The 57,671-nt window shown below is 37.3% G+C and carries 59 protein-coding genes, 3 pseudogenes and 1 riboswitch (2 of these 63 cut by a window edge); of the genes and pseudogenes, 13 read left to right on the forward strand and 49 right to left on the reverse strand.

Annotated features, from left to right (window positions below; all coding sequences use genetic code 11):
* Window positions 1-556, reverse strand: partial view of an alpha/beta hydrolase family protein gene (locus MW695_RS17930; protein WP_247106841.1) — the 5' portion only. The gene continues 197 nt to the left of window position 1, outside the view; the window shows 556 of its 753 coding nt (coding positions 1-556); it begins with the start codon at window positions 554-556; the stop codon falls past the left edge of the window.
* A 436-nt stretch (window positions 557-992) separates the two neighbouring features.
* On the opposite strand from MW695_RS17930, the gene MW695_RS17935 reads away from it, so the two are divergent.
* Complete coding sequence (locus tag MW695_RS17935) at window positions 993-2,099, forward strand: MBL fold metallo-hydrolase (protein ID WP_247106842.1); 1,107 nt, start codon at window positions 993-995, stop codon at window positions 2,097-2,099.
* Between the two features lie 205 nt (window positions 2,100-2,304).
* On the opposite strand, the gene MW695_RS17940 is transcribed toward MW695_RS17935, so the two are convergent.
* The 5 genes and pseudogenes from MW695_RS17940 to MW695_RS17955 all read right to left on the reverse strand — a co-directional run bounded on the left by MW695_RS17940 (window position 2,305) and on the right by MW695_RS17955 (window position 6,024).
* Window positions 2,305-3,366: a hypothetical protein gene (locus tag MW695_RS17940; protein ID WP_247106844.1), complete on the reverse strand. Its 1,062-nt coding sequence runs from the start codon at window positions 3,364-3,366 to the stop codon at window positions 2,305-2,307.
* 471 nt (window positions 3,367-3,837) lie between these two features.
* A pseudogene (locus tag MW695_RS23235) lies at window positions 3,838-3,946 on the reverse strand (LysR family transcriptional regulator); the annotation flags it as partial.
* 29 nt (window positions 3,947-3,975) lie between these two features.
* Window positions 3,976-4,947 (reverse strand): BadF/BadG/BcrA/BcrD ATPase family protein, encoded by a 972-nt coding sequence (locus tag MW695_RS17945; RefSeq protein WP_247106845.1) that lies wholly within the window; start codon window positions 4,945-4,947, stop codon window positions 3,976-3,978.
* Window positions 4,948-5,032: 85 nt separating this feature from the next.
* Window positions 5,033-5,545: a GNAT family N-acetyltransferase gene (locus tag MW695_RS17950; RefSeq protein ID WP_247106846.1), complete on the reverse strand. Its 513-nt coding sequence runs from the start codon at window positions 5,543-5,545 to the stop codon at window positions 5,033-5,035.
* Between the two features lie 185 nt (window positions 5,546-5,730).
* On the reverse strand, window positions 5,731-6,024 hold the full coding sequence (locus tag MW695_RS17955) for a hypothetical protein (protein ID WP_247106848.1): 294 nt from the start codon (window positions 6,022-6,024) through the stop codon (window positions 5,731-5,733).
* Window positions 6,025-6,142: 118 nt separating this feature from the next.
* Window positions 6,143-6,223, forward strand: a riboswitch (ZMP/ZTP riboswitch).
* A gap of 46 nt (window positions 6,224-6,269) precedes the next feature.
* Between MW695_RS17955 and MW695_RS17960 the strand changes: the two genes are divergently transcribed.
* Window positions 6,270-6,716, forward strand: coding sequence for a hypothetical protein (locus tag MW695_RS17960; protein ID WP_247106850.1), 447 nt, complete (start codon window positions 6,270-6,272; stop codon window positions 6,714-6,716).
* Window positions 6,717-7,040: 324 nt separating this feature from the next.
* On the opposite strand, the gene MW695_RS22740 is transcribed toward MW695_RS17960, so the two are convergent.
* From MW695_RS22740 to MW695_RS18025, 15 genes and pseudogenes are all read right to left on the reverse strand, one after another.
* On the reverse strand, window positions 7,041-7,175 hold the full coding sequence (locus MW695_RS22740; RefSeq protein WP_260505924.1) for an NUDIX hydrolase: 135 nt from the start codon (window positions 7,173-7,175) through the stop codon (window positions 7,041-7,043).
* A gap of 29 nt (window positions 7,176-7,204) precedes the next feature.
* Entirely contained in the window at window positions 7,205-7,330 is a 126-nt protein-coding gene (locus MW695_RS22745) for a hypothetical protein (protein ID WP_260505925.1), read from the reverse strand.
* A 224-nt stretch (window positions 7,331-7,554) separates the two neighbouring features.
* Window positions 7,555-7,731, reverse strand: a complete 177-nt coding sequence (locus tag MW695_RS17965; RefSeq protein WP_247106851.1) for a hypothetical protein — start codon at window positions 7,729-7,731, stop codon at window positions 7,555-7,557.
* An 84-nt stretch (window positions 7,732-7,815) separates the two neighbouring features.
* Window positions 7,816-8,238 (reverse strand): GNAT family N-acetyltransferase, encoded by a 423-nt coding sequence (locus tag MW695_RS17970; RefSeq protein ID WP_247106852.1) that lies wholly within the window; start codon window positions 8,236-8,238, stop codon window positions 7,816-7,818.
* 18 nt (window positions 8,239-8,256) lie between these two features.
* The gene (locus MW695_RS17975; protein WP_247106853.1) at window positions 8,257-8,466 is read right to left on the reverse strand and encodes a hypothetical protein; all 210 of its coding nucleotides are present in this window, start codon (window positions 8,464-8,466) and stop codon (window positions 8,257-8,259) included.
* A gap of 2 nt (window positions 8,467-8,468) precedes the next feature.
* Window positions 8,469-8,621, reverse strand: a complete 153-nt coding sequence (locus MW695_RS17980) for a hypothetical protein (RefSeq protein ID WP_247106854.1) — start codon at window positions 8,619-8,621, stop codon at window positions 8,469-8,471.
* A 230-nt stretch (window positions 8,622-8,851) separates the two neighbouring features.
* The gene (locus MW695_RS17985) at window positions 8,852-9,100 is read right to left on the reverse strand and encodes a hypothetical protein (RefSeq protein ID WP_247106855.1); all 249 of its coding nucleotides are present in this window, start codon (window positions 9,098-9,100) and stop codon (window positions 8,852-8,854) included.
* Between the two features lie 101 nt (window positions 9,101-9,201).
* Window positions 9,202-9,762 (reverse strand): GNAT family N-acetyltransferase, encoded by a 561-nt coding sequence (locus tag MW695_RS17990; protein ID WP_247106857.1) that lies wholly within the window; start codon window positions 9,760-9,762, stop codon window positions 9,202-9,204.
* Between the two features lie 130 nt (window positions 9,763-9,892).
* Window positions 9,893-10,198 carry an immunity 53 family protein gene (locus MW695_RS17995; RefSeq protein ID WP_247106858.1) on the reverse strand — a complete coding sequence of 102 codons (306 nt, stop codon included), beginning with the start codon at window positions 10,196-10,198 and terminating at the stop codon, window positions 9,893-9,895.
* A gap of 98 nt (window positions 10,199-10,296) precedes the next feature.
* Complete coding sequence (locus MW695_RS18000) at window positions 10,297-10,716, reverse strand: hypothetical protein (RefSeq protein ID WP_247106859.1); 420 nt, start codon at window positions 10,714-10,716, stop codon at window positions 10,297-10,299.
* A 158-nt stretch (window positions 10,717-10,874) separates the two neighbouring features.
* Window positions 10,875-11,267, reverse strand: a pseudogene (locus MW695_RS18005) (isochorismatase family protein); the annotation flags it as partial.
* Window positions 11,268-11,321: 54 nt separating this feature from the next.
* Window positions 11,322-11,641 (reverse strand): annotated as a pseudogene (locus tag MW695_RS18010) (GNAT family N-acetyltransferase); the annotation flags it as partial.
* 228 nt (window positions 11,642-11,869) lie between these two features.
* Window positions 11,870-12,097 carry a DUF3953 domain-containing protein gene (locus tag MW695_RS18015; RefSeq protein ID WP_306421233.1) on the reverse strand — a complete coding sequence of 76 codons (228 nt, stop codon included), beginning with the start codon at window positions 12,095-12,097 and terminating at the stop codon, window positions 11,870-11,872.
* Between the two features lie 94 nt (window positions 12,098-12,191).
* Window positions 12,192-12,641, reverse strand: a complete 450-nt coding sequence (locus MW695_RS18020) for a GNAT family N-acetyltransferase (protein ID WP_247106862.1) — start codon at window positions 12,639-12,641, stop codon at window positions 12,192-12,194.
* Window positions 12,642-13,000: 359 nt separating this feature from the next.
* Entirely contained in the window at window positions 13,001-13,477 is a 477-nt protein-coding gene (locus MW695_RS18025; RefSeq protein ID WP_247106863.1) for a hypothetical protein, read from the reverse strand.
* A gap of 588 nt (window positions 13,478-14,065) precedes the next feature.
* Here MW695_RS18025 and MW695_RS18030 point away from each other — a divergent pair.
* Window positions 14,066-15,598, forward strand: coding sequence for a BCCT family transporter (locus tag MW695_RS18030; RefSeq protein ID WP_247106864.1), 1,533 nt, complete (start codon window positions 14,066-14,068; stop codon window positions 15,596-15,598).
* Window positions 15,599-15,960: 362 nt separating this feature from the next.
* Here the strand turns inward: MW695_RS18030 and MW695_RS18035 are convergent, their stop codons facing one another.
* The 3 genes from MW695_RS18035 to MW695_RS18045 all read right to left on the reverse strand — a co-directional run bounded on the left by MW695_RS18035 (window position 15,961) and on the right by MW695_RS18045 (window position 17,054).
* Window positions 15,961-16,392 (reverse strand): hypothetical protein, encoded by a 432-nt coding sequence (locus tag MW695_RS18035; RefSeq protein ID WP_247106866.1) that lies wholly within the window; start codon window positions 16,390-16,392, stop codon window positions 15,961-15,963.
* A gap of 62 nt (window positions 16,393-16,454) precedes the next feature.
* On the reverse strand, window positions 16,455-16,793 hold the full coding sequence (locus tag MW695_RS18040) for an HIT domain-containing protein (RefSeq protein WP_247106867.1): 339 nt from the start codon (window positions 16,791-16,793) through the stop codon (window positions 16,455-16,457).
* Window positions 16,794-16,871: 78 nt separating this feature from the next.
* Window positions 16,872-17,054 (reverse strand): PspC domain-containing protein, encoded by a 183-nt coding sequence (locus tag MW695_RS18045; protein ID WP_247106868.1) that lies wholly within the window; start codon window positions 17,052-17,054, stop codon window positions 16,872-16,874.
* A 252-nt stretch (window positions 17,055-17,306) separates the two neighbouring features.
* On the opposite strand from MW695_RS18045, the gene MW695_RS18050 reads away from it, so the two are divergent.
* The 4 genes from MW695_RS18050 (at window position 17,307) to MW695_RS18065 (ending at window position 20,676) form a co-directional block, all read left to right on the forward strand.
* Window positions 17,307-17,990, forward strand: coding sequence for a response regulator transcription factor (locus tag MW695_RS18050; RefSeq protein ID WP_247106869.1), 684 nt, complete (start codon window positions 17,307-17,309; stop codon window positions 17,988-17,990).
* 95 nt (window positions 17,991-18,085) lie between these two features.
* Window positions 18,086-19,000 carry an ATP-binding cassette domain-containing protein gene (locus MW695_RS18055; RefSeq protein WP_247106870.1) on the forward strand — a complete coding sequence of 305 codons (915 nt, stop codon included), beginning with the start codon at window positions 18,086-18,088 and terminating at the stop codon, window positions 18,998-19,000.
* Window positions 18,997-19,746 carry an ABC transporter permease gene (locus MW695_RS18060; protein ID WP_247106871.1) on the forward strand — a complete coding sequence of 250 codons (750 nt, stop codon included), beginning with the start codon at window positions 18,997-18,999 and terminating at the stop codon, window positions 19,744-19,746. Before MW695_RS18055 ends, MW695_RS18060 begins: the two co-directional genes overlap by 4 nt.
* 21 nt (window positions 19,747-19,767) lie before the next feature.
* The gene (locus MW695_RS18065; protein ID WP_247106872.1) at window positions 19,768-20,676 is read left to right on the forward strand and encodes a sensor histidine kinase; all 909 of its coding nucleotides are present in this window, start codon (window positions 19,768-19,770) and stop codon (window positions 20,674-20,676) included.
* A gap of 341 nt (window positions 20,677-21,017) precedes the next feature.
* Here the strand turns inward: MW695_RS18065 and MW695_RS18070 are convergent, their stop codons facing one another.
* Genes MW695_RS18070 through MW695_RS18080 form a run of 3 tightly spaced genes read right to left on the reverse strand, consistent with a single transcriptional unit; the run spans window position 21,018 to window position 24,670 of the window.
* The gene (locus MW695_RS18070; RefSeq protein ID WP_247106873.1) at window positions 21,018-21,521 is read right to left on the reverse strand and encodes a PadR family transcriptional regulator; all 504 of its coding nucleotides are present in this window, start codon (window positions 21,519-21,521) and stop codon (window positions 21,018-21,020) included.
* A 4-nt stretch (window positions 21,522-21,525) separates the two neighbouring features.
* Complete coding sequence (locus tag MW695_RS18075; RefSeq protein ID WP_247106874.1) at window positions 21,526-23,982, reverse strand: ABC transporter permease; 2,457 nt, start codon at window positions 23,980-23,982, stop codon at window positions 21,526-21,528.
* Window positions 23,951-24,670 carry an ABC transporter ATP-binding protein gene (locus MW695_RS18080; RefSeq protein ID WP_247106875.1) on the reverse strand — a complete coding sequence of 240 codons (720 nt, stop codon included), beginning with the start codon at window positions 24,668-24,670 and terminating at the stop codon, window positions 23,951-23,953. The genes MW695_RS18075 and MW695_RS18080 overlap by 32 nt, the downstream gene beginning before the upstream one ends.
* A gap of 290 nt (window positions 24,671-24,960) precedes the next feature.
* Here MW695_RS18080 and MW695_RS18085 point away from each other — a divergent pair, with 290 nt between their 5' ends.
* Window positions 24,961-25,536, forward strand: a complete 576-nt coding sequence (locus tag MW695_RS18085) for a TetR/AcrR family transcriptional regulator (RefSeq protein WP_247106876.1) — start codon at window positions 24,961-24,963, stop codon at window positions 25,534-25,536.
* An 11-nt stretch (window positions 25,537-25,547) separates the two neighbouring features.
* Complete coding sequence (locus MW695_RS18090; protein ID WP_247106878.1) at window positions 25,548-26,318, forward strand: alpha/beta fold hydrolase; 771 nt, start codon at window positions 25,548-25,550, stop codon at window positions 26,316-26,318.
* A 236-nt stretch (window positions 26,319-26,554) separates the two neighbouring features.
* On the opposite strand, the gene MW695_RS18095 is transcribed toward MW695_RS18090, so the two are convergent.
* From MW695_RS18095 to MW695_RS18120, 6 genes are all read right to left on the reverse strand, one after another.
* Window positions 26,555-27,199, reverse strand: coding sequence for a YesL family protein (locus MW695_RS18095; RefSeq protein WP_247106880.1), 645 nt, complete (start codon window positions 27,197-27,199; stop codon window positions 26,555-26,557).
* Window positions 27,200-27,220: 21 nt separating this feature from the next.
* Window positions 27,221-28,102, reverse strand: coding sequence for a carbohydrate ABC transporter permease (locus tag MW695_RS18100; RefSeq protein WP_247106882.1), 882 nt, complete (start codon window positions 28,100-28,102; stop codon window positions 27,221-27,223).
* Entirely contained in the window at window positions 28,095-28,970 is an 876-nt protein-coding gene (locus tag MW695_RS18105) for a carbohydrate ABC transporter permease (RefSeq protein WP_247106883.1), read from the reverse strand. The genes MW695_RS18100 and MW695_RS18105 overlap by 8 nt, the downstream gene beginning before the upstream one ends.
* 74 nt (window positions 28,971-29,044) lie before the next feature.
* Complete coding sequence (locus MW695_RS18110; protein WP_247106884.1) at window positions 29,045-30,340, reverse strand: ABC transporter substrate-binding protein; 1,296 nt, start codon at window positions 30,338-30,340, stop codon at window positions 29,045-29,047.
* A 23-nt stretch (window positions 30,341-30,363) separates the two neighbouring features.
* Complete coding sequence (locus MW695_RS18115) at window positions 30,364-32,709, reverse strand: glycoside hydrolase family 2 TIM barrel-domain containing protein (RefSeq protein ID WP_247106885.1); 2,346 nt, start codon at window positions 32,707-32,709, stop codon at window positions 30,364-30,366.
* A gap of 454 nt (window positions 32,710-33,163) precedes the next feature.
* Complete coding sequence (locus MW695_RS18120) at window positions 33,164-34,195, reverse strand: LacI family DNA-binding transcriptional regulator (RefSeq protein WP_247106887.1); 1,032 nt, start codon at window positions 34,193-34,195, stop codon at window positions 33,164-33,166.
* A 293-nt stretch (window positions 34,196-34,488) separates the two neighbouring features.
* Here MW695_RS18120 and MW695_RS18125 point away from each other — a divergent pair, with 293 nt between their 5' ends.
* On the forward strand, window positions 34,489-35,412 hold the full coding sequence (locus tag MW695_RS18125; RefSeq protein ID WP_247106889.1) for an aldo/keto reductase: 924 nt from the start codon (window positions 34,489-34,491) through the stop codon (window positions 35,410-35,412).
* A 124-nt stretch (window positions 35,413-35,536) separates the two neighbouring features.
* Here MW695_RS18125 and MW695_RS18130 read toward each other — a convergent pair whose 3' ends face one another.
* The 11 genes from MW695_RS18130 to MW695_RS22755 form a co-directional block, all read right to left on the reverse strand.
* Window positions 35,537-36,508, reverse strand: coding sequence for a tRNA dihydrouridine synthase (locus tag MW695_RS18130; RefSeq protein WP_247106891.1), 972 nt, complete (start codon window positions 36,506-36,508; stop codon window positions 35,537-35,539).
* 160 nt (window positions 36,509-36,668) lie between these two features.
* The gene (locus tag MW695_RS18135; RefSeq protein ID WP_247106893.1) at window positions 36,669-37,163 is read right to left on the reverse strand and encodes a DUF3231 family protein; all 495 of its coding nucleotides are present in this window, start codon (window positions 37,161-37,163) and stop codon (window positions 36,669-36,671) included.
* A gap of 52 nt (window positions 37,164-37,215) precedes the next feature.
* A complete protein-coding gene (locus MW695_RS18140) occupies window positions 37,216-38,178 on the reverse strand; it encodes a carbohydrate kinase family protein (protein ID WP_247106894.1) in 963 nt (320 codons plus the stop codon).
* A 137-nt stretch (window positions 38,179-38,315) separates the two neighbouring features.
* Window positions 38,316-39,554, reverse strand: coding sequence for a hypothetical protein (locus MW695_RS18145; RefSeq protein WP_247106897.1), 1,239 nt, complete (start codon window positions 39,552-39,554; stop codon window positions 38,316-38,318).
* Between the two features lie 237 nt (window positions 39,555-39,791).
* Window positions 39,792-41,240 carry a glycoside hydrolase family 32 protein gene (locus tag MW695_RS18150; RefSeq protein ID WP_247106898.1) on the reverse strand — a complete coding sequence of 483 codons (1,449 nt, stop codon included), beginning with the start codon at window positions 41,238-41,240 and terminating at the stop codon, window positions 39,792-39,794.
* A gap of 10 nt (window positions 41,241-41,250) precedes the next feature.
* Window positions 41,251-42,855, reverse strand: coding sequence for an extracellular solute-binding protein (locus tag MW695_RS18155; protein ID WP_247106900.1), 1,605 nt, complete (start codon window positions 42,853-42,855; stop codon window positions 41,251-41,253).
* A 19-nt stretch (window positions 42,856-42,874) separates the two neighbouring features.
* Window positions 42,875-43,780 carry a carbohydrate ABC transporter permease gene (locus MW695_RS18160; protein ID WP_247106901.1) on the reverse strand — a complete coding sequence of 302 codons (906 nt, stop codon included), beginning with the start codon at window positions 43,778-43,780 and terminating at the stop codon, window positions 42,875-42,877.
* 16 nt (window positions 43,781-43,796) lie between these two features.
* Window positions 43,797-44,723, reverse strand: a complete 927-nt coding sequence (locus tag MW695_RS18165; protein WP_483299871.1) for an ABC transporter permease — start codon at window positions 44,721-44,723, stop codon at window positions 43,797-43,799.
* Between the two features lie 432 nt (window positions 44,724-45,155).
* The gene (locus MW695_RS18170; protein WP_247106904.1) at window positions 45,156-46,139 is read right to left on the reverse strand and encodes a LacI family DNA-binding transcriptional regulator; all 984 of its coding nucleotides are present in this window, start codon (window positions 46,137-46,139) and stop codon (window positions 45,156-45,158) included.
* 442 nt (window positions 46,140-46,581) lie between these two features.
* Window positions 46,582-48,468 (reverse strand): GH32 C-terminal domain-containing protein, encoded by a 1,887-nt coding sequence (locus MW695_RS18175; protein WP_308446103.1) that lies wholly within the window; start codon window positions 48,466-48,468, stop codon window positions 46,582-46,584.
* Window positions 48,465-48,596 (reverse strand): hypothetical protein, encoded by a 132-nt coding sequence (locus MW695_RS22755; RefSeq protein ID WP_260505926.1) that lies wholly within the window; start codon window positions 48,594-48,596, stop codon window positions 48,465-48,467. Before MW695_RS22755 ends, MW695_RS18175 begins: the two co-directional genes overlap by 4 nt.
* A 144-nt stretch (window positions 48,597-48,740) precedes the next feature.
* Here MW695_RS22755 and MW695_RS18180 point away from each other — a divergent pair, with 144 nt between their 5' ends.
* Entirely contained in the window at window positions 48,741-50,141 is a 1,401-nt protein-coding gene (locus tag MW695_RS18180) for an alpha/beta fold hydrolase (RefSeq protein WP_247106907.1), read from the forward strand.
* 356 nt (window positions 50,142-50,497) lie between these two features.
* The gene (locus MW695_RS18185) at window positions 50,498-51,058 is read left to right on the forward strand and encodes an NAD(P)H-dependent oxidoreductase (RefSeq protein ID WP_247106908.1); all 561 of its coding nucleotides are present in this window, start codon (window positions 50,498-50,500) and stop codon (window positions 51,056-51,058) included.
* A gap of 63 nt (window positions 51,059-51,121) precedes the next feature.
* On the opposite strand, the gene MW695_RS18190 is transcribed toward MW695_RS18185, so the two are convergent.
* The 4 genes from MW695_RS18190 to MW695_RS18205 form a co-directional block, all read right to left on the reverse strand.
* Window positions 51,122-51,478 (reverse strand): winged helix-turn-helix transcriptional regulator, encoded by a 357-nt coding sequence (locus MW695_RS18190; RefSeq protein WP_247106909.1) that lies wholly within the window; start codon window positions 51,476-51,478, stop codon window positions 51,122-51,124.
* 582 nt (window positions 51,479-52,060) lie between these two features.
* On the reverse strand, window positions 52,061-52,660 hold the full coding sequence (locus MW695_RS18195) for a TetR/AcrR family transcriptional regulator (RefSeq protein ID WP_247106910.1): 600 nt from the start codon (window positions 52,658-52,660) through the stop codon (window positions 52,061-52,063).
* A gap of 660 nt (window positions 52,661-53,320) precedes the next feature.
* A complete protein-coding gene (ltrA, locus tag MW695_RS18200) occupies window positions 53,321-55,153 on the reverse strand; it encodes a group II intron reverse transcriptase/maturase (protein WP_247106911.1) in 1,833 nt (610 codons plus the stop codon).
* 1,068 nt (window positions 55,154-56,221) lie between these two features.
* Complete coding sequence (locus MW695_RS18205; RefSeq protein WP_247106919.1) at window positions 56,222-56,698, reverse strand: NUDIX hydrolase; 477 nt, start codon at window positions 56,696-56,698, stop codon at window positions 56,222-56,224.
* A 147-nt stretch (window positions 56,699-56,845) separates the two neighbouring features.
* Between MW695_RS18205 and MW695_RS18210 the strand changes: the two genes are divergently transcribed.
* Window positions 56,846-57,076 carry a hypothetical protein gene (locus MW695_RS18210; RefSeq protein WP_247106912.1) on the forward strand — a complete coding sequence of 77 codons (231 nt, stop codon included), beginning with the start codon at window positions 56,846-56,848 and terminating at the stop codon, window positions 57,074-57,076.
* Here MW695_RS18210 and MW695_RS18215 read toward each other — a convergent pair.
* Window positions 57,038-57,671, reverse strand: partial view of a nucleotidyltransferase domain-containing protein gene (locus MW695_RS18215; protein WP_247106914.1) — the 3' portion only. 134 nt of this gene lie beyond the right edge of the window; 634 of the gene's 768 nt are visible here — the last part of the coding sequence; the start codon falls outside the window, past its right edge; the stop codon is at window positions 57,038-57,040. The genes MW695_RS18210 and MW695_RS18215 overlap by 39 nt on opposite strands.

The following is a 57,671-nucleotide window of genomic DNA, read 5'->3' on the forward strand; positions in this document are numbered from 1 at the left end:
TATGTTCAAATACATCATACCCATGAATAGATTCAAAAAAGATTCTTCCCAATGTGACGCCCCATATTTCCCATGTATTAGGAATTCGATCAAGCGTGGGGAATCTTTCATTCCAATCATACGGGATACAAAATGCAGGATATAATAATAAAATCCCTTTAATTTCCTCTATGTATTCCTCCGCCGCTAATGCTGTTACCAATCCGCCTTGACTACCTCCAAAGAGAAAGATATTATCACAATCAACATTCTCCCAATCTCTTACCGTATCAATAACAGCACACAAATCTTCCTTCTCTGTAAAAATAGACATTTCAGTAGTCTTAAGGTCACTTTTCGTCTTTACTGACCCACCGCAAAAGTCGAAGCAAAAAGACCCCACACCATTTGTAGCCAAATATTCACTATTTCTTGCAAAATCCTCATTCGTACCGTTAAAACCATGACTGAAAATAACGACAGGACTCTTTTCGCTATTATTTGGCATATAGGAAACACCATAAATTTCCCTTCCACGATGTTTAATCCTCACTTCATTTTTGAAACAATCAGTCATTTTCAAACCTCCAACACTTCGATTTTATAACGAATTGAAGAACATATAGAAACAGAACGTTTTTGCTTACAATTGCTTCTAACATAATTTCAACAAGAACAGGAAATAAACCTGCATGGTTGATCTATATTTTCGAGGCCACTGAAAAAGTTTGGTTTTAACTTTTTCAGTGGCTTTGAAGTAATGTGCGTAGCCGTTGCCCGATTTTGAAAGCCTTGCAATGAGTGGGTTTCTCATAGCAAGGCGCGCAACGAGCGGAGCCATTACTCTTCCTTGAGTTACTAGAAAGGACTTTTTCAGTGACCTCATATTTTCACTCTTCTTTGATAATGTTGGAACTACGAGTATATGGTTCCATCCTTTTCACACATCGTTCATATTCAGTTCATTTAAATGTTCTATAATAAGAGGAAGATTAGTTGTTTGGAGGTTTAAAATGAGAAAAGTCGCTATCGTTTTACTAGGATTAGGAGTGATCGGAGTCGTTGTAGGCGTTCTGTTTTTGAATTTTCATCCGACATTTGGTGGGAGTCCAACGAATGAACAGAGAGAAGCCTATAGTCAGCTTGAGAACTATGTGGATGGGCAGTTTGTGAATGAGCATGAAGTCGATATGGGGATGGATGTCACGACGATGTTTTCGCTTCTACGTGATTGGGTGAGTCGTGATGAGGATCGTCATCCACTTAATGATCTTCCTATTTCGTCCTTTGATTGGGAGAAGATCAAAAGTGAAAAAGACAGTCTCACTTGGTTTGGGCACTCGAATTTTTTACTAAGCATTGATGGTAAAAAGATATTGATTGACCCCATGTTCGGTGAAGTGGCTTCTCCAGTTTCATTTGTAGGAAGCACAAGGTTCAGTGATGACTTATTACATGTCATTGATGAATTGCCTCCAATCGATGCAGTGTTCATTACGCATGATCATTATGATCATTTGGATTACCCATCGATTGTTGAGCTAATTGATAAGGTGGAGCACTTCTTTGTTCCTCTCGGAGTCGACGCTCATCTATTAGAGTGGGGCGTTCAAAGTGAGAGCATTACCGCATTGAATTGGTGGGACGAGGTAGAGTGGGATGGATTAACGATTGCCTCAGTTCCCGCTCAGCATTATTCTGGAAGAGGGCTTTGGGACCGAAATCAAACGTTATGGTCTGGCTGGGTCATTCTAGGCGAACAAACGAGACTATTCACGAGTGGTGATTCTAGCTACGGTCCACACTTTGAACAAATTGGCGAAGCGTATGGTCCGTTTGACCTCACCTTAATCGAAGGTGGGCAATATGATGAGCGTTGGTCCTACTCTCATATGTTCCCAGAGGAATCGGTGCAGGCTCATAACGATGTTAATGGGGAAACGATGATGCTCATGCACTGGGGTGCTTTTACTTTAGCGTATCACGGCTGGTCAGAACCAGTCGAACGCGCCCTTCTTGCAGCAGAAGAGCTAGACGTGCATCTCATCGCACCGAAAATTGGCGAAACCGTTGATCTTGAAGAGTTAGACGTGCCTGTTTCTACTTGGTGGGATTTATAGTTCTTACTAGTGTGACAATTAGCATTGACAATAGGAAGCGGGGGATGTGGAACAGATTCATCTACATCTCACGCTTCCTTATTGTAAACACTTTTTTGTGTAATTATATTTTTATCACTCTATAAAAAAATACATGTATGTGTTTGACCGTGGCTCCCTTGTCTAAATACGCTTTGATCGCATGACAGATGATGACTACTTTTTTCTATTTACTAATCAATTGATAACCATACCCCTCTAACAGTTTTTCGACAGATTCTAAAGAATATGTATCATCATAACTATCCGAGTATTCGTTTATTTCTGCTACATTTGCCTTATTATTCTCATCAAGGATTATGTCAGTAAAACCATAGATCGCAGTAAATGTTCTTTCTAGTTTCTCATCTGACCCATAGCTCTTAATTGTATATACACTCACTAAAGTTCCATTACTAGGAGAATTACCCCAGATTGAGTTCGAATCTTCATCTCGTTTAAATTGTCTATAATATGTACTTTCTTTAATAATTTCATATTTATAAAAACCCCATGGAGAATCTTGGTATTCCCTATTTATCCCTTCGCTAATTAATCGTTCTATATCTTCTAAATTAGCGATGTCTGATGGGCTCTCGGCAACCTCTTCTAAACCAGATGCTTGAAATTGCACCGCTCCCTCACCTGTAAGAACATAACCGAGAGATGGCAAAGAATCTTTGGCATCTTCTGTCAAACCCACGACTACTGTATCTCCATTTTTTATCTCACCGTCTTGAGAGCTTTCAAAGGTTAATTTGCTTAAATCATCAATGAATGTTGTATCAATCATTAATGACCCTTTTCCACTCACCCCATTAAAATTAACAACTACATTTTTCTCAATTTCCTCATCACTTAATTGTTTTGGCTCATCTAACCCTGAAACAGTTACCTTCAACTCATCTTTGGTGGTTAGTTTTTTTGTTTTATTTTCGTCAACCATTAGTTTAACCACAACTTCGTCCCCATTCGATAAATCATTAACATGAACTAATTCGATACTATACGCAGTTAACATATTGTCTATCTCATTTAGCGTCTTGAGATCAATATCAAAAAGCTCTTTTGACAATTCAAACGTATCATTTACTAATCGATCTTCATCAATTTCATATGTGGCAGTTCCAAACGTATCATAACCATCAAAATACACTTCTACATAATCTGATAATTCGGCTTTTGATCCACAGGCTGCTAGAATAATAACCGCCCCAATAACTAGGTACTTTCTCATAAAATCACCCATAAATTTTATACCCCCAAAATATTATTTAGTTATATAGACCTAATAACAAAGTATATAGTACCATAAATCTTAAAATACATCAGCCTATTTGCTGATAATTATTGAATTTTTTTGAAATATTATTAAATAAAGTGGATTTGGATAAATAAACAATATGAGGAATTCTATTGGAAGGTTATAACGGAGAAAGTATTATTATTTGTTAGCTCGTTAAAATTATATTCACCATGTCTGGAATCAATATGTTCAGAATACGTCAATTTCCTATTTTTATTAACTGTTTTATAGGTAGATGTTCAAAAGTTATCACCACAAAAAAACGAAAACGACTAAACATCTTTAAAAATACAACGAATTAAAATCTCCTTGCTCATAATAAAGATACGGATATGGTTCCATTTCTTCTAAAGTCACATACTCCTTTTTCGCAAAAGGATTCGTTGAGCTAATAAAAACAAGGGGTTCGGCTGTAACCAGCTTTGAAAGGCTAGGCTGACTAATAAAATAACCTTTGAGCTGCTTTATTTATCGACCGCCTTCTTGCTACTTCGTTCACATATTTTAATTGTTGTAACGTCATGTGCACACTCCGTTGTATGTTCATCCAATTTATTTTATCGTTTGCAAATGAGCAATCATGTCCTGATCAATCGAAACTCCACTGTTCACTAACGCCATTAACGCAGCGCCACTAACAGATGAAAGAATCGGCTCTTGGACCTTGTACGTTTTGCCGTTGTTTTTCTGTAAGACTTCTGTTAACGTTTTTTTCATATAAGGACTAGTTAAAACACTCCCTATGCATGCGACAGAAACCGAGCTAGAAGAAAAACAAGAGCCTAGAATACCAATTCCAACCGCTAATTGTTCAATCGCTCGATCACAGATCCTTCTCGCAAGATCGCTTCCTCCTTCAGCTGCTTCTGTCACTAACGGACCCATTTTTCCAACATATTTATCACGCTCTCTTCGATCTGCAAGAAACCCTCGCATGCCAAGACTTCTAAGCTGATCTATCGTTCTCAAGTCCCAATAAGATAGCACGTTTTCAATAAATAATTGATCTGATTTATTTGTATTTTCTGATAAAACACCAAAAATAGCTTCATATGAAAGAAAACGTGCAGCGCTATATGCATAGTGATGAAAATCATAATTACGAATACTTTTTCCCATTTCATTTATCGCAAATATGATGGAGCCTGTACCAGAAATGGCTACGATTCCTGGTTTCATTAAAAAAGCTCCTGACTGTGCAACGACAGCATCATTCACAATCCACTTTGAACATTCAAGCCCTTCTATTCGAGTGAGTTCATTTGCCCATTTATAATCTTCTTCTGAATCAAGTCCTGCTATTCCCGCAGTAAGACCTTTCACATTTTTAACATCAATTGATGCTTGAAATAACGCTTCTTCTATTGCTTGTTGCGCATTAGTAACCGCATTCAAATCTTTTTTAATAGAAGATGCTCCTCTCTCAACATAAGACCTCACATTCCCCTCTGTGTCAACAACAACGACACGAGTATGTGATCCTCCTCCATCAATCCCAATGACAGCTTTACATTGACTAGACATTGCTCACTCTCCCATAAGGAATACATATAAGTAACTTATTCCTATATTATCAATTTTAATATCATTGCAAATAAACGTTACAAGCTTAAAGAGACTTGCCATCAGAAGAGAAGATATACCCTGTACCTGCCCACTCCTCCGTTGTTACTTCTTTAGTCAAAAAATCACCTTGTGTATAGTCCTCAATTACATTTTTCCAAAAATGAAAGGACACCCTATTTTCAGGATGCACAAGTACTTCCCAATTCCCTTTAAATCGATCAAAGACTAAATAAGCGACTTTCGTTCCAATACCTTGCTTTCTATATTTCCGCATAACAAAAAACTCAGCTATCGAACGTGATGGTTTTTCCTTTAATACATAGCAATAATCGTTTATTAGGACAAAGCCTGCAATCTTTTCATCAACTGTAATAAAGAGTGGTACTCTGTCATCTTCAGTCCAATAATGATCAAAATAGCGATAGCCGTAATAGCCGTGCTTATTTACATCATGATTATTAAACTCACTAAAGTCATACTCATAAAATTCGATTAATTGTTTAAGTACAGATTTTTCACTTTCCTCGACTAATTTGATTTGAATATTTTTGGCCATGATCATTCTCCCTACTCTATTGCTTTCAATAAACGATTAACCATTTTATTTTATTTTTTACAAATTTAAGGGTGTAATAATTCATACACTAATGATAGGAATAAAAAAAGCAAAGATTAGAATCCCTAACCCAGCAAATAACCCCTCTACTCCTTTGAAGTATTGCCTCCGTTTGTTGAACAAGATTATAAAGCAATCCAGTCATCATAATTTACGTTATGATTGAACTTTGCACTTTCTTTTGCTTCCTCTAAAGTATCGTGATCAAAATCTCCAACAACCTCCCAATTTAAATCACACGAAAATAAATAATACTCATTCCCTCCTTCATATTTACAGATAGCCATTGCAGTTATTTGTATCTCATCAAATATTTCATTATTTTCATTCAGTAGTCCTACTGTGCCGTATTCATTAGATATAGAATTTTTCGTGTAAAGAAGAACTTTTGCACCATCCATTTCAGACGGAATTTTCAATTTATTCACCACCAGCTATCAAATTTTTATTGTTGCACTATCCTGCATCTTTAGTTTAACATTATTTTCCTTAACATTGACACGATACAAAATTCCATTTAAACTATTATTAAAATTATTTGGTATGTGTTACTGGCGAATGCGTGGAACACCACGGGGGAAGTACATTTCTATAATGCCGTTCGCCTGGGCAGAGGTAAGGGATATTTTCCCTTACCTCTTTATTTTTGAAAGGGGAAATGAAAATGAACAAATCATATCAATTTGACCAGTTTAAAACAGAGCAAATGAAATCTGAATTGGAAAGACAAACAAAAAATGTTGAAAGTCATTCGCAAATACTAATGTCTCTATTTTTTGAAAATGGATTATACGGTTCCAAAAAGGTATTAGACGTTGGTTGTGGAACTGGTGCAAATGAAACCTGTGTGAGTGATGTTAAAATAATCGTTCAAACAAGCGATTATATAAGTGAAAATAGAAAAGAAGCAGACATGCCGATATTATTGAAACTTGCTTTGGGAGAGGATGAAGGAAAGCGATTTGTTGGAGAGGGTTTACTAACGGAAAAAGAGCGAATTGATTTAGTTTCTAAAATCATTACTGAATTTTGCGGAGACCCAAACCGATTTGAGTCATGTTCATTCATGTATGCATTTGGAAGAAAAAAAGTAAGGAATTGTATTAAATAACCGTTCTCAATTTGAGACGGTTATTTTGAAGAGTATGGTGATTTTTATAAGTTTCTCGACTAGCTATTCTGCTTCTCAAATGTAAAGCAATTTAATCTAAGAACTATGACCTTTTTTTAAAAACGCACCCGTTCGTATGATTAATCAAATCATTTTGACGATAAAAAAGAGCTCCTTATTATTAGAAACTAGAAGTACTTGACTGCCTCTGCTTGTGTACCAAAAAGGAGTTCACTATCATTGATTTTATCTCCACTTTTACAGGCAAATAACAATGTAATTAAGGACATAGATAGCCTTTTCATCTTTCATCTTCCTTCATACTTAAAACGAATATGTACCATCGTGTCTTCTTTGCAGTAAAACCTCACTTTGTTCATTTAATATGATTACAACTGAACCAGGTAAAATAATAGGTCTTTGTCCTACGTACTGACGTAAGTATTTATAATATTCCATTTATCCTCCCCACCTTATACGAAAAATGATCATTGCTTTTCCTTTATTTCCTTTAACAATTCAATGATTTCTTCATTTTGCTTATATGCTTTCCGAAGTTGTCCTTCTATCGATATAATAGCAAAAATCATTATAATAATTCCAATTAACACCAACAACATCTCCCCCTAATGATCTTTGAAACACAGTTACTATTCCTAGCCACTTATTTGCTTTTATTTTAAATAACCAAACGGAAGAGATAGTACATAGAATCAACGTACATACTAAAGTAAGGTAAACAGCAACATCCAGGAATAACACCTCCGATCTACATATACTTTTCTGCACGTATTCTTATACTATATTTTCAAAAAACAGAGGCTACTAACATAAAAAATTAACTCCGATACTCCCTGTCACTCATTTCCTCTAATTTCTTACTAATATGATCTAATTTTTTTAGCATTAACAAATCATTATGATTCTTGGCTCTTAAATGTCTTAAAACCGTAATCAAGAAATAGATGATAAACCCATAAAACATTAACGTAAAAATCAAACTTACAATGCCCATAGGACCCCTCCAGAAAATCGTTACCTTTAATTTGAAACGATTACAATTGTTCTAATTAACGTAATTTCATCTCTACTTTCATTCCTATAAATCCTTCTTCAAATAATAATGTTTATGATCTCTTCCTACATTATCTAAAGTTCCAAACACCGTATAACCATGCTTTTCATAAAAGCCTAACGCTTGAAAGCTTAAAGTATCCAACTTAATAAAATCACATTGCTTTTCTAAAGCTATCTTCTCTGCTTTTAATAATAATTTAGTTCCATATCCCTGTGCCCTTATATCTTCATCAACAATTAAATGATAAATTTCTAGCCAATTCCAACAAATTGAAGCAATTAATCCACCATGTACTATACCTTTATCATCCTTAATGAATAAACCTATATCTTCGTATCTATTGCCCAAGTCCTTTGGAAAATGCTTTAAATTATAGTTATAAAGGCTGTCGTCAACATACTGTTTAGCTTCTCTATCTAATTCTTTCATAATTTTTAAACCCACTGCATAGCCCCCTCTTTTCTAGTACCTAATTGCTTCACTTTTCTTTTTTTGCACTTGTTTTATATAAAACGTAAAATAGCCGATTGCTCCTACTATGAAAGAAATAATGATACCAAGTCCAATTAACTGTTTATTGACAGGTGAATGATCATCAGGTAACCACAAGATGTACAAAACGAGATAGATCACTAATGAATACAACATATAAGAATGTATCTTTTGTTTCACCACTACATTTTTCTGATCATCATGCTCATTTTTTTCGCTAGAATGGTCATCGTTATGACAGAAATAATAGCAATCAATGAAGCTGAACCGATAAATATGGTAAAGTTCATCGAGCTCTGCATAATCCAATGTTCTAAAACATTAAAAAATATCAATTGCACACCTCCTTATTTCCAACTGAACATCCAATATATTCTATTATATATGTACATTTTCTATTTTAACATTAATTCCCTTTAGTTGTTGTATGTTTTTTAATGGAAGACTCTGTTAGTGTATGATGTTGACTTTTATACTAAAAATGGACTTCCAAAATCAAGGAAGTCCTTTAAATGTATCTAATCACTTGTTTAATTAACGCACCCGTTCGTACAATAAAACTAGGCTAACCTAAATAGACAGTTTTGCCATTTTCCCTTTTGGCACGAATGATGATTTTTCCTGCAACTTGTTCTGGATTTTTATAATCCTTCTCTACTTCTTCAAATTGTGTATTTATTAATTCTTCTAACTCACCTAATGTTGTATCTTTGGAAAGTTTATGCACACCCATTCGTTCAACACCTTTAAAGGCATTTTCCACACCTTGTGCTTCAATCTCTCCAAATGCTTTAACTTCAATTTCTACCTTCATATTGTTCCCTCCCTAAAAACGCCTCTAATTAAATTTGAGACATATTCACTCGTTAGTTCCGTAATCGAAGTGACATACCTCTTATTCAACAATCGCCCCTGTTAGTTGTATACATTAAATTCAGTTTTAAGGATTCCACAATAAACAAGGTCTATATAATCGTTTTCTTTTATTACATGCTCTCTTAAAATGCCTTCTTTTTTCATGCCTATTTTCTCAATAACTTTTCCTGAAGCTAGATTGGATTGAAAGTAACGAGCAAATACTTTATGGTATTGCTTTTCAACAAAAGCAAATTCGAGTATAGCTTTAGCCGCCTCGGTAGCATAGCCATTTCCCCAATGTTTTTCTCCAACCCAATAAGCAATCTCTCCATTATTAAACCCTTGATTTCTTGTCAATGCAACTGCTCCAAATAATTTCCCTGTAACCTTATCAGTTATCGCAAATTCATATGATTTATCATCATTAAAGTTATCAAGGTGATTTTTCATCCATGATAAAGCATCCTCTATGGAATATGGATACGGTAAATATAGTGTGTTCTTATACAGATTGTAGTTGTCACAAAGTTCGGCAACCTCTGTTGCATCCGTTTCTTTAAATAATCTTAGAAGTAACCTATTGGTTTCAATCGTTTTTTCCGTTTTACAGTATTTCATTATTCCCCCAAAAAATAACGTTTTTATATACTCTTGTTCAAGTATTCTGCTTCGTTAGCGCAAGGAGAAACTGTCTCAAGGACAACTCCAGTTATTCCACTAAAGCTCCCGTTACTTTAATAAGGTTTTACTAACTTTCAGCCCACTCTTTAAAGGTATTTAAAATTTCCTCTAAATTTCCTGAACCGCCATACCCAAAGAAGTGGTAGCCATCTCGTTCTTTATGATAATCAATCTTACAATGGAGCCAATTGTTGGTATCCCGTTCAATATTAACAGTCTCAAAAGACTTATATCTTAAATCTGTATTTTCAATGCTAATCGTTACGCTCCATCCTGGATTGTCTAATGTTTCAATTCTAACTCCAAATTCATGCTCCCAATCGCCATTACATTGTGACGAATACCATCGTTCAACCCAATTTAAAGTTCCCATCATTCACCACCATACGATTTTGTTTATTGAAGAATCGCTACCCGTTAATTTGAGTATACTCCTTCACAATTTTCTAAGAGGACAGCTAACAAAATATTTTACTTATCTCCATTTATTAGTGTTACAACCTCATCCAAATCGGTGGATTGGAGAACAATCCCTGACTCATCTAATACCAAGAAAGTAGGGAGTTCTTTAATACCCAGTATTTCTTTTTCCTCTGAATTCAAAGAATTTGTTTTTAATGTTAATTGATTCACATTATCCATTTCTAATGTTTTCTGCAATTCATCGTACTTGTCACGTTGCCTTGCACCTTCACTAATTTCTTCAGAGTCTAATGAACCATCATAAAACTCGAAGAAAGCATACAGGTTGTACTCTTTATCGTCACCCATACTAGGTTTTACTTCTCGAAGCAACTCCAGTTTTTTTACGTCTTCTTTTGTCATTGTATCTCCTGATTCACAACCTACAATCAAACCCAAACTTAACAACATTAAAATTAAATATTTCAAATAATACCTCCTCATCCATATCATAATGACACCTTAACATAATACGGAATTCAATTGGTTATTTTATGGATGCTTTATTGCGCTAACCTGCCAGTTAATGCAAGAAACGAAGTGGCAGACATTTTAAACAATCGCTCCCCTTTAATGACATAAGCCTATTAAAAAAAATCGTTTAACAATTTATCTGTTGTAAGTATTGTGGCAAATTCTTCGTGCAATGTAGCTAGAGATATATTATGAATAGTTGCTGCATCATAATATATCTCATTTTGGTCCTTCATACCAAAGGCAGCTGTTGCATCTGAAATCAGGTATGTATCGAAACCTAAGTTACCACTCATCCTTGTAGTTGTTGATACACAATGAGGTGTAGTTAAACCAGTGATTACAACTGTTGTAACTTCATTTGCTTTTAGAAGCTCTTCTAAATTTGTACCAATAAAGCTACTGTTTGCTTTCTTATTTATTATTACTTCTTTATCAATAGGTTCAACGATTTCTTTTATAGCGAATCCCTCATTTTTAGGATGAAATACTGAATTAGGATTATCAGCAACGTAAGCATTAATTCTATTCAATTTCATATGATTAAATCCACTTTCAATTGCACTAATTAATGCTTCTTTCATATATCCTTGGCCCCAATATTCGTGCCATAAATCATAGTCTATTTCAGCAATATTATTCATTCTGTCCCAATTATCAAACCACAGGTTCCAATTTGTTCTTGGTTTTCACCTTTTTTGACTAATATCCAACGATTGTGTTCCTTTTCTTCTGGATCTTTATTCCATTCAACAAACTCTATTGCATCATTTTTACTAATAAATAGTTCTTCATCATATAAAAATTCACACACTTTTTCATCACTAAAAAGCCTATAAATAAAATCAACATCCTCAGTATTTACATTTCGCAATACCAACCTATCCGTTTCTAAATTCGGAATCTTTTGTGTTCAGTCATTTTGACGACCCCTAACCACTTATTAAATTAGCCTACTCTTTAATACAACAAGCGATTGCTCTTATTGGACAATTGCATCCGTTACTTTAAGTACACTTTTCACCCGAACTAATTACCTTTATATTACAACAAGCAACTAAATCGATAGTTGAAGAAGTGAATATCCTTGTTCAACATTCCCCACCTTCTAGTTCAAGAAGAAGACTAGAAGTGATGCAAATAATACAAAGAAAAATGCCCCGATGCTAATCCACCCCATAACTTTTTGTTCTTTCCGAAATTCTTCTAATCCCATTACTAACATCGTTAAACTTAAGAAAAACATCATATATAACTGGAACTCAAAATTCTTAGTAATCAATCCATATCCTGCGAAAAAAGCAGCGATTACTGCAAAAATTACTTTTAAAATCATTAACAATTATAAACACCCCTTTATAGTTTTTTCACTAACCCTGCTCGTTAATGAAAAAGCGCCTCCAATTGTTGTAGAAACGCCACCTGTTATCTTATAACTCCATATAGTGACTTGAATTTGGATAGAGGTTTTCCTTTAAAAATCCTAAAGAAGTATAAAATTTATCAGCCTGTTCCGTATCTGTATGAAGCACCAAAATGTTATAATATCTTTTTGCTTCGTCGATCATCTTTTTTACCAAAAGACTCCCTACACCGTTTCTTCTATACTCCTTACTAACATAAAATCTTCTCAACCTACCAATAAATTTTTCATTTGAATATGGGTCTTTATTTAATCCACCAATAGCAACAAGGACATCTTCTTCGTTAAACACGCCAAATAAGACTTCTCCAAAATTATTAAAAGTATTGCTACCATTTTCATAATCATTTATTAATCTTTCTACAAAACGAAAACCATCTTGTTTACTTTGTTTTACTAAACGATCCAAATCAAAATCCAACAGATTATATATTTTCTTTACCTCATGTTTCCCCATATATATCCCCCAGAAAGGTACGTTAATTCTTATTAAACCCTACGTCAGCAATAGGTAAGCATTTGATGTGATCTCCAGCTTTTCCCCTGCTCCACACGGAACGTGCTAGTTTCCCAGCATTCCGCGTTCCATCTATTGATATGTACTAGATTATAAGTTCCTTGTTACTCATAGAAGTGAGATCCTCAGATTGGTTCCTAGACATATAATCCCCCCTACAAAAGCAAAACACAATATCGAAATATAACAACCTTAGAAAATAACATTCACAGGAAAACTCTTTAATGCCGCATTAATTTAATCACTGTAATTCTGCAACAATAGACATATACTTCACTTTTTCCATAAAGGAATTGAACCTAATACCACTCAATATCCCACGTAAAATCATTAGTAAAAAAGTAAAAATAACCGTCATGATCCAACTCAATTTTCTCTGATCTAGTTTGAGTCTTATACACTAAATCCTTTATATCTGAATCAAAAACTTTCCCAAATACTACGTTCATTTCTTCCTCAGAATAAGTAATGAAGCTAACATCATCAGCGTCTGGCAACCTATAACTACTAGCAGATTCAATAATTTTATAAGCTCCGTCTTCATATCTTACTTTCATATGACGAATTAGATCATTTTGGCGATAAAAAAAGATCTGCTCATCATCTGAAAGGGCCAATGTTGTAATAAGGTTTAAACCTTGTGCTCTTTCTAACTCAAAGTAATTGAACGCCTCTGTTTGTGTGTCAAAAAACATTTCATTGTCAATGATTTCATCTCCATATTTACAACCAAACAACAGTACTAATGAAATGAATGACATAAATAACCTTTTCACAGTTCACCTTCTTTCATAATTAGTAATCTTGGCGGAATGCCATAAGCCTTTTTTCTTGGATTTCCCCTAAACTTCAACAACGTACCTGCAGAGTCCCATCGAAATCAAAAATAACCGCCTTCATAACCAAACACCTTTTGTTAATACAACATGTACTACTAATTCGAATTATAGCTAAATATCGTAACCAATTATACCATAAAATAGTAATAATCCTTTCTAAACCATCTGTTGCTATAAAAAATAAAAACTCACCAACTTAAATCTTGAGCAACCTAACCATTCTCCTACAATGATTGCATCACCTTCTGACCTTTCCCTTCACATCTTCCACAACATAAGCTCCCCTCAAAAAAAGTTCGTTTGACTGAGTAATGTTTTATAACTATAATATTAAACGGCTAACATCCGCCATATAGGATTTTGGTATGACATGAATAAATAGAAGGTGAAACTATCTTAGACAACGATTGTAGGTGTATACGCTTTAACAAGCGAGCAAGTGGTACTTCAGTTCCGTAGTCTTTTTCTCCAAACGTCAAAAACACTCGATATTATAGCTTCATTAAACGTTATAGGAGGAAAAGAATGAAAACAATAAATAGCTTGAAAATGGACTGGACTACCTTTGCGGTAAGTGGAGGATTTCTATTCCTCTTTGTCCTTTTTGCACTAATGGACATTCATTTAGTTGAAGGTTGGGTAGCGGAATCCTTCAATTGGTCAGTAACTTATTTCGGTGCTTATTGGCAATTATTATTACTTGGAAATTTTGCGATTGGGATGATCATCGCTTTTTCGAAATACGGGAAATTAAAGCTTGGAAAAATAGAGAAACCTGAGAATGGTTATTTTCGTTGGATTTCGATGATTTTATGTACACTTCTAGCTAGTGGTGGTGTATTTTGGGCTGCATCAGAGCCCATTTATCATTTTATGACCACTCCTCCGTTGTTTGAAAATGATGGGATGACACCACAGGAGGCTATTATACCGGCTTTATCCCAAAGCTTTGTACATTGGGGCTTCCTAGCTTGGGCGTGTTTAGGTACTTTAACATCCATTGTCCTCATGTATGCACATTATCATAAGGGATATCCGCTTAAGCCACGTGCCATTTTATATCCTATTTTTGGAGAAAAGATCTTTCATAAAAGTGTACTTGGTTCAACTGCCGATATCGTTTCAATTATCGCCGTTGCTGCAGGTACAATGGGGCCGATCGGATTTTTAGGTCTACAAATTGGTTATGGACTACATTTCTTATTTAATATTCCAAATACTTTGGCGACAAATATAATCGTTGTCGGCGCACTTATTATTATTGCTGCTGTATCTGTAGCGAGTGGTGTTGACAAAGGTATTCAATTTTTAAGTCGTGTAAATGTTATATTTGTTGTATTATTAGCAGCCATTATTCTCATTATTGGTCCGACCATGTTTTTAATCGATTCTTTTATTAGTGCTCAAGCTTTTCAATTACAGCACTTTTTCGAAATGAATTTATATCGCGGGGATCAAGCTTGGCTTGGGTACTGGACGATCTTTTTCTGGGGCTGGTTTTTAGGCTATGCACCAATGATGGCGATTTTTATTAGTAAGATATCGCGTGGTCGTACGATTAGAGAGCTGATCGTAGCCGTATCGATTATGGCTCCATTAGTGAGTAATTTCTGGTTCGCAGTTGTTGGTGGTACAGGATTATCTCATGAATTAAATCATCCTGGTTCCATTTCAAACCCATTAGGTGATGGCGGAATGCCAGCGACCTTAATGGCGATAACGAACCAACTACCTATGGGATTATGGTTGGCGATTGGATTTTTAATCGTTAGTATTGTGTTTGTATCGACTACCGTTGATTCAATTTCATATACAGTAGCAGTCACGTTGCAAGGTACAGAGCATCCACAAAAATGGATAAGAGTGTTTTGGGTCGTTTTATTTGGTATCTTATCCGTTGTCCTCCTAACCATCGGTGAAGGAAGTATACAGGCCTTACAAAACTTTATTGTTGTCACGGCCGTACCAGTATCAATATTGCTCCTTCCCCCACTTTGGATCGCGCCCAAAATTGTAAAGCAGATGGCCAAGGAACAAAATATGGAAAAAGAAGAGTAAAAGAATCATACAATCAAAGAGCATGGATTTCTATTTTTGATAAGTGATAACAACATCCCCTAATTGATAGGTTGCACTGGAAAAGGTGTACTTCATTTATATAGGGGGTGTTTTCTTTACCGCGCAATTAGTTAGAGTTAGTTCCGTCCATAAACATGAAAATAATAGGCATCCTACTATTGACGACATACTTGTTTCCCCTTTTAAATCATAAAGTATCTTGGAGATTTTCGTTTACTCCTACTATATCCGGTTAGAATGTAGGCTCGGTAGCATGACCACCACTAAGAATGAAACCTAAGCATTTTTATTATCCTCCTTCTTAAATTCTATTAACACAATTTAATTAGCCCCTTAATTCATTAAGTAGAGTTATCCTCTACAAAGCTAAAAATGTACTTCGCGCTAAAAATAATTAAAGCAATCCCTATAAAAAAGACTATCCAAAAGGGCTTTAATGAATCGTATCCAATAATAAGCATAACACTATTAATAAAAGCTAAAAACACTATCACGATCCCCACAACAAAAAATATAGCGAATGAAAAGAACCAGCCAGCCTTTACACTTATTTTACGTTTTTTTAAAAATCTCTCATACAAAAGAGCCTTTGCAACCCAATTAATGAAAATAATATACGCAATCGAAAATACTTCTAATGCATTGGTAAAATTAAACAAATCCATTACTAACCCTGCACCATATGAGGCTATAATTAATGTACTAATAACAAAGATAACAAATAAAAACCAAGCGATTATGTAAGAAAAACAATGATTTATTTCACTAGCCAATTCATGGACTCTCCCCCAAATTTAAACATATTATCAAGTTTACAAGTCGGACAGTGAGTCAATTACATTTCCCATTTTAATTGACGACCACCAATTATATGATAATGCAAATGATAAATTTCTTGTTGACCATGTTTCCCTGTATTCGTAATAACTCTAAAACCATCACTACTTATCCCCAATATTTTGGCAACTTCTTGTAATCCATGATGAATATTGTAGATCATTCTTTCATCACCCACTTTGATGTCCATTATGTTTTCAATATGCTTTTTAGGAATGACTAACGCATGAATTGGTGCACTAGAATGCAATCCGTAAAAGGCCATAACATCCTCATCTTCATAGATCATTTCTGCTGGAGCTTCTCTATTAACTATCTTACAAAAAATACAGGTCATCTTTGTGTGCCTCCTACTATATGATTACGGTTACAGTTTTCATTAAAACTGCTCTAAAATACGGTAGAGAACCTACAATCAAAGTGTTGGCTCATCTTCTAATGCCCAAGCAAGAATTATATAAACCCATACAGAAGCAGAAGCCGTAAAGATAAATATGATCCTCACAATAAAAGGTGATATGCCGAAAAAATGGGCTATTCCTCCACATATGCCAAATAGGGCTTTATCCGTCGATGACTTCGTTAACTTTTGCGACATGAGAATTGCCACCTCCATTTTCATCCATAATTACATATTATTATTCTATCACTTAAACGTTTTCTTTAGTGTATCTTTTACAAAGATTCAAGGATCACTGAAAAAAAGTGAAATTTGTACTTTTCCAATGGTCTCATTTATTTCAGCCTTATTTCATTCAACATTTCACCCCAAATCACTCTCCATTTTCATCCATTAAATACGCTATAATGAAAGGTAATCCATTAGATTGAACAAAAAGGGTTGATGATTGTGCATAATAAAGGCAAACGACTGTTAATCATTGAAGATGATCAAGAAATTAGTAGACTATTACGTGTGATTTTTACTAAATTAGGGATGGATTCAGTTGTGGCGTATTCTGGTACAGAAGGTCTGCTACAGCTGCAGAATGATACATATGATTTAATTTTATTAGATTTAATGCTACCAGGAAAAAGCGGGGAACAATTAATCAAAGAGATTAGAGAAAGTAGCGACATCCCCATTATTGTCATCTCCGCCAAGGTGGACATCGAAAGCAAAGTACACGTATTGAAGATAGGGGCAGACGATTATATGACGAAGCCTTTTAATCAAGAAGAGGTAATGGCAAGAGTTGAAGTGCAATTACGAAAATCAAGCAGTCACTCAACAAGAACTTCTGAGAAAGTATGGCGAGGACTTACGATCAATCCTGATAAATTGTCTGTAACGTTAGAAGGGAACGAGCTGCAATTAACGAATGCGGAATTTGATATCCTCTTCTTATTTATAAGTCATCCTGAGCGTGCCTTTTCCAAAAGGGAGATGTATGAACGAACGTGGAATCGGACCTACTTAGGCGATGACAATACGATTAGTGTTCATGTCTCGAACCTTCGTAGAAAAATGGCCGAAATCACGCCTGATGAGTATATTAGAACCATTTGGGGAGTAGGCTTCATGCTCATTTAAATTCTTTATGATTTCTTTATGTTTTGCTTAAGGGAAATTAAAGACACCTAAGCTAAACTAATTGTAATAAGAATTTTAGCGAAGGAGTCAACAAGATGAATACCATTATTCAAACCTTTCAATTGACGAAAGCCTTTAAAGAGGATGAAATCATCAAGCCACTGAATTTCTCACTTGAACAAGGAGAAATTTGTGCATTAATCGGAAAAAATGGAGCTGGAAAATCGACGTTCTTTAAAATGCTTTCGGGCCAATTCATTCCTACCTCCGGCGAGATTCACTTATTTGGGAAATCAGGAAACGAAATGCCCATTGCACAACAGAGAATGGGCTTTATGATTGAGACGCCTGAGTTTTTTCCGGATTTTACAGCGACTCAAAATTTAGAGTATTTTCGAATTCAACGAGGCGTCGTTGAGAAAAAAAGAATTTATGAAGTGCTACAAATTGTTGGCTTAGCCAATGAAAAGAAGAAACGTTTTAGTGATTACTCAATGGGAATGAAGCAACGACTAGGAATCGCCCTGTGTCTTCTAAGTAGTCCAGATTGTTTAGTGCTAGATGAGCCTATTAATGGGTTAGATGCTGAAGGCATTATGGAAATTCGTCAATTATTATTGAAGTTAAATGAAGAGAAACAAATAACCATTTTGATTTCTAGTCATATTTTAAGTGAATTACAATTAATAGCGACGCGCTTTGCTTTTATTAAAAATGGGGTCATTGTCGAGGATCTAAGCAAAGAGGCGTTAAATGAAAAAAGTAAAAAGCAAATTCGGCTTAAAGTTAATGATACAGCTAAGACAGCACAATTGTTAGAGCAAGCCTTTGCCGATATCCAGTATAAAGTTCTCCCTAATCAAATCATCACCCTTCAAAACTATGTCGATGAAGGCGGCGAGATTAATCGTCTCTTAACGACCAATGGAGTGTTAGTGATGGAGTTTCGTATTGAAGCTCTAAATTTAGAAGAATATTTCTTAGGATTAGTGGAGGCGAATGAACAATGATGAATTATATGAAAAGCGAACATTATCGCTTGCTACACAAAAAAGGGCTATATGTTACGAGTGCTATTGGCTTAGCTTTAATTATTGCAGCTGCCGTTGTATTATCCTTGTCTTTGCATTTTGACCCAAATTTCCCGTACGCAACTAGTAGGTTCTTTTATTCAAATGTCGTCAGTGGTGGCGTATTAATTGTGATCATAGGATTACTCTTTAATTCAGCTCTAACCGGGAAAGACACAGCTGTCATTAAACAATCTATATCCTTTGGTATCTCTCGTAGCACCATCTTTTGGTCAAAGCTTATTCTAACCTTTATTTATTTTTTACTAATCTGTGTAATCGGTCTAGCCTTAACGATTGTATTAGGAGAGAGTCTTTTGGCTAGTGAGGAACAAGCCGTCAAGAATTTCTTACTAGCTAGTTTCAATATGATCCCGATTGTAGTGGGTGGATTTTTTGTCATCCATGTGCTTAGAATGCTTAAGGTCGGCGATGTCTATGTCATTGTTATGTTGCTCTTTTTCTTTCTTTTATCTGGTGATTTAGTACGATTACTATTCCGATCTATTTCAGGAATGGATGAACTTTATCACTATGCACCAAGTACACTATTAAACGAAAATTTAATGAGCTTTTTGGCTCAAGAGGTTCAATTCGAGTATCGCCCTTGGATAACTGGCATTGTTATTTCGGTGATATTTTTACTAATAGGCGCTAGAAAATTCGCTAAACAAACGATTGATTGATGAAGAAGGGATGTTAGAGTCGTGAACAGCTGGTTGATGATCATCATGTTGATTTTTCTACTCATTATAAGTACTGGGACGCTTCTGCTTCTCCTCTTTGATATGAAAAGAATGACGAAGCAATTAGATGAGATCATCGGAAATTTCGGTACAAATGAATTGGTCCGCACAAATACGCATAGTAAAATCCTGATTCAATTCATTACGAAAATCAACCAGCTCATTTATTTATTCAAGCAAGATCAGCAGAATATGGTGAAGAAAGAGAAAGAACTGAAGGAAGAAGTGACCAACCTATCCCATGATTTGCGAACACCTTTGACATCCATTAAAGGCTTTTCCGAATTATTAACGGACCCATCTATATCTGGGGAAGAAAGGAAAGAGTTTCTAAGCATCATTCAAAAGAAAATTGACCATCTCACAATGATGGCTGATGGATTCTATGAACTATCCCAAATCGAATCCTCCGACAAGCCATTCACTTTAGAGCAACAGTTGTTAGATAAAATCGTCGTGGAAGCGATGCTGTTGTTCTACAATGACTTTGAAAAAAATCAATTAAACGTCCATATGGATGAAATGACAGTATCACCTATTTTAGCCGACAAGAAGGCAACCAATCGAATCGTAACCAACATTATTCAAAATGCATTACGGTATGCCAAAAGCTATGTCACGATTAACTTGGTAGAAGAAGAAACGTATTACAGGTTAAGAGTCGTAAATGATATAGGCCCATTTGATCATACCGAGCTTAATCGAATTTTTGACCGATCCTTTCGATTAGATCCTAGCCGAAGTGGTGGGCAGCTTGGATTAGGTCTCCATATTGTTCAACAACTAATAAACAAACAAGAAGGGCAAGTAGCTGCCGACGTTCATGATCATAAATTTATGATCGATGTATGGTTTAAAAAATGGGATTAAGTTGGATGGAATCCTCCTTCCTCTATTCCCTTCATTCTGCTCAATTTCTTTCCTTTACGGTTCCTCGTTCCGCTATTTTGCCTTTTTTCCTGCTCAACAGACTCTTTTCTAACCAATAGCGGAACGTTGAGTACATTTTCGCGCTCTCTCTTCTAATTTCAGCTCTTTAGCGGAAGGAGGATTCCCTTTTCCCTTCTTTCCGCCCGAGCGGTCCCCCTTTCCCCTACATCGGGATTGCTGTAACAAACTTTCCTTCTTGTGTGATTCTCCCCATTAATCAAAAGAAGAGCTCGCTCTTCACAACAATCCCGCCGCTCTCCCTTCAGCACGGCGGGATTGTATTATTGGTGACGGTTTTCCACCCTTGTGATCCAATTCAGATCTGCCTCTAGATGTAACAGTGTTCCTGTAACTAACAGATACCTGTCCTCATCACCATTGACAAGAAGCTCCGTTTTCAACCTGGATAGCTCCATCGTTTCCTTAATGATGAGTGCTTTTTGTTGATCAAGCATCTGCTTCTCTTCTTTGAAATGAATCTTTCTCGCACAGCTCCATTTAAAGAAGAAATCCTCTTTTACCGAATGATAGGGGACTGGATCTAGCAGCCATTTCTCAAGTGACTCCATTCCTTTTACCTCAATGGCATACCGTTTACGCTCCTTGTCGTCTGTTCCTGCTGAAGTGACCATCCCATCGCGCGTCAATCTATCCAGTGTTGTATAGATTTGTCCTGGATTGATTTTCCCTTTCAACCCGATCAATGAGTCAACCCCCACCTTTAAATCGTAACCATGATTTATTCCATTATATAAGATCGTTAAAATTCCGTATTTTACCGACATGATCTTACCCTTCTTTAAGTGATGATTGCAGCTTAATGTTTGAAGCATGGCTCGCAGCTGACCAGGATGCAAGTTGACTGAAGACCAAACCGGTCATGACTGCAATGAGCACATAGCTCACTGGAATATGGAAGATGAGAAACCCTTCCATTAAATCAGAACGACTAGCAGTGAAAATGAGGAGAACCCCAGTCATAACGCCTCCAACAACACCCGTGATCCCGATAAGTAATCCTTCTGCAAGGATCATCCGTTTCACCTGAGACACCGTAAAGCCAATCGCTCTCATTGTGCTTATCTCAGATGTGCGTTCCACGGTGTTCATTAGGATCGTATTCGCAGTTCCAATACTGGCTAGGCCAATCATCATGATCATGAGAACATATATGAGACTATACATTTCTGATATGGCTGAGGTAGTAGATCGTATCTCATCTTCTACCGTTTCCACACCGGAGAGATGATGCCCGAAATCATCCCAAACCCTTGGAGGAAACGAATGACTCCCTTCTTCTAACGTGAGAAGCAAATCAAAGCTACCTTCCCATCCGAAAGCCTCGTCCATATGACCTTCCTCCATGAATGCAACGTACCCTGAATAGTGAGAGGTTGTTACATTCCCTATAACCTCTAGCTCCTGTTTGCCGTCTGGAGTATTCATTACGATACTTTCACCGATTTCCCCTCCCCACTCATCAAAAGCACGATTTCCAAGTAGCACAGACGGCTGTTCGACAAGCTTATTGTTTAACGTATAATCTGGATGATCATACAAGGAAGCATTCCCCGAGCTGACCGACAAAACGGAAAACTGCCTGTGATCGCCATTAACCGTTTTCCACGTAATCGGTGTCGCTTCCGCTAGCTTATGAACCTCCTTGACCTCCTCATATGCTTCTAGCGCTGAGATATTCTCTGCGCTCCATGGCGATTCTGAGGAAATTCTTACGTCACCACCATATGTACTTCGGATTTCCCTTTCGTACCCGTCAGGCGCTGAATCTACTGCTGCACCGAGCAGAAGAATCACGGCAATACCCACTGCCAAAATGGCCGATGTATTCGCATTACGCCCAATTTGATTTTGGAGGTTTTGCACAGCTAAAGTACCTCCAAATCCAAATACATGCGTTAGAACCGGCCTAAAAAGATGCGAAATCACGGTTAGTACAAATGGAAACAAAAGAATGACACCGGCCAAAATAGCGATATAAGAAATCGGATAATCCACAAACACAAAGACGAGAAGCGCTAAACCAACTCCAAAACGAAGTGGGCTTTTGTTAGAATAGATTCCCTTGCTAGTTTCTCCTTTTAATGTGAGCAAAATCGACGTTTTCCCAGCATGATAAATCGGAACAAGTGAAAAGAGAATCGGAAAGACGAACCCTGCTGTAGCTGAGATCATGGCCGGGATTGCCCAATTCAATGAGTATACCATATCAAAGGCAAACACGCTTAGAAGAGCCATCATAAAAAGGTCTCCGATCCAAACGCCAAACGGGACTCCGATCCCCACCGCAATGGTAGCTAAAAGCAGTACTTCTATAAGAACTAGCTTGGAAACGGAAGTCTGAAGATACCCAAGACTCTTCATAATAGCAAATTCCTTTTGCCTTTCGATCACACTTGTGTAGATCATATTGAAAACAATAAAACCGCTGATTATAATCGCAAGAGCCGCAATTAAATAGAAAAATGTATACAACCCGTTAATGTCGTTACTCTGACGATCATCGGCCACGACAGGCTGAATAAATGTTGAAGATCCTTGAAACTGCTCCTGAAGATTGAGGAAAAGCTCCTCTCCATCCCCTTCCGTCTGAAAGCGCATATAAGAGATTTCTCCATTCAAACCAGTCCATTCCTGCAGGACATCAAGGGGGACCATCACTCGAAATCCTGCTGACTGTGCTCCTTCCCAATCGGATGGGCTAGCCAAAATCTGTACATATTCCACGATTGCTGAAACCTCAAGCTCCCCTAACTCTGCAAAACGTACAGAGTCTCCAACTCCCTTTCCAAGCAAACGCGCGACTGGTTCTGGTAAAATAACACCTTCATCCTCCAAGCTACCCTCTGCAACAGGAAGCTTTAAAAGCGAGCTAGAAAAATCACTCACTCCTGTGATACGTACTGAGCGCTCATTTCTCGGTCGCTCTTCCTCCAGCTCAAAAAAGGCCTGTTTATCGAGGACATGAAGGGTTTCATTAACTTCTGAGTGAACAGCCACCTCCTCTGCCGTATTTTCTGAAAATGTATGATCATCGCTAAGAATCCAGTAATCCGCATCAGCTACATACATCTGCTCATAATACGTAAACACATCTTCGGTTGTCTTATCAGCGACAAGCATGGCGGTCATAACCGCAACTCCCATTACCATTGCCGCAAGTGTAAAGAAAAACCTCTTTTTTCTCCGAGTACTATTACGCCATGAAATTCGCCAAATATTCAGCATAATCGTCATCCTTTCTCGAAATGATCCGCTCTACCTTACCGTCTTTAAACAGAACGATACGATCAGCAAATCCAGCTGCAAAAATATCATGAGTCACCATCACAATTGTTTGATGGTCATTTCGATGAAAAGAAACCATTAATGCCAAAATTTCCTCTGCTTTCGCCCGATCCAAATTACCAGTCGGTTCATCCGCTAGCAAAACCCCAGGATTGTTTGCAAGAGCTCGCGCCATTGCGACACGTTGCTGCTGTCCACCACTAAGGAGATTTACCCTCTTTTTTTCAAGCCCCGTCAGCCCAACTGCCTTAATCAAGCCATTGATTTTTTTCTGATCACTAGGCTTCAATGTCCCATCTGCATGGATTGGAAATGCGATATTTTCCTCCACACTCAGGTTTTGAAGCAGCTGATAATTTTGAAAAACAAATCCAACATTTCTTCTACGGAAAATCGTTCTATCCTTTTCTCTCATCTTTTCAATACGCTCATCACCAATTTCGATCGTGCCTTCATCTGGTATATCAAGCCCGCCAAGAAGCTGAAGAAGGGTACTTTTTCCTGAACCACTAGGCCCCATAACAGCTACAAACTCCCCCTGCTCGATGTCAAGATCTACCCCTTTCAACACTTGGGATTGTTCAGCCCCTTGAGAAAAACTCTTCGTTACGTTCTGTACATGAATCATCAAACCCCTCCACTCTCTTTACATACAAAGTATATATAAAAATATTAAACTAATGATGTATTTAAAGGAATTAAACACATCACTATATATACTTAGTATATATAAAATTTATAGTTTGTAAATAGAAAAAGACGGTCCATAAAAAGTTTTGTGTCTTTAGCTTTCTTACAAAACCTCATCAGCTCTCCTCTACTCAATCAAGAAATTTTATTGGTTTATAGACACCTTTGCAAGAAACGTTTATAATTAGTAAATGAATGTTCACTTACTAATAAAGGTGTGGTGTACTTATGGCAAGACCTCGTGAGTTTGCAAACGAAACGATCTTTTATGCTGTTTATCAAGCTCTTTGTAAAAAAGGAATGTCAAAATTAACAATAAATGATATTTCAAATGAAGGTACTATTTCACCCGCGGGTTTATTAAAAAGGTTTGGATCTAAGAAAGGTATTCTCTTAGCTTATAGTGAGTTTGTCGTCGAATTAACAAAGAAAAGCTTTGATGAGTCACACAAAGAAGATTCATCCATACATGCTTTAAAAAAAATATATAAAAAAGCAATGAAATTAGCAGATGATCCAATTTCTTTAGCCAATCACACTTCCTTTTACTTAGAAAGTACATCTGATCCTGATTTACTAAAAATATCTAAGAAAAGGCTAGATATTCTTGATAAAGGAACACAAAGCCTTTTAAATCAAGCTATTTGTCAAGGCGAGATGAAGGAATGTGATGTAAACCTTATTAGCACGGTCTTACAATCTTCTGTCGGAGGTGCCATGTTAATTTGGATAAGAAACCCCGAAAGAACAATAGAAGCATTAATAGACGATTGCTTTAGTGTGATTCTTAAACCCTATACTTAGGAGGGGCTAAAATGCCTACAATAACTAGTAATAATGTGACCCTGTATTACGAAAATCAAGGGGAAGGAAAGCCGATTATTTTTACACACGGAGCATCCTGGAACCATAAGCAATGGCACCCACAAGTAAAGTTTTTTTCGAATCATTATCAAACGGTCGTCTGGGATGTAAGAGGTCATGGACAATCGAGCTTACCTGTAGGGAAAGTGGACTCTGAAGATTTCTCCAAAGACTTAATAACTCTACTAGACCATTTAAATATTGAAAAGGCGATACTTTGTGGTTTATCTATGGGTGGTCACATTTCACTTCAAACAGCCATTCGTTATCCAGAAAGAGTGGAAGCATTAATATTAATTGGCACCCCTTTTACTAATTCTTTTAATTGGTATGAAAAATTACTTGTTCCGATTAATCGTTTTTCCACCCGTTTAATACCGATGAAGGTTGCTGGAAGAATACAAGCCAATATGCTATCAAAATTCAACCCTCATAATAAAAATTATATTGAGGAAGCCTTTAATATGATTGAGAAAAATAACTGGACTCGTGTTTGGGATGCTGTAACGAGAATGGAAAGCGGTACGGATTTAGTTAAAGTAAAGTGTCCAACTTTACTCTTACAAGGTGATCATGACACGATGATTATGAGACAACAGAAAGCCATGCTAGAAAAAATAACACATTCACAGCTGAAAATCATTAAAGACGCACACCATGCAACCAATTTAGATAATCCTGAAGAGGTGAACAGAGTCATACAGGAATTTTTATCACAGTAAGTCCGAATTATAAAAAAATAGGCGCACCTTACCGGTAAGCATGGCAAAGAGCCGTAATATATCGATTTCCCATCGAAAATACGGCTATACTATGCAAAACGTCTTCATTCTTGAGATATTATAATCTGATATCCAAGCGCCTTTTTATAAGATTCTTATTCCTACTTTAGGTTCAGAAATACGTTTATATTTGCTCGAATGCTTTCCAACTTTCTAGCTATTTCTGCTTAGAGTATCTAAACATTCACACTTTCTCTAATCTCATCTTGTATTGCCCTTGTTTTATCTATTGCTTTTTTGATTCTTAATATAACAACAAAGGTAATCGCACTTCCTGAAAAAAAGAATAATAATCCCGGCATGAATAGCTGGATCATGACTAATCCACTTGTGGCAACAACAATAATCAAGGAATTCACTGGGTACCCTATGACAAACAAGGTACTTGTTTTAAATAACTCCACAACACTAACTTTATTGTTGATATATAGCGGTATAATGATGATACTGATTAGCAAGTGAATCATTCCCATTGCCATTGTTAGTACACTATAGAACATAGGAAGACTATTTGCTTGAATAAAGGAATAATTAAACAGCAAAACAGCACCTACTATCGCTAACAACAGAAAGATCATATTCGTCTTAATAAAATGCTTACGATAAACATTCACAAAAAGACGTACGACAGAGAAACTATTATCTCCATCGATCCAGCGACTAATGACCGCACTCATTGCCGCTGTAGAAGGACCAATGCCAAAAACACCTAAGCCTAGTAAAGTAAAGACGAGCCAAAGTACGTTTACCGTTGCTAATCGTGATATCCAAGTAGCCAACAAATATAGCTTTTGAAGGATTGGTTGATTTTCCAAAAACATAGAACACGTCCTCCTAACTATTTACCCTTTTACTGAACCACCGAGTTTAATACCCGCCATTATATGTTTTTGTAGGAAAACAAATAAAAGCAACGGAGGAATGAGTGCAACGATTGAAGCTGCAAATAACATACCAAAGTCGGTAAGACCTTGACGACCAGCGTCTAATGTATATAGTGCAAGCTGTAAAGGATACTTCTCTTGTGTACTTAAATAGATTAATGGACCCATAAAGTCATTCCAGTTACTATTAAAGGTAAATACGCCAATTGTAACGATGACAGGCATACATAGAGGTACGATTATTTTTGTCAAAATTTTAAACGAGCTTGCCCCATCCATATAAGCAGACTCATCTAAACTGCGTGGTATCCCCATAATAAACTGACGCATGAGAAAGATGTTAAATGCACTTCCGAATAAATTAGGCACAATTAAAGGCAAGTAGGTGTTCACCCAGCCTAAGCTTGAAAAAATTAAGAATTGTGGAATTAAAGTGACTTGTGGCGGAATCATCATCGTTGCTAATACGAAAATAAACACCTTCTGATTCCACGGATGTCTAAATCGAGCAAACCCGTATGCAACAATTAATGACGAGATGATGGTAAACACCATATTAAAGCCAACCAAAATGAAACTATTAAAAGCATACTTAAAAAATGGAAACTTCTCTAATAGATTGGTGTAGTTTTCCCAATGAAAGGTCGATGGGATCCACTCAATCGGCACAGTGAAAATTCTACCTGAGGGCTTCAATGAACCCGATATTGTCCATACTATTGGAATTAAGAACGCAATGGTTAGCCCAATCAAAAAGGCATACTTTATAGCGAGTAGTAACTTTTCTTTTGGAGACAATGCCCAAACTTCTCTAAATCTTTTTATTTGTTTGTTATTCATAATGCACCCACTTCTTTCCTAAGGCCAATTGTATGAGTGTAAAGAACATGATCACCACAAACATGACCCACGCTAAGGCAGAAGCATAACCCATACGATAGTTTTCAAATGCATTACTGTACAAATGAACCATTAAGGTATCGGTCCATAGTCGATCAGCTCCAGGTAAAATCATCGGCTCATTAAACATTTGAAACGTACCAATCATCCCCATTGTTAACAAAAAGAATAGTGCGGGGCTTATTTGAGGAATCACCACAGAGAAGAACTTTCTAATGGCTGATGCGCCATCAATATCTGCCGCCTCAAGCTGATCCTGTGGTACACTAGCAAGAGCAGGTAGCAAAATTAACATACTCCCGCCTACACCCCAAAGCTGGGTTAAAATAATCGCAGGCTTTGCCCAATTTTGATCACTTAGCCAACCAGGTCCCTCAATACCAATTGTTGCTAACACCGCATTAATGACCCCAACATTCTCTCCTTGAAACCCTGGTGCGAGCATGTAGTTCCACAAAATTAAGATGGCAACGCCACCAAAGATAGATGGCAAGTAAAAGGTTGTTCTAAAAAATGAGATCGCGGGGATGTTCCGATATAGCACGAGCGACACAATCAATGATGCCGCTACAGTGATTGGAACTCCTATAAACACATAGTATAGTGTGTTTCCCAAAAAGGCCCAAAATCGTTCATTTTGAAATAAGTTTATATAATTGGCGATACCAATCCATTCAGCAGGCGTTAATACATCGTACCGTGTAAAGCTTAGATAAATGGATGCGATCATAGGTCCAATTGTGAAAAGGCTAAAGCCAATGATAAAAGGGGAAATATATAACCAGAATTTCTTCTTTTCATTGTTCATAGTAAAAACCCTTTCTTATACAATTTAACTAAATATAGAGGGGGATACCCTCTATATTTAGCCTTTTTCACTCTTTATTCAAAACTCTCTAATAATCGTTCTTGCTCTTCAAGAAGCGGTTCAATATCATTTCTAAGCGCTTTCATTTCTACATCTACTGGTTCCTCTAAATTAATAATTCTTGATAATCTATTTTGTACCTCTTCATTAATTTCGCTCCACATTAATGATGCTTCAGGAGGATACGCCCCTTCCACCGCTTCAAGCGTCGATGCAAAGTTTTCCGGACCCATATCACCAATTTCTAAGTAAGCATCTGATTCTGCTACCGAACGTCGCGAAGGTGTCTCAGCGTGCTCGCTGGCTAGAATCTCTTGACCTTCGACTCCCGTCCAAAACTTAATAACCTCCCATGCAGCATCCTTATTCGTTGACGCATTGGCAATATGAAACGCATTTGAGAACGTTGGTGCAGTATCAGCAACACCTGGCATAGTCGGTGCACTGGTCATATCCCATTCAAAATCCTCAATATTCGCTCGACTAGACAGAATATGCCAAGGCCCATCAATTAAAAATCCTTGTCGTCCACTTGTCCAAAGATCAATACCCTCTGGAATTTGTGAATCATTTGGTGCAATATTTAAATCATTAACTAAATAGCGCATTTTTTCAATCGCATCTATTCCTTCAGGTGAATCTAATTGAAATTCGGTAAAATCTTCACTTAACATTCTCACACCATGTGAGCGCGTAAATTGACTTGTACTTGCCCACCAGCCACCTAATGGATTCATACCAAACACACCTTCAGAAGGGTTGGTAATCGTTTCAGCCATCTCAATAATTTCTTCCCAAGTTGAATTTTCATCAGGATAATCTAAGCCATGCTGATCGAGCAAATCCTTGTTGTAAAACATCATGACTGTTCCTAATCTGAGTGGCAGTCCATATAAGCGGTCATTATGGCTATAGGCCTCAATACCCACTTCATAAAAATCATCTAAATTAAAGTCATCATCTTCCTCAGCCCATGGCGTTAAATCTTCCAACACTCCGCGAGTAGCAAAATAATAGGAATTTTCAGCAAGCTGGACAATATCATATACATCACCAGAAGCAAAGCGCGTTAACAGGTGTTGACCATATTCGTCCCCCGGTACATTAACTAATTCTACTTCAATGCTATCATTTTGTTCCTCAAAGGCAGCCTTAATATTTTCCATACGTGTTTGATCAAAATCTCCGCCCCAATATGCAAATCGAATCTCTGTTTTATCACTACTAACATCTTCTGTTGCATTATTTCCACACGCCACTAAAACAAGAGTAACCATTAGAAGCAAGAACCCACCCATTTTTCTTAACATTAATAACGCCTCCCCTTTATCATTCAAATAATCGTAAACGGCACTTTAGTGTCCTTTGCACCTGTGTTGCGAATATGAATCGTAGCCTCACCTCCCTCAGTTTTACTACGTACATAGATAAGTGCATAACCTTGATGAAAGTTTCGCTTGGACTCAGAGTATGGGGTTAAATCAGATAGATCACCATTTTCAATCCCTAATATGTCAATGGCCCCCTCAGTACTCACTTCGATTCTTTCTTGATCATTGATCACCATTCTTCCTTCCTGATCGGTCAGAACCACTTCTATATGAGCAATATCCTCGCCATTTGCTACTAATTTATCTTTATCGCTTACCGCCTTTAGTAGATAGTGATCGTGACTTGGTGTGTAAAGCACATCCTCAAAAGAATCATGATCATCATTTAAGACGACAAGCTTTATCTCGCCTTTTTGAAAGGTTGTTTGCCACTCCGGCACTTCACCGATTTTCGTTACTTCTTTAACGCCTAACGATTTTCCGTTGACGAAGCACTCCGCTTTTTCACCATTTGTATAACCTCTAATCAAGACTTGATCATCGTCATCATAATCCCACATAAAATGTTCCTTGTGGCTACCCATCTGTTCGACAGTTAACTTACCAAATAGCTCCTTTGACCATAAGCTTTTTCGCAAATAATAACCCGGCTTTTCACGGCCTGCTAAATCTAGTAAGCCAGCCATCGATCCTCTTATCGGCCAACCCTGTGCTTCTCCAAGAAAATCAATTCCAGTCCATAGGAACTGACCTGAAATATAAGGGCGATTGACCACCTCCAACCAGTTCTCAACGCTATGACTGTTCTCACTGCCATAAATCACTTGGCTCTTATTCTTGCTGTGATCCTGCTCATATAAATGTTCTTTGTAGTTATAACCAACGATATCTAATGTGTCTGAAAGTCCTGTTAAATTTGATAGCTCAGGATACGCTAATGCAGCCGTTACGGGTCTTGTCGTATCGATTTCTTTTACATAGTTAACTAGTTTTTTAGAAATCGAAACAAGTCGCTCTGCATTTGGCTTATTCGGATCATATCGCCGTTCTTCAACTGGTTTATCTTTATCATTATTACCGGTCATTTCTTTAAACGACGGGTGACAATACGGATCATTGGGATAATCAATTTCATTACCAATGCTCCAAGCAATGATAGAAGGATGATTACGATCTCGTTGCACCCAATCCTTCAAATCCCGTTCGCCCCATTCCGGAAAATGTTCAAAATAACCATCATGCTTAGGCGGATAAACATTATGCCCTGTCGACCATTTGTTTTTTGGGCCTTCCCATTCATCGAAAATTTCATCGATGACTAAGAAACCCATTTCATCACATAGATCCAACAAATCTGGCGCAGGTGGATTATGACTCATTCTAATTGCATTAGCACCTAAATCTTTAAATTTCTCAAGACGCCGTTGCCACACCGCTTTAGGTACAGCAGCACCTAGTGTTCCTGCATCATGGTGCACACATACGCCCTTTAGTAAGGTAGGTTTCCCATTCAAAAAGAAACCGGTTTCAGAATCAAAGCTAATGCTTCGTATTCCCACTGTAGTAACCTGTTCATCGACAAGTTCACCTGCTTCAATAACTCGTGTAACCAATTGATATAGATGCGGGGTTTCTGGTGACCATAATTTTGGGGTATCAATGTTTAGCTCAAATGCTAGCTGCTGGGCATCATTAGCCTGTAGAGTAATCAGCTGTGATGATTCCCCTCGAATGTGGTCATGATCATCATATAGAACACTTTCAATTTTAAGCTTTTTTCGGTACGCTGTATCGTTTTCAATAGTTGTCTCCACAGCAACGATTGCACTGTTTTCATCAGATGATTTAGTGTAATAGAACGTGCTTTCTGGTACTATACGTGTTTGTTCTTGAACCGACACATATACATTGCGATAAATACCAGAACCAGTGAACCAGCGAGAATCGCTCGTTGAAGGGTGATCCAATCGAATCGAAAGCACATTATGACCAGAATGAACAAAATCAGAAATATCATAACTAAACGTGCTGTATCCATATGGTCTATATCCTAGATAATAGCTGTTAACCCAAACCTTTGCATTTTGATACGCACCCTCAATCGTTAAGTTGACCTTTTTTCCTTTTATGTCATCTTGTAGGTGAAATGACTTACGATACCAGCCAATACCACCTGGTAAATAACCAGTACCACTTGAATGCTCTTTTGAAAAAGGTGCTTCAACTGACCAATCATGTGGAAGCTGCACATCTCGCCAATGCTGATCATCAAATCCTTTATACCAAGCTTTTTTTTCTTCTCCTAATAGAAACTTCCAATCGAGGTTCATGTTATACTTTTTTGTCATAAAAATCACCTTTCCGCGCGTAGTAACCGCTTACTTTTTTCTGAAACAACCGCTAAGCTCTGCTTCTCAAGGTTATTTCGCTTAATTATCCATGTTTCTCAAAATGAATTCCTTACCCACAAGGCGTCGTGATAGAGTTATTAACTTATGAAAATCACCTTTATTTTTAGATAGCAGGTGGTTCCTTTCGTTACGTAAAAACGAACTCTTTATAGTAACCGGTTACTATTACACTAATCACAACTACAATTCAACTTAGCCATCCTTGTTTCTCAATGTCGATTCCTTAGCCACAAGACGTCGTGATAGAGTTATAGAAACCGTCAACCAGGGATACTCTTGTACTCTTTTGTCATTGTCATGAAGATCACCTTTATTTAGATAGCAGGTGGTTCCTTTCGTTACGTAAAAACGAATTCTTTATAGTAACCGGTTACTATTACACTAAACACAACTACAATTTTCCGTAGCCATCCACGTTTCTCAACGTCGACTCCTTAACCACAAGACGTGGTGGTAAAATGATATCTCTACTAGGACCTCCATCCTCAATCATCTCGATTGCCATTTTGCCCAATTTTTCATAAGGATGACGAACACTCGTTAGTTCTGGTGAGGATGTTTGCGCTAAGCTTGTATCATCAAATCCAACAAAAGAAAAACTCTTATCAGCATGACGCTTTGAGGCTTTGATTATGCCTACCCCAACCATATCATTAATACCTAATAAAGCAGTTGGTAACTCTCTATTCGTACGAATTAATTGCTCAAAACCCTCTTCACCACTTGCAATATTAAACCCACTATAAATTTGCCAGGAATCCTTATATTCTAAATTGTACTTCTTAAGTTGCCTTTTAAATGTACTGACCTTAATATCTGTTGTCGTTATCCCCTTGACTCCACCTAACAAACCAATTTTTTTATGTCCTAGTTTCACTAGGTGCTTAATGATTAATTCAATACCTTTTGCTTCATCCGTTCTAACCGAATAATTATTCCCCCCTTCAACCTTGCCATTTATCGTGACCAACTTAGTTCCCTTCTGTACTTCGATTAGCTCTTGAACACTATTTGGATCTGGTACTGTATCGTTAATCAGCCCACCTAATAAAATAATGCCCACAGCTTGTTGCTCAAGTAATATTCGGATGTAGCGTGACTCTAGTTCACGGCTATGCATAGAATTCCCTAGCAGAACCGAATAACCTTTCTCAAGCGCATATTTGTCCACCTCAACAAACACTTGTGAAAAAAACGGGTTTGTAATATCAGGGGTGATAAAGCCTAGTAATCTTGATTTTTTGTTACTCAAGGTTCTCGCAATGGCATTTGGACGATAATCGTATTTATCTATGACCTTTTGTACCTTTTCACGCGTTTTTTGACTAACTGGATAATTGCCAGCAATAACACGTGAAATCGTTGCAGTAGATACCCCCACCTCCTCTGCTAAATCATAAATGGTTACTTTTTTATTTTCCATATTAAATCGACTGCTTCCTATTTTAATTAAACAAATTTTAAGAAAATTCCCACTATACTTCTCATTGTAAATGAGAGCGCTATCATTGTCAAGATTATCCTAAAAATTGCGAACCTCGCCAGTTTGCTCATCGCTTATTTACCAATTTTACTTTGCGAAAGTTAAGTTACTGAACTTAAATAATCACCAAAGGTGTGGCTAGAAGAAGGACATCCTCTATAAACATTGCTATAATTAAACTAGTTTTAGCTCAATAAAGCAGAACAATTCTTTTTCAAAAGGAGACGTAAAGGATGAGAACCATTAAGCTTGGAACTAGTGAATTAGAAGTACCTGTTGTTGCGGTAGGCTGTATGCGGATTAATTCCATCGATAAAAAAGAGGCAGAAAGCTTTCTACAGACAGCATTAGATAATGGTGCAAACTTTTTTGATCATGCTGATCTTTATGGTGCGGGTGAATGTGAGGAAATATTTGCTGATGCGGTTCGGATGAATGATGATGTCCGGGAAAATTTGATTCTCCAGTCTAAATGCGGGATCCGACCCGATGTCGGAACGTTCGATTTTTCGAAGGAACATATTGTACAATCCGTTGAGAAAATCCTAAAGCGTCTGAAAACAGATTATTTGGATGTCTTCCTTCTTCATCGTCCAGACGCATTAATGGAGCCTGAAGAGGTTGCAGAAGCCTTCGATATTCTCGAAAGCTCAGGAAAAGTCAGACATTTCGGCGTCTCCAATCAAAATCCAATGCAGATGGAGCTTTTAAGCAAATACTTAAAACAACCGATCGTTGCCAACCAGCTTCAATTAAGTGTAACAAACACAACGATGATTTCCAGTGGGATCAATGTCAATATGGAGAATGAAGCTGCCGTAAATCGCGATGGCAGTGTGCTTGATTATTGTAGGTTGAAGGATATTACGATTCAGCCTTGGTCACCTTTTCAGTATGGCTTTTTTGAGGGAGTATTTCTAGGAAACGATAAGTTCCCAGAATTGAATAAAAGAATAGATGAGGTTGCAGCAAAATACGAGGTGTCGAATACAACGATCGCAATTGCGTGGCTACTGCGCCACCCTGCGAACATGCAGCCTGTCATCGGAACGATGAATGAAGGCCGATTACGAGAATGTATAAAAGCAAGCGATGTTCATCTCACTCGTGAAGAATGGTATAGCATCTATCGTTCAGCAGGAAACATCCTACCTTAATTTTTGGGGAATGCGGACGTGTCTGCCATAATAGAGAAGCCACTGAAAAAGTTAAAACCAAACTTTTTCAGTGGCATCATAATAGATTGGCAGGCGCATCCAAAGCCCGTTTACTTATCATTTATCAATTGTCTACTGTCGCGTTGTAGTCATCGAGCAATGCTCGCACTTCATCCGTAGACTCTGTGTTCATCAATTGATTTCTTAATGGGCTCGCCCCTCGAAACCCACGAACATAGATCTTGAAAAAACGCTGAAGCGATTTGAATGGACGCGGTTCAAATTCCTTTGAATATTGATCGTAGAGGTCAAGATGCAATCTTAAAAGATCCAACAATTCCTTACTACTATGCTCTTTCGGGTCCGTTTCAAAGGCGAATGGATTGTGGAATATCCCACGCCCAATCATAATCCCATCAACGTCGTACTTCCGAGCTAGTTCCATACCCGTTTGACGATCAGGAATATCCCCGTTTATCGTCAAAAGAGTATCGGGTGCCACCGTATCACGAAGCTTCTTAATCTCTGGAATCAGTTCCCAGTGTGCATCTACTTTACTCATTTCCTTTCTCGTACGAAGATGAATAGAAAGATTAGCGATGTCTTGTTTGAGTATGTGTGTAAGCCAGTCGTGCCATTCATCTACATCTGTGTAACCAAGCCTTGTTTTCACACTTACGGGCAGCCCTCCCGCCTTTGCTGCTTGTATAAGATCAGCAGCAACATCCGGACGACAAATAAGACCTGATCCCTTGCCATTGGATGTCACGTTAGGTACCGGACAGCCCATGTTAATATCGACACCGCGAAAACCTTCCTTCGCCATACCTATACTCATTTGCCGAAAGTATTCCGGCTTATCCCCCCATATATGCGCCACTATCGGCTGTTCATCCTCGGTAAAAGCCAAACGCCCACGCACACTATGGTGCCCCTCTGGATGACAGTAACTTTCCGTATTTGTAAACTCTGTAAAGAACACATCAGGTCTAGCTGCCGCACTTATGACATGTCGAAAAACAACATCTGTCACATCTTCCATCGGTGCCAATATAAAAAACGGACGTGGTAAATCACGCCAAAAATTTTCAGTCATTTTCAAATCCAAATCCTTTCACAATCGGAGCATCAGCAATATTCCTAATATCCCCCCAAAAATAAGAAGCAAAGATATCTCTGCTTCCTTTACATTTATACCATTGTTAAGTACGTTTATCAAACGATAAAACCCTTTATTTATTTTTAGCTATATCATTTCAATCGGGTGCGATTGGAGGTTGCTCTAGCCATTTATTTTTTATCATAATATTAGCTCCATCCTCAGAATATAGCTGAATTTCTAATGACAACCGGTTATACATAACACCTATATCGACTCTAGGGCTTTGTGAAGTACTTGTCCCATAGTAACCAATACTTAAAGATATCAAGGAGGATGTATAGAACATCATCATTTTATCAGAAAATGTATGAGCCGTACTATTGGTTATTTCAGATGACCACGTAGTAGGTACAGGAAGGTTACTTTCTTCTAATTTTTCTCCAAATAACTTCGCATGCTTTTTCCCAATTTCTATTCCTCTTCTAATGAAGAGTTTAACATCATGATCCTGTGCGACCTGACTAAACCCAGTAAAGGTAGCTACTCCTAAAGCATTTCTTTGGAGATTAGCATATAAATTGGTTATCTCTGCGGCTACTAAAAGTCTTTTGTGATTAAGTATGTCACATAAAAAAACTTGCTTTTTCACAAAGGCAACTTGCTCTAAATTTGGCAGGGAAGGAGAGCTTACATAAACAGTACTAAAAATAATTTAAATCATCCATTGTTGGAATCGCTGCAATTGACCCTACTTTTGTACATGTAAGAGCTGCAACCTTATTACTAAATAACGTTATTTCTCTAATTTGTTCAATATTCTCTAAAACACGTTTTGGTTCCTTTTCCTTAGCTAACTGATAAAGCATTGCTCCAACAAATGCATCTCCGGCTCCTGTCGTGTCTATTGCTTTCACCTTTATACTTGAAATCGTCTCTTGTGTCATTCCATTTGAAATAAACGTTCCTTTACCTCCTAACGTTACTGCAACAAACTTAGCTCCATCGCGATGAAAAGCCTGAACCCCTTCTGCGATGTCCTCGACTCCTGTGATGAGTTGTAGTTCTTCCTCACTGACTTTTACGAAATCAGAAAAAGTAATGGCTTTTTTCGCCAAAGCGACAAACTCCTGTTCATTGCCTTTCCACAAATCCGTCCGAAAATTAGGATCAAACGAGATAAATTGATCTGCCAATTTTGCCTCTTTCATTGTGTTTAAATAAATTGTTTGAATTGGACCATTCAGTAAAGCTGTAGCTGAACCGAAGTGCAAAATGCGAGCACTATCTATTTTCCCCATATCTAGATCTTCTTCTGTTAAAAACGCATCTGCACCACGATTAAATACAAACTCCCGCTCCCCATTCTCCTGTAAGGCCACGAAGGCAAGTGTCGTTGGATTCGTATCATCAAATACGAGCATTGACGTATCAACCTTCAGTTCTTCTAACGTATTTTTCAAGAAATGGCCAAATGGATCATTGCCAACTTTCCCACAAATCAATGCATGTCCACCTAATTTCACTATCGATGCACATACATTTGCCGGAGCACCACCTGCTTGTTTTTCAAATTTCATCCCTTTTATTAGATCATTTCCGGTATCCGTACAGAAGAAATCGATAAGTAACTCTCCAATACATACTATGGTTGAATGTGTTTGCATTTCCTAATCCTCCTTCTAACTATTTGATAACATATTCAGCATTTACGATTAACGACCTTGAAAAGAGGAAGAAACCTATTAACAAAATAAGTTTTCTTCCTCCCTCAATAAAGTTTAATTTCCTGATACTTTTGTAACTAATCAGGTAAGGTGACATTTACGTTATTATTATCCCCATGATTCTGAAATTCATTTTCATAGATACTATCTGTTACGATCGTGGAAGTCGCTGTATCGTTTACTACAATCTTAGCATTAGATGGATTCGTTACCCCAATAGAATTATTTGAAATTCGATTGTTCTCTCCAGTCTCTACTAAAATAGCCGTATACCCTTCTGGCATACCATCAGCAATAATTTGATTCCCGCTAATATTAGTATTATAGGCTTCTACATGCAATATTCCCCATTCTATGTCCTTGTCATCAGGATGATTTCTATATTCTATTATAGAGATAACATTACCATTAATGACATTCCCATTACCATATTCCCCAAATTCATTTGGCAACAATTCAATCATCCCATTATAACGGGCTGAAATAGTATTGCTCGCTATAGTCCCATGAATTGGGTTATATAGTCGTATATTACTTGAACCATCAGGATATATGTTGTTACTGCTTATATTAAACCATTTAGCATTTTCCAACTCAATCGTTACACCATCTGGCTGTGCGCCTAATGAATTATTAACAATACTCGCCTGCTGTGAGGCCCCATTTAAAATAATGGAAGTCGTAGTTTCTGCAATCCAAGAATTACGTATCGAAGGGGCATCTGCTCCGTGTAGTTGTACGCCAATTCCAATATTATTAATGACTATATCATCAATTACAATGCGGTCAGTGTCTTGTACTGCCTCAATCCCAATACCATTATTCCCTTGACCTCGTAATTGGAAACTCTTGAATGATACACCAGAAATTCGCTCACTATTCTCTTCATCTAGAATTTGTATCGCTGTCACACCAGGTTCGACAATTAATTTCGCACCACCACCCCCGAATTGAGTAGTATTAGTTGAACCATCTACACCACTGCGTAAACCGCTGTTATCTCCAATAATGGAAATATACGAACGGTCAATGACTATTGGAGAATGAATGTAAAAATTCCCAACTGGAATATAAATCGTTCCACCGTTATCTCCCATATCTTGAATAATCTCATTAATTACTTTGGCATTATCAAAACCTGGACGATCGGATTGCGCTCCATAATCCATAATATTGTAATAGCCCGTTGTATTAGCTATCCCTAAATATTGACTCACACTATGAGGCAAAAAAGGGATCGTTGTTACAGCTACACCAGCTACTAAGCCAACAATCAAAATTACACTTGCGATTAATACACTGTTAATCTTCTTCATCCTATGCCCCTTTAAATATTCAATTAAAATCATATTTTTTTGTTATGCTCTCTTTTCCATTATAAGAAGGTATTTCACAAGACCACTGAAAACTTCTTTAATAAAAAATGATAATCAAAAAATAGACTTCTGAATTGCTTCTCAGCGACGTTTGAATGGCAGAGAGAAATATTTGCCCCCCTGGAAACATCATTTTATAACTACTTTTTAGTGCACATTATTTTCACTTCTTTCTTATTAAAACCTTTTTGGTCCAGATATGTAACCGTCTATTAGTTTAATTGATCCGCCTTTTGAAAAAAACGAAATCTGTTCACAGACGTTATCTGGATAAAGTAAGCTTGTCAGAACGTATTCTCCATCATTTAAAAAAACTTCGACTGATGACGTATCCTGAACGAAACGTATTTGTAAATGATCTGTATTTGTTATAGTAGCTATTTGATTTTTCAAGAAATTATCAGAAAAACTAATTTCTCCTGAATTTTTTCTATCTAATTCGAATGTGTTGTTGATTGAATCAATCGTTAATGTTGTGTATTGGTTATCTGTATGATGCAGTGTAATACCAAATTGATTAGCATCGATATTCTCGATATGAAGATCTAATTGTACGTATTGTTCATTCACAGGAAACATTTCTCGTTCATTTACAATCAGTTGTTCGATTGCATGTTTTTTTGCGAAGTAAGAGCCGAGTTCCCTTACTAATTTCTGGACGACCCTCTTGCCCGCTCGAGAATTTCGAAGAGTTAACTCCCTTGGAAGAGTCATTTGACTTCTCCAACCAACTGTCGGAACTTGATTAGCATACCGCCAATTACTCATCCAACCAAGATAAATTCGTCTTCCGTCTTCTTCAGGGATATCAGAAAAGCTTACACCTGCATAATTATCTTTTCCATAGTCTAACCAACGAGTATCATCATGCTCTGCTTCAAAATGCGAACCATCAAAAGAACCAATGAAATATTGTGTACAAGAACCGACATCAAATTGTTCATTATCACCTACACTCACAAACAATACCCATTTCTTCTCATTACTTCCTTCAACTTTTAATTGAAATAGATCCGGACATTCCCACACTCCATCGTGGAACCCCATATTCTGGCCAAATTCACTTTGAAACTTCCATTCTTTTAAATTGGTTGATGAATAAATACTTATCGTCTGACCAGTAGCCAAAACCATGATCCATTTGCTTGTTTCGTGATGCCAGAACACTTTTGGATCTCTGAAGTCTAATTTAGTTTCGTGCTCGAGTACAGGATTCTCCTCAAACTTTTCCCACGTTCTTCCTTGATCGTAGCTGTAAGCAATGCTTTGTGTTTGCTTTTGCGCCTCTCCCTCGAATTCATTATGATGTGTAAAGATTGCTACCATCCCTGGTTCCTCAGGAAAAAATCCAGATGTGTTATTCCAATCAATCACTGCACTTCCAGAGAAGATCGTTCCTTTTTCATCTGGGTATAAGGCAATGTCTAATTCTTCCCACGTGATTAAATCTTTACTGACAGCGTGGCCCCAATGCATGGGACCCCAAACGCTGTCATTTGGATTGTATTGATAGAATAGATGATACTCTCCATTAAAGTAAATTAACCCATTTGGATCGTTCATCCAATTTCTTTGTGGTGCAAAGTGTAAATTCGGCCTATACTTATCTATGTTTTGAATAGTCATGTTCTTCTCCCTAATTCGTTGTTCGATCATATCCATTTTGCATAATTTCAATCCATTCTTGATAACCTAAACGATTCAATTCTACTAAATGCGCTTCCCATTCATCTTCAATGTTCCCACTTATAATCCACTCAGCTCTTTTTCGCTCTATATATGGAATTAAATCAGCCTCAATTGTAGAGATTCGATCAAGCTCTTCTTTACTAAAGAAGATATTCGGTAGTACATTTTCCGCTTGCATATGTTGCACCATGACCTCTTCCATTAAATTCAGTCGCCACGCTGCATCGTCCGGCATTGTCGTAATCTCATCATAGTAGCTATCAAGTATAGCCAATGGCCCTCCAACTGAGGTTTTTTCTCTTAATTCAACCGGTGGTGTCCCTTCTAAATCGAGATGCCTTAGCATTTGACTGCTTTCATCATATTCAAATATATTTTGCTGCTCATCATCTCCATAAGTACCCCAGTTGTTTTGTACAGATTGATATGGATCGTATAATTGATCAATCCATTTAGCTGTTAATTCTAAGTTTTCATTCGCACTTGTGATAACCATTCTTGAACGGTCAAATCCCATACCATTCGTCCTCGTCACATTTTTATGCCCATCTGGTCCTTCAAGAGGAGGCATTAGATCGTAACTATCGTTCATACCAGTAATATTTGCTTTATCCCAAGTGAAATAAAGACCATAGCGATTTTCTTGTCCTTTTGCCACATAAACAGACCAGTCGTGTTCAAAAGCTTCTACATCAATTAACCCTTCTTCGTACAATTCACTCATAAAGTTAAATGAATCAATGTAATTTTCATGAGCTGGAGTCAATACAACTTCTCCATCATTTGTCACAACTGTGCGTCCCCAGTTATCACCGATACCAAATGATCCAAATAAGAAACCTGGATCTTCGCCTCCATGGTTGATTATAAAGGACATAGGAATCGTTTGTCCGTCCCCTGCTGGGTCATGATCTCTAAAAGCGATCAACACTTCTTTTAATTCCTCCGTAGTTGTAGGCATATCTAATCCGAGTTCATCTAACCACTCGACATTTATCCAAGGGAAGTTATCGACAGAGTGGATACTCCCTTTATCAGAGCCTAGCTCTTCAATCCAAGGAAAAGCATATATATTCCCATCTGGTGCTGTCATCATCTCTCGATACTCCGGTGCCTTTTCCAACACTGCTTGTAAATTAGGCATATAATTGTCTATTAAATCATTTAAAGGAATAATCGCACCGTCTTCGGCATAGTTTAAAAGCTCATAATCACTAAAACGCGCATTCTTAATAGCATCTGGCATTTCTCCTGTAGCAAGTGCTAAATTTCTTCTTTCAGCGAACGTCTCACCAACAAAGTTTTGCCACTCTATATGGACACCTGTTTGCTCTTCTAAACGTTGATAAATCAACTTTTCGTTAGGATCATCAGGCGCTATTGGCGCACTTTCAGTCATAATTTTAAGAGATATCCCTTCTTCCTCTATAGGAAAGGAAATATTCGATAATCCGTAATCTTCTGACCAGGTTTGTTCATTACCATTACTACATCCTGTTATAACGACGGCGCCAATGATTGATAAAGATAATGCTTTTAATAATTTTTTCAAATGAATCCCCTCACTTTTTTTATTTTAATGAACCTACCATTACCCCTTTTTCAAAATACTTTTGGAAAAATGGGTACATAATCATCAGTGGTAGACTTGCTACGACAATAGACGAGTATTTTATCATTTCAGCAATTCTTTGCATTTCTGCCCTAGCTAATTGATCACCAATCATTCCAGGTTGCACTTCATTTTGCACGAGAATTTCACGTAAAATTAATTGCAACGGATAGAGAGAGCGGTCATTAAGGTAAATCATTGCATCAAAATAGGAATTCCAATTTCCGATAAAAGCAAACAACGCAATAACGAATATAATTGGCTTTGATAAAGGTAATATGATATTAAAGAATATTCTTAAATCTGAAGCTCCATCAATTCTCGCTGCTTCCTTCAATTCATTAGGTAAGCCTTTGAAAAAGGTTCTTGCTAGAATAATATTCCAAATACCGATAGCTCCCGGAAGGATAATGGCCCAAGGTGTATCAACTAAACCTATGGAACGAACGACTAAATAAGTTGGAATCATTCCTCCATTAAAGAACATTGCAAACAGGAAATAAACAGTAAATATTTTTTTCCCTACAAGATCATCAATCGATAAAGAATAACCTGCGAGAACCGTAAACGTAATCGATACTAACGTAAAGCCAGTTGCATAAAAAACAGAATTTAAAAATCCACGCATGATCGTTCCATCTTCAAATATTCGAACGTATCCATCAATTGTCCAATGCTCAGGGTTAAAAGATATCCCTCTCGTTAACAATACATTTGGTTGTAAAAATGAACCTAGAACAACATATATAAGAGGTACGGTAACACATATGACGATTAAGCTTAGAAATATTCTATTTATGAAAAGTAACAATCTATCAGTCTTCGAATTATTTATTAGTTGCGTCTCGTTCTTTCTTTTTTTCATAAGTTCATCTCCCTTCTTAATAAAGGGTTTCGCCTTTAAGTTTTTTTACAACGCCATTGGCTGTTACTAGTAGAACTAATCCAATAATAGTATTAAACAGTCCCACAGCTGCACCAAATGACCAATCACCTGCTATTAGACCTCTTTTATAAACATACGTGTCAATAATTTCTGATGCAGGCAAGTTCATTGAGGTTTGAAGTAAGTACGCCTTTTCAAATCCAATAGACATAATTCCTCCAATAGATAAAATAAACAAAACAGCCATAACTGGTTTCAAAACCTGAAAATCGATGTGCCATATTCTTTGCAAAAGTGATGCCCCATCAATCGTTGCTGCGTCATGAAGCTGTGGGTCCGTATTCGACAATGCTGCTACATATACAATCGAAGCAAACCCGGCCCCTTGCCAGATTCCTGAAGCGATGAAAATCGTCCTAAAGTAATCAGGATCAGACATAAACGATATTGGGTTATTGATAAATATTGTTAATAAAGAATTAATAGGTCCTGATGGTGCAAGAAAAATAAAAACCATACCTGCTAACACGACTGTTGAAATAAAATATGGAGCATAGATAACTAATTGAATATTTTTCTTTATACTAGATTTCCTGACCTGGTTTAACATAATAGCTAATATGACAGGGACTGGGAACCCAATTAAAAGCTCGAATGTACTAAGCTTGATCGTATTCATAAATATTTGGTAGAAGTTTGGGGAAGTTAAGAAACTACGAAAATGTTCAAAACCAACCCACTCACTCCCCATAATCCCCCTAGTAACACTAAAATCTTTAAAGGCAATAAGTACCCCATACATTGGAACATAATTAAATGTAAAAACTAAAATAACGGCAGGAGCTAAAAATAAATACAATAAATAATTTTTTTTGATATAGTTTAAACGGCTTCTTTTTTTCTTATTTAGCACCATTGCCATTTCACTTGGAGACTCCAAACCTTTAGACATAAAACCCCCCCTGTCTATCATTCTTCATAACATAACCATCAAACTTATTTCCATTCTTAAACTGACAACAAACACCCCTTTCAAGGAACAGGTATACAAACTCAATACCTTTACACAGAGCTAATAATAGCGTTTTCTGAAATGACATAACTAAATGACCTTTCCTTTTCTTCTTACATTTATGATGGAATGAATTCCACAGTTAGATTATATGTCATCCGGTTTCATGTGTCAACCGGTTCCATAACGATCATATCTTCGCCAAAAAAATAGTCCCTTCTCCTCCTTAATAAAAACAAACTCTTACTTTGAAAAAATGTCATAATTCCCCAATGATAAGAGTCGCTTTTTAAAGAGAATGAATAAGACCGCTTGCAAATCCACTAAATTCAATGGCTAACTTTAAGTCGTACTTCCCTCTATTAATTTTATAGGCAACCATGTTTCTAATTGTAAATCATGGTTCTCATTTTCTATCATTTTCAGTAATGAATCAATCGCTACTTTTGCTATTTGGTCTATTGGCTGCTGGATCGTTGACAATTCAGGTAAGAGACTTTTACTTGTCTCCGTTCCATCGTAACCAATGATTTTTAATTGATCAGGTATTGAAATTTCTCTTTTTTTTGCTTCTGCAATCACAGCCGCAGCTAATAAATCATCACTTGCAAAGATACCATCCACATCAGGATACTGATCAAATAAAGTAGATATCACTTGTATATGATTATTAGAATCAAGTACATTTTCCACACTATAGGTGATAGGAGTGCGATTATATGACTTCATAACATCTACATACGCTTTTTTACGTAAATTTGCTGGTGTTTCTAATGAGTCTGGTCCATGAATATGAATAATTTGTTTGCATTTTTTTGAAACTAATAATTCAGTTGCCTGTTTTCCTCCCTCATAATTATCAGAACCAATGACAGGAATCGTATCAGATAAATAATGATCGATTGCTACAACAGGATTCTTTTTATTATCTGAATTTATTAGTCCTCGATTATACGTTATAACAATTACTCCATCGACTTGATTTCTAAGTAACATATCCCAATACTTCTGTTCTTTATCACTTCGACTGGAACTATTACATAATAAAACTCTATATCCTAATTCGTCACATAAATTTTCAATATGAAAAGTTAATTCCCCAAAAAATGGATTACCTGTTGTAGGTACGATTAAACCAACTATATAGGAGCGTTTTTTATACAAAGAACGCGCTAAATCGTTGGGTACATAATGAAGTTCCTCCATCGCTTTATAGACGAGGTCTTTCGTTTTTTCACTAATGTAACCTCTGTTATTAAGCACTCGGGAAACTGTTGTTTTAGATACACCGGCTTTTTTTGCTACATCACTTATTTTCGGTTTCAACTTCCATTCTCCTAACATCAACAAATATTTATAAAACAATACAATTTTTAACATGTGTTTTGTGGGAACTATTATATAATCAGCTGTTGGCGATATATTTTATTTACATAATATCACAAGCACAATCGAAAGAATCACTCTCCAGTAGGTTTGAATAAAATGAGAGCACCAGACAACGATATTAGTATTAGTATAGCATTAGTCTACCTTGATATGGTAAAAATGATAATTGTAGAACTATATGTATGCATCACTAGAAGCGTAATTAATTCACCTTGTGTCAACCGGTAACATATATAGTATATGAGAATTTTACCCTCTGTCAATATTTTAAATCTACTAACATTCACAATGCTCTTGTTAAAAAAGTACATAAAAAACTGCCCGAAAAGGTAATACCCCTTTCGGACAGCCACTTCAACAATGAGTGCATCTTACGTATTTAGCTTTCATTTTCTCTATTTCTATAACGATACATTACCGTTCCACCGATTGTGACCAATACAATTCCCAGCAATAAAAAGTTAAACAAAACAGTACTTGTATTCGGTAATTTATCGCTGTCGGATAGTACCTCATCGTCCCCTTCTTGTGATTTCGTTTCATGAAGAGAGAATTCAACCTCCGAAATTGATGCTTGTAGTTCACTTATCGCCTTATTTAGTTCATCGTCTGAATTTATATTATCAAGCTTTTCCATCGCACTATTTATAGCAACTTGTAGTACTTGATAAGATTCTTCTGTCATACTTTTATTTGTTAACTTTATAGCTCTTTCTATTAATTCTTCCAAGTCTCTTACATCAATCTCTTTTTTTATGGGGACAGGAGACAATTCCTTTATTTGTAAATCATTAATACTTTCTTGTAATCGTTCAATAGCAATTAACAACTCTTCATCGGTAGTGATAGTCTCAAGATCTTCAATTGCTCTTTTAATGGCCTCTTGCAATCTTTGATAAGATGCTTCCGTTACACCCTTATTAGTAATTCCTTTTGCTGAATTTATTAATTTTTCTAAGTCAGTTACATCGATTTCATGATCGAAAATAGGATCCGATAGTTTTTCAACTTCAAAATTACGGAATTCAGCTTTTGTATTTTCATTTATTAGACCTACACTCATGTCACCTTTCATTTCGACTATTCTTTCATACATTTGTTCACCATTTATATAAAAAGTAAAGATGTCACCTTCTTTCTCTACTTTTAACGTTGATGCTTCTTGAAGATCCGTACCTGCTGGTAAATCTACGCCTTCCCAGCCGAAATCTTGATGGTGGTTTCTTGCAAATGTTTCAAGCTGATTAATATCCACGTTGAAAAAGGCTGAGACCATTGTTCCTTCTTCGTCTTGAATAGTAACTCCATATTTCGGAAAGCCTTCATCGCCTTGGTCAATCCATTGTATATCAGTAGAAACGCTAAAGTCAGTAGTAAGAACTTCCTCTCTAAAAATCTCTTTCCACTCAGGGCTGAATTCAATATGACTACTTAAACTTGTCTGATCGAATATATCCCAATTACCAGAAACCCTTCCCGTTAAAGGAGATGGCCCCCAACCGTCAGTATACTTAGAGGTTCTATCCTCCACCACTCTCACAGTAATGTCTTTGAAGATACCACTATTTGGATCGCTTATCGTAACTGAGGTTGTACCCATTTCTATTCCTGTAATAGAAACGGTTGTTTCATCAATTGCTTTCAATTCAATTAGACCTGCTTTTGCAACCTCCCATTCAAAAGGGGATAATACATTTAACCAATCTGGCTTTGCATGAGCAATCAGTTCAGTAAGTTCTCCGACTTCTAAAACAACTTCTTCCTCACTCACAACGATTCGTTCTATTTCTCCATCTGCCGGAGACACTCTCCATATCGAATCTAGATGGTAAAAGTCGAGAGAGAGAATTTCTACCTTACCGCCATGTGAATATAGCTCAATTCCTCTATTTGTTGGTTTTGTGTATATAAGGTTTGTAAAAACATACTCCCCATCATCGATAAATAATTCTACCGAAGATTCATCTACTAATCCTCTTAGTTTTATTTGTTTTTTGTCAGTTGGATAATCCGTTTCAAAACGTTTTCCAAATTGAAAAGTGTCTCCATTTCGGTCAACTAATGTTTCAAGTCCTGCATTGGATCGATCGAGGAAAACCTTTTCTGAGTTCACATCGACTCCGGCAACTGTCTCATTTTCTTCAGACTGTCGCAAACGAATCCCAAACTCATCAACATCATCGTATGCAATAACCATTTCAAATTCATATGTTGATCCAGAGAAATCTTTAATTGTATGCTCACCTTCAAGGATAAATGAGTCTATAGTGTATTTGGCTGGATCTCATATTGGATTTGTGCACCAAATCCTTTAACCGTACACCTTCTTAATGGATGAAAATCACATAAAACCATAACCCCACCATCTTTTAATAATGCAAAAAGGATAGACATGAATGTATCAATATCATTTAAAGTCTTCTAGCTACTGTAGTTCATTATAACTAAGAACAGATAATAAGAAAGTAACAGAAAGAAGGGAAATAAGTATTATTGTCGAAATAGAATGCAACAACTATGTAAACAGGAGGCGAATACATGCCTTTAGTATCAATAAATGAACATAACATGTATTACGAATGGAGTGATAGTAATAGCAGGAGTCAGGAGATACTTTTGCTCATTCACGGACTGGCACTTGATTCCTCATGCTGGGGGCGCTTTAGCGAATTACTTGTGGCGGACTTTTCCGTTGTGCAGTACGATATTCGAGGGCATGGACAAAGTCATTTTGAGGAGGCGCCGATCACATGGGACGTTCTGTGTGAGGATTTAAATAAACTCCTTACAAAACTGGAGCTATCAGAAGTCCATATAGTCGCATTTGGTTATGGAACACATTTAGCTGTGAAGTACGCCCGCGCGTATCCTGATCATGTCAAAGCCCTTTCACTCATGTCGCTTCCGTATATGTCAACAAATAATGCGCACTCCCATTTAGCACGGCACGTATTTCCACATATGAAACAGACGATGGAAGCGGGGCATCCCCACTTTCTCCACCAGTACAAAGAACTGTTAAGAGGATATACGACACTTGGTCCAGAGAATACAGATCTCAGACGTTATTTCCAAGTATTGCTCGGCTACCCAGCAGGGCATTTTTCTAACGTGGTTGAGCTGACATCGAATTCAGCACTGCTTCTAGAACTTGCCGATGTATCGTGTCCGGTCCTTCTATTAACAGGCGAATTGAATATGACAAGTCCGAACTCATTTCTTAATGCAAGTTCCTTTCTATTGCAAAACAGCACACTAATAACCGTGCCCAATGCGTCGTTTCTTCTATTTCTAGAGCAACCTGAACTTGTAGCGGAATGGGTCAGGCTATTTGCAACACGGATAAGTGTTGATAACTTCTCCCGAAAAGAATCACAACAATTTATACAAATGGTATTTCAGCCAGAAGAGCAAATAGAATCGCGAAGAGTTCCCATTCTTGATATTCATCTATTACACAGATTCCGTGTCGAGATTGATTCGATTCCCATTGAAACTGGATGGAATCAGCGTCATGCCAAGAGACTACTGACTTATTTAGCCTTTCATCCGGTAACGACACGCGATATATTATGTGAAGAGCTTTTTCCCCACCTTGCTCAGGACAAAGCAAAAGCAAACTTGAAGGTGTGTCTTCATTATGTGGCAAAATTGCTACGGCATCCAATCGCATCTGTAAATGGATTATTGTCTCAGCAAGGAACCGTTTCAATCCAATACAAAATCAAATGTGATTTAGTCGATTTTGTTGCCATTGTCCGTCAAGCATATCTCGAAAAAGACCCGACGATTCGATACGAGCTGTGCAAACAGTTACCAACCTTCATGCCCGAAACGATATTAGTAGACAACTACGATAATTGGGCAGTGTCGTTACGCAATGAAATCGATGCGCAGTTAAGTCACTTGAATGAATGGATGGAAAAGCAATCATGTTGAGGTGGTTTTGCATTAGTGGCGGTGGTAGAGCTTTTCGAGAATACCGTCGTCTTATATCTTGCAACACTCTATAAACACTGAACATGAAATTAATGTTTATAGTAGTTCTATTTTCCATAAAACAGGAAAGAAAGGATTTAGTATAATTGGAAAGCCGACAAAAGAGATTATTGCAATCTCATACCCAGCCCAATTGCAGAACAAGCAAAAGCTAAAAGTAAGCACACTTTATTTATCGTTTTCCTCCTATAAGTACTTACTTTTACGAAAGTACCTGTTTTAAAAGTGCGTACTTACACATTTAAAAATCGTATTCTATACTCAAAGAGTAATAAACTTAAAGGAGGATATACTCTATGAGAACACTTATTGTAGTCGCACACCCGAGCATAGAAACATCTATCGTTAATAAGCAATGGATTAAGGAGCTGAAAAAATACCCTGAAGCATACACGGTACATGAATTGTATAAGCAATACCCGACAGAAAAGATTGATGCAGAAAAAGAACGTCTGTTAATCGAATCACATGAAAATCTTGTTCTGCAATTTCCCATTCAATGGTTTAATAGTCCATCCCTTCTAAAAAAATGGCTTGATGAAGTTTTTGATTACGGATGGGCTTATGGATCCAATGGCGGGGATAAATTAAAGAATCGCAAAGTGGCATTAGCTGTTTCCGCAGGTATCAGGGCAAGTGACTATAGTGAAAATGGAAGATACGGACATACTTTGGAACAAATACTTATTCCGTTTGAAACCACTTTTTTTTATTGTCAGGCAGATTATCGTTCCATTCATGCGTTTTACGGTGAAGAACAGAATCCTGGAGGAACAGAAGAAGAAGATTTAAAGCCAGTGGTCAATGAATTAGATCGCAACACAAAAGAGTATTTAGCGTTTTTGAATAATCTATAAACACAAACCCGAAGGCAACTAGCGGGAAAAATCCTGCTTGCCCTCGGGTTATTGAACTATCATTTACTCATCTACGTTTTGATTCATTTCGCCCCAGTCACACATCATATTTAAAATGGGGAGAAGGGAGCGTCCTCGATCAGAAAGCGAATATTCTACTTTTGGAGGAATTTGCGGGTATTCTTTACGCACCACTATACCGTCTGCTTCCATTTCTTTTAACATCACACTTAATGTCTTGAAAGAAATAGAACCTATGCTACGCTTTAGCTCATTAAATCGCATCACCTTATTTTCTAGCAACCAATATAGAATAACCATCTTATATTTCCCACCTATAACAGATAGTGTATATCCAAAGCCAGTATCTTTTAAAGCAATTCCTTTTGGCACGCAAGTTTCTTCCGGTTCATTATGCATAGCATTACTCTCCTTAAATATTTATATTTTACCCTTTCTGAGGTCACTTCCACTGTCTCCTCTTTTCGATTCCTCACATTCGAAAACAAAGGGAATTGTGCGGATGTCAAATTCGAGACACTCTTAATACTATCATCTATCTCCTTTGATATGCCTGCTAATTGCTTGTATTTCTGATCAATGACCTCTTGTATAAATGATCCAACACCGCCAGATCATCCGCGTCGAACTTAATTGAAAATCATTGAGATGCTTCAGCAAATTTCTTTCTTTTGATTCACTCACTTTAACAAATTGAAAGCTTAGTGGCCTTGTATTTTAGCTAGATAAGAAAGACGACCACTAAAAAGTGATCGTCTCTAAATGGTTAACTATTATTAACTACATAGCAAGCAAATTAATTTTAAATGAAAGCTATTGTTTAACTACAGAATCTATGAATTAATTTCAGGTTATTCATCCACTTCACAGCATAACCCACCATCTGTCACCGTCGTAATGGACCCAAAGGCACCGTGGGCAATTGCCTAAACTTTGGTATCATGACCACTATATTCTTCTGCACTAAGTAGGATGACTTTCTTACGGGTGAATAGAACTGCCAGTAGGCCAAGTAGAGAGCGCTTGCTCAGCAACAGCCTCTAGCATGTCGCGACTAAAGCCAGCCTTCGCTTGAACAGCGATACCGTGGGTCATCGCCATCACGAATGCAGCTAACGCAGCGCAATTAGCGGTCTCCGGCAGATCTCCCTCCTGCTTTGCCTGCTCGAAGCAATCACGCAGCAATTCCTCTCCTTCCGAACGCGCATCGATCAGCGCACTTCGAATAGGTTCGGCATCGTCCGAGCCAGCCAAGGCGCCGTGAACACCAAGGCACCCCTTGCGATCCGGGTAACGAGTATGCAATTCAGCCGCGCTGTGGAGAATGTGTGCGGCCACCTCCCGCGAGGTTGTCAGCTCTAGCGCCGCTGGAAAGAAATCTAGGTAGTGCTCATAATAGCGCGCCAAAACTTGGCGGAACAACGCTTCCTTGTTGCCAAACGCCGAATAGAGAGCGGGTCGTTCGACACCTGTAGCCTGCGTAAGGTCAGTGTACGACACGCCCTCGTAGCCTTTACGCCAAAACACGCAAAGCGCAGCATCCAGTGCCTGATCCACATCGAATTCGCGGTTACGTCCCATTAGTTAGATCACCTCTTCCTTTTGTTACAGTCGATATTATAAACGTTCATGTCCCACTTTCTAACTATTCCGTTATCATAACACACGTTACAGACCGCTTCCAGTCCACCAGTCAAGGACCAAATCAACGCACGATCGGCGAAATAGTAGGCCATCTCGATCTTACGTCACATATATGCACCAGACACGCCCTGATAGTCACTCTTACCAGTGTGAGACATATCATCCCAAGTGACGCCCCTGAAATTGACCGATTGACACTGCACGCTAAATTCCCTTACCAGGCGAGGTCTCCCAGTGTTACGATCATAGAAAAGAGCATGTTTTGAAAAAAGATTGATCAAAACACGCTCTTAATATATTCAATTAAGTCATTCTTTTATAAAAATGTTTGATCATTTCTGTGCTCCTTATTTCATTAAAGCGCCCGATTGTTGTATATTCTTTTTTTATTGCATAGTATGGTTGTTCTACGCAGTAAATTGATCTGTTGTTTTTCAGTTTTCTTATTAAACATAAGGTAGCAATAGGTAAGCATTTGAAGTTATCTCCAGCTTTTCCCCTGCCCAACACGGAACGTGATAGTTTCCCATCATTCCGCGTGCCATCTAATAATATGTACTGGATTATAAGTTCCTTGTTACTTCGATAGAATTGAGATCACATGATTGTTCTTAGATCGCATTTTTCACGATATGTGTTCAACTTCTTTAACATTGACTTTGTGATATTAAAGCCTTTTAAGCGTGAATGTATTGCCATTTCATCTGTTTGGTGTATTGCCATATGTATGTCTTTGTGCAGAATTCTAAGGTTTTTAAATGTGTCATCTCCACCTAGATGTATGGGGATGAAATGGTGACAGTGAACGTCACGAGCTTGTAGAAATACGCCTGTGATTTCACATTTCCCCATTTTCATACTGTATCGGCTAATACGATTATCCATATACTCAACACTTCGTGTTTGAATATTCGATTCCAACAATAGCGCAATTTCTCTTTGGATATCTGAGCGTAATTGCTTGTGTATTCTCGTTCTTCCTTCAGATGTAAAAGGTGTTAAGCTCTGACTGAAATTCATAGCATTTTTCGTTTTTACATCGGCTAACGGGAAGAGATAGACACTGGCTATTTTGAATGTCTTGGCTCCTAAACTGTAGAACTTCTTATAAGTTGGCGGAGCGTTTGTAGGATGTCCAAACTTACCGACAGATTTAAGGCGGTTATATATAAATGGACGCACATCGTAGGCAAGTCGTGAGAACTCATTGTAGACGTGGGTGGCACGGTTGAAATAATTATGGATGCCTAAGACAAAACTGTTAAATAGTAAAGCGTTACGAGTAGTTGGCGAGGCATTTAATTTCCGAACGTGTTTCTTGAATGTTTCTTTAATTTTACGTTTTTTGTTTTCTTTTAAGCCTGTGTGCGCTACTCTCTTTTCCCCTTTTTTATTTGCACGGATAGTGAAACCAAGAAATTCAGAGTCTGTTTTTTTTAAGTTGATAACTTGAGATTTTTCTGGTGATATATCTAGTTTCAATCGCTGCTTCAAGTATAATTTTATGGCATGATACCATTTCTGTGCCGTTTTCCAATCACGGCATAAGACCTTAAAATCGTCTGCATAGCGGACGAGGTAACCCTCTTTTAAAGTCGTTCGCTTCTTGGCATAGAGCTCACCTTCACGGGATTTATAATCTTTGTGAAGGGGGAAGAACTCCCACTGTTCAGCTACCCAATGGTCCAAGTCATTAAGCACTACATTGGATAGTAAGGGTGATAACAAACCACCTTGAGGTGCGCCTTTTGTGGGAACTCCTTCTCCATCAATTTCAGCTTTTAGCATTTTAGATATACAGGCTAAAACCTGTCGGTCATTGATTCCTAGATTCCAAAGCTGTTTCATTAGTAGGGTGTGATTGATATTATCGAAAAATCCTTTAATATCAATGTCCACCACATAGTGGAGCTGAGCTTGATTAATAAGGAATTGTACTCTTGCCATAGCATGGTGTGTAGACCTTAACGGTCTAAAACCATAACTATGTTTGTAGAACCTTGCTTCCATGATTGGTTCAAGCACTTGTCTAAAGCATTGTTGAATAATTCTATCTATAATACATGGGATACCTAGCGGTCTCCACTTACCATTTTCTTTCTCAATCAATTTCCGTCGTACTTTCTTAGGGCGATAATTCTTTAACTTGTTTTGAATTTCATTAACGACTTCATTTTCTGATAGCTTTTTTAAGTCATTAATCGTTTTCTTGTCTGTTCCCGGTGTCTTTGACCCTTTATTTGACTTGATCGTTCGATACGCAAGCAGAATGTTTTTCCTAGAAGTAATGATGTCATATAGATGAGAAAATGATTCCTTTCTAGACGACTTTTCATATAGTTCGGAAAACGTATCTGTCATATCGTAGTAGTCCCAATATCTTAGCGTTTGCACTGTGGCATCATCCTCTCTTAGATGATGTTCCCACATTCTTACCCGACTGGTGCAATTCACGTTAGGAAAATAATCATTCTATATTACTAGACTTGGGGCTGTTCCTCCACTTCCATTACAGAAGCTTCCTCAGTCATGCCCCTACCTTCGCAAGAGTAAATGCATTTCGGCTTCGCCTTATAGCAACCATCTAGGATAACAGTCCATGTATCGATGTTTCTTACTTCCCAAGTACCTTACAAAGTAGCTATCCATTCTAGAGGTAGGTGCTTCCTCTGAGCCTGTGAGCTTGATACCGCCGTTGTCCAGTATAATGTATTTCATAGGGGAGATTTTTACTCTACATCACTCACCTCTTCGTAAGAAGAGCCATAGGTTTCCTCTATGTTCTAACTTTAGACCCGTACCTTCGGAAGTTCGTCAGTTCTTTTCGATTAGAACTATTCTCACCATATCTAGTTTTTCAGCCATGCGGTCTATCTGTCAGCATACCCTTTTATAAAGATGGCTTTAGCTTTCATTCAACCGAATCTACCTGTGCTTCGAACCTCATAAACTGTTATTTATAACGCACGCAGGAGTATTGATGGAATAGTTTCTGGAAACGTGGTTCCGTCATTCCTATTCTCCCTTGTAAAGTTAGAATTCATCTAGTGAATCCCCTGTATTTCGCGTTAGAAACGCTTATTACAGAACTTGTCACACCTCTCCGTTAGTTGAGGTCAATCAATGACACAATAATGTAAAACAATGTTAGTTCTACTAATAACAAAAGAATAAAATTTTTAACTGAATTAAACTTAATTTGTAAATAATAGACAACTGACCATATTAAACTTACTACAAAAGGGAGAGCAAGTATAATCATATTCCCTTCAGGACCGAAAGCCATTAAACCTCATGTAAAGAATAAACTGTATCCAATGGTTATAACTCCTATTAAAATATTAATAACGTGAATTGCTACCTTATTCATCGAATGCCCCCTTATAATTTTATCAATAACATTCTCTTCACTGTTTTTCAAGTAACCTGCCAGTTAGCGCAATAAGGCAAGCGATGCCTTGTTAAAGCATCGCACCCCATTACTTTAATAAGGGATGTCTAAATTGTTCTATTTTCCTTTAATTCAAACTCTGGTTTAGTAACGTATTCCAAATAATTAATTTTTCCTTCAAAGTCCAAATAGGCATTAAATCTGGTACGAATTGCGGGTTCTGAAATCAAATCTAATACTTTCTCTCTTTTTACCCATCGAACTTCTGTTGTTTCCTCGGAAGTAGATAGTTCTCCTCCAATAGACTTACAAACATAATCTAACATCAGTTTCGTTGGAACATCAGTTACACCATCGTGCCATTTATAAATTCCCGTATTAGAATAAACTCCAATTAAGTTTGTTATAGCTATACCACTTTCCTCTTTTATTTCTCTAATTAAAGCATCCATTAAGTTTTCCCCTACTTCCACTTGCCCTCCAGGGAAAACCCACCCTCCATGATGTGTTTTAACTAATAATATATTTTCTTGTTCATCTTCTACGATACCGCCCACTGCAACTATATGTGTTGGCATTTTTATAATAATAACCTCCAATAAGTTTTATTCAATAAACCTGCTCAATAGTGGAACAAGGACTGTCATTCTCTATTCAAGGAAAGCACTCCGTTAGTTCATTGAAGCGTAGCCCTTATGCAACAACTGCGCCCGATTATGGAAGGTCAGATGATGAAAATCGAAGAAGGGATGGCAACAAATAACAATGCCCATAAGTTTGCGGTGGTCCATCGCGGCATCGTTCAACATGGATTTGCGCAATTGCCGTGCTACTTTTCATTTCATATGATCATAATTTTGTTGGCCTTCATTTTTACATTTGAAGGTCCTTTTTTCGGGCAACTGCGCAAACGATCCGAAGTGTTAGCCGAAGGAAGTTCTGGAAGCAGCCATTGCATTTAAGGCGTTCTCAAAATAGCTATATACTTCATCTGCAATTCCCAGAAACTCTTCAACAAGTACATTACTATCCAAGTAACAAGCATATAGATAATCAACTAAAGCGGAGTCAATCTCACAATAGTTTAATATGGCATTCTTCATCTTAATAATGTCATCTTGCCATACACCTGTATCTTCTAAAACCAAAGAGTATAATGCACGAATTAATCTCTTAGAGTAACCTTTAATATATCTAGTTTTCATTGTGTTATCACTAGCATTACAAAGTAAACTATGTATACGATCTATTTCCTCCTTGGTCTCTGTATTTAAGTCTAAAATGAACTCTGGAGAAATAATTATCGGTGATACTTTTTCACCAACGTCATGACCATACATACAAACACAAATTATCTTAACCCAAAAACCCCACTCATTCGGTTTACTTAATACATCGTCAATCGAGCAAATTATCGTATCAATCTTAGTTACTACTGGATATTCTTCCAAAAGCCTGTCTTTAATATTTGACAATCTTTCGTAATCAATATCTTTTGGGTTTACACATACAATAGTAAAGTCTGCATCTGACTTAAAAGGTTTAGCAGTTCCTTTT

The organism is Halalkalibacter sp. APA_J-10(15), from assembly GCF_023017105.1.
Lineage (GTDB): Bacteria > Bacillota > Bacilli > Bacillales > Bacillaceae_D > Halalkalibacter.

Excerpts from the sequence above, each read along its gene's own strand:
- MW695_RS17935 (WP_247106842.1), top strand. The coding sequence starts at position 993 with ATGAGAAAAGTCGCTATCGTTTTACTAGGATTAGGAGTGATCGGAGTC.
- MW695_RS17940 (WP_247106844.1), bottom strand. The coding sequence starts at position 3,366 with ATGGGTGATTTTATGAGAAAGTACCTAGTTATTGGGGCGGTTATTATT.
- MW695_RS17945 (WP_247106845.1), bottom strand. The coding sequence starts at position 4,947 with ATGTCTAGTCAATGTAAAGCTGTCATTGGGATTGATGGAGGAGGATCA.
- MW695_RS17950 (WP_247106846.1), bottom strand. The coding sequence starts at position 5,545 with ATGGCCAAAAATATTCAAATCAAATTAGTCGAGGAAAGTGAAAAATCT.
- MW695_RS17960 (WP_247106850.1), top strand. The coding sequence starts at position 6,270 with ATGAACAAATCATATCAATTTGACCAGTTTAAAACAGAGCAAATGAAA.
- MW695_RS22740 (WP_260505924.1), bottom strand. The coding sequence starts at position 7,175 with ATGGAATATTATAAATACTTACGTCAGTACGTAGGACAAAGACCTATT.
- MW695_RS17965 (WP_247106851.1), bottom strand. The coding sequence starts at position 7,731 with ATGGGCATTGTAAGTTTGATTTTTACGTTAATGTTTTATGGGTTTATC.
- MW695_RS17985 (WP_247106855.1), bottom strand. The coding sequence starts at position 9,100 with ATGAAGGTAGAAATTGAAGTTAAAGCATTTGGAGAGATTGAAGCACAA.
- MW695_RS17990 (WP_247106857.1), bottom strand. The coding sequence starts at position 9,762 with ATGAAATACTGTAAAACGGAAAAAACGATTGAAACCAATAGGTTACTT.
- MW695_RS17995 (WP_247106858.1), bottom strand. The coding sequence starts at position 10,198 with ATGGGAACTTTAAATTGGGTTGAACGATGGTATTCGTCACAATGTAAT.
- MW695_RS18015 (WP_306421233.1), bottom strand. The coding sequence starts at position 12,097 with ATGATTTTAAAAGTAATTTTTGCAGTAATCGCTGCTTTTTTCGCAGGA.
- MW695_RS18020 (WP_247106862.1), bottom strand. The coding sequence starts at position 12,641 with ATGGGGAAACATGAGGTAAAGAAAATATATAATCTGTTGGATTTTGAT.
- MW695_RS18030 (WP_247106864.1), top strand. The coding sequence starts at position 14,066 with ATGAAAACAATAAATAGCTTGAAAATGGACTGGACTACCTTTGCGGTA.
- MW695_RS18040 (WP_247106867.1), bottom strand. The coding sequence starts at position 16,793 with ATGACCTGTATTTTTTGTAAGATAGTTAATAGAGAAGCTCCAGCAGAA.
- MW695_RS18045 (WP_247106868.1), bottom strand. The coding sequence starts at position 17,054 with ATGTCGCAAAAGTTAACGAAGTCATCGACGGATAAAGCCCTATTTGGC.
- MW695_RS18055 (WP_247106870.1), top strand. The coding sequence starts at position 18,086 with ATGAATACCATTATTCAAACCTTTCAATTGACGAAAGCCTTTAAAGAG.
- MW695_RS18060 (WP_247106871.1), top strand. The coding sequence starts at position 18,997 with ATGATGAATTATATGAAAAGCGAACATTATCGCTTGCTACACAAAAAA.
- MW695_RS18070 (WP_247106873.1), bottom strand. The coding sequence starts at position 21,521 with ATGTCGGTAAAATACGGAATTTTAACGATCTTATATAATGGAATAAAT.
- MW695_RS18075 (WP_247106874.1), bottom strand. The coding sequence starts at position 23,982 with ATGCTGAATATTTGGCGAATTTCATGGCGTAATAGTACTCGGAGAAAA.
- MW695_RS18080 (WP_247106875.1), bottom strand. The coding sequence starts at position 24,670 with ATGATTCATGTACAGAACGTAACGAAGAGTTTTTCTCAAGGGGCTGAA.
- MW695_RS18085 (WP_247106876.1), top strand. The coding sequence starts at position 24,961 with ATGGCAAGACCTCGTGAGTTTGCAAACGAAACGATCTTTTATGCTGTT.
- MW695_RS18090 (WP_247106878.1), top strand. The coding sequence starts at position 25,548 with ATGCCTACAATAACTAGTAATAATGTGACCCTGTATTACGAAAATCAA.
- MW695_RS18095 (WP_247106880.1), bottom strand. The coding sequence starts at position 27,199 with ATGTTTTTGGAAAATCAACCAATCCTTCAAAAGCTATATTTGTTGGCT.
- MW695_RS18100 (WP_247106882.1), bottom strand. The coding sequence starts at position 28,102 with ATGAATAACAAACAAATAAAAAGATTTAGAGAAGTTTGGGCATTGTCT.
- MW695_RS18105 (WP_247106883.1), bottom strand. The coding sequence starts at position 28,970 with ATGAACAATGAAAAGAAGAAATTCTGGTTATATATTTCCCCTTTTATC.
- MW695_RS18110 (WP_247106884.1), bottom strand. The coding sequence starts at position 30,340 with ATGTTAAGAAAAATGGGTGGGTTCTTGCTTCTAATGGTTACTCTTGTT.
- MW695_RS18115 (WP_247106885.1), bottom strand. The coding sequence starts at position 32,709 with ATGACAAAAAAGTATAACATGAACCTCGATTGGAAGTTTCTATTAGGA.
- MW695_RS18120 (WP_247106887.1), bottom strand. The coding sequence starts at position 34,195 with ATGGAAAATAAAAAAGTAACCATTTATGATTTAGCAGAGGAGGTGGGG.
- MW695_RS18125 (WP_247106889.1), top strand. The coding sequence starts at position 34,489 with ATGAGAACCATTAAGCTTGGAACTAGTGAATTAGAAGTACCTGTTGTT.
- MW695_RS18130 (WP_247106891.1), bottom strand. The coding sequence starts at position 36,508 with ATGACTGAAAATTTTTGGCGTGATTTACCACGTCCGTTTTTTATATTG.
- MW695_RS18140 (WP_247106894.1), bottom strand. The coding sequence starts at position 38,178 with ATGCAAACACATTCAACCATAGTATGTATTGGAGAGTTACTTATCGAT.
- MW695_RS18145 (WP_247106897.1), bottom strand. The coding sequence starts at position 39,554 with ATGAAGAAGATTAACAGTGTATTAATCGCAAGTGTAATTTTGATTGTT.
- MW695_RS18150 (WP_247106898.1), bottom strand. The coding sequence starts at position 41,240 with ATGACTATTCAAAACATAGATAAGTATAGGCCGAATTTACACTTTGCA.
- MW695_RS18160 (WP_247106901.1), bottom strand. The coding sequence starts at position 43,780 with ATGAAAAAAAGAAAGAACGAGACGCAACTAATAAATAATTCGAAGACT.
- MW695_RS18165 (WP_483299871.1), bottom strand. The coding sequence starts at position 44,723 with ATGGCAATGGTGCTAAATAAGAAAAAAAGAAGCCGTTTAAACTATATC.
- MW695_RS22755 (WP_260505926.1), bottom strand. The coding sequence starts at position 48,596 with ATGTCTATCCTTTTTGCATTATTAAAAGATGGTGGGGTTATGGTTTTA.
- MW695_RS18180 (WP_247106907.1), top strand. The coding sequence starts at position 48,741 with ATGCCTTTAGTATCAATAAATGAACATAACATGTATTACGAATGGAGT.
- MW695_RS18185 (WP_247106908.1), top strand. The coding sequence starts at position 50,498 with ATGAGAACACTTATTGTAGTCGCACACCCGAGCATAGAAACATCTATC.
- MW695_RS18190 (WP_247106909.1), bottom strand. The coding sequence starts at position 51,478 with ATGCATAATGAACCGGAAGAAACTTGCGTGCCAAAAGGAATTGCTTTA.
- MW695_RS18195 (WP_247106910.1), bottom strand. The coding sequence starts at position 52,660 with ATGGGACGTAACCGCGAATTCGATGTGGATCAGGCACTGGATGCTGCG.
- ltrA (WP_247106911.1), bottom strand. The coding sequence starts at position 55,153 with ATGTGGGAACATCATCTAAGAGAGGATGATGCCACAGTGCAAACGCTA.
- MW695_RS18210 (WP_247106912.1), top strand. The coding sequence starts at position 56,846 with ATGAAAATCGAAGAAGGGATGGCAACAAATAACAATGCCCATAAGTTT.